Origin of the sequence: Nostoc sp. LEGE 12447, from assembly GCF_015206985.1 — a bacterium.
In the GTDB taxonomy this organism is placed as follows: Bacteria; Cyanobacteriota; Cyanobacteriia; order Cyanobacteriales; family Nostocaceae; genus Nostoc.
Map to the genome: position 1 here is coordinate 57,672 of NZ_JADEXT010000025.1, position 55,594 is coordinate 113,265.

50 protein-coding genes, 30 tRNA genes and 2 pseudogenes (1 of these 82 running past the window's edge) are annotated in these 55,594 nt (G+C 42.4%); 23 read left to right on the plus strand and 59 right to left on the minus strand.

The window, feature by feature from the left end; genetic code table 11:
- A protein-coding gene (locus tag IQ274_RS22785; protein ID WP_194143512.1) for a succinate dehydrogenase/fumarate reductase flavoprotein subunit crosses the window boundary here: on the minus strand, positions 1-1,030 show its 5' portion. The gene continues 698 nt to the left of window position 1, outside the view; 1,030 of the gene's 1,728 nt are visible here — the first part of the coding sequence; the start codon lies at positions 1,028-1,030; its stop codon lies beyond the left edge, outside the window.
- A 176-nt stretch (positions 1,031-1,206) separates the two neighbouring features.
- Complete coding sequence (locus IQ274_RS22790; RefSeq protein WP_114084056.1) at positions 1,207-1,524, minus strand: hypothetical protein; 318 nt, start codon at positions 1,522-1,524, stop codon at positions 1,207-1,209.
- A gap of 436 nt (positions 1,525-1,960) precedes the next feature.
- On the opposite strand from IQ274_RS22790, the gene IQ274_RS22795 reads away from it, so the two are divergent.
- Positions 1,961-2,806 (plus strand): hypothetical protein, encoded by an 846-nt coding sequence (locus IQ274_RS22795; protein WP_163931643.1) that lies wholly within the window; start codon positions 1,961-1,963, stop codon positions 2,804-2,806.
- Between the two features lie 63 nt (positions 2,807-2,869).
- Here the strand turns inward: IQ274_RS22795 and IQ274_RS22800 are convergent, their stop codons facing one another.
- The 5 genes from IQ274_RS22800 to IQ274_RS37460 all read right to left on the minus strand — a co-directional run bounded on the left by IQ274_RS22800 (position 2,870) and on the right by IQ274_RS37460 (position 7,144).
- A complete protein-coding gene (locus IQ274_RS22800) occupies positions 2,870-4,192 on the minus strand; it encodes an ABC transporter substrate-binding protein (RefSeq protein ID WP_163931639.1) in 1,323 nt (440 codons plus the stop codon).
- A gap of 184 nt (positions 4,193-4,376) precedes the next feature.
- Positions 4,377-4,468, minus strand: a tRNA-Ser gene (locus tag IQ274_RS22805).
- Positions 4,469-4,595: 127 nt separating this feature from the next.
- Positions 4,596-5,528: a 15-cis-phytoene synthase CrtB gene (gene crtB, locus IQ274_RS22810; protein ID WP_012409300.1), complete on the minus strand. Its 933-nt coding sequence runs from the start codon at positions 5,526-5,528 to the stop codon at positions 4,596-4,598.
- Entirely contained in the window at positions 5,512-6,951 is a 1,440-nt protein-coding gene (gene pds, locus IQ274_RS22815) for a 15-cis-phytoene desaturase (RefSeq protein WP_194143513.1), read from the minus strand. Before pds ends, crtB begins: the two co-directional genes overlap by 17 nt.
- A gap of 64 nt (positions 6,952-7,015) precedes the next feature.
- On the minus strand, positions 7,016-7,144 hold the full coding sequence (locus IQ274_RS37460; protein WP_265578564.1) for a hypothetical protein: 129 nt from the start codon (positions 7,142-7,144) through the stop codon (positions 7,016-7,018).
- Positions 7,145-7,313: 169 nt separating this feature from the next.
- Here IQ274_RS37460 and IQ274_RS22820 point away from each other — a divergent pair, with 169 nt between their 5' ends.
- The gene (locus IQ274_RS22820; RefSeq protein ID WP_194143514.1) at positions 7,314-8,402 is read left to right on the plus strand and encodes a glycoside hydrolase family 3 N-terminal domain-containing protein; all 1,089 of its coding nucleotides are present in this window, start codon (positions 7,314-7,316) and stop codon (positions 8,400-8,402) included.
- Positions 8,403-8,496: 94 nt separating this feature from the next.
- On the opposite strand, the gene IQ274_RS22825 is transcribed toward IQ274_RS22820, so the two are convergent.
- From IQ274_RS22825 to IQ274_RS22960, 28 genes are all read right to left on the minus strand, one after another.
- A tRNA-Lys gene (locus IQ274_RS22825) sits at positions 8,497-8,567 on the minus strand.
- A 154-nt stretch (positions 8,568-8,721) separates the two neighbouring features.
- A tRNA-Ser gene (locus IQ274_RS22830) sits at positions 8,722-8,804 on the minus strand.
- A 6-nt stretch (positions 8,805-8,810) separates the two neighbouring features.
- Positions 8,811-8,886: transfer RNA gene (locus tag IQ274_RS22835), tRNA-His, on the minus strand.
- 5 nt (positions 8,887-8,891) lie between these two features.
- Positions 8,892-8,965, minus strand: a tRNA-Ala gene (locus tag IQ274_RS22840).
- A 5-nt stretch (positions 8,966-8,970) separates the two neighbouring features.
- Positions 8,971-9,047: transfer RNA gene (locus IQ274_RS22845), tRNA-Ala, on the minus strand.
- 5 nt (positions 9,048-9,052) lie between these two features.
- Positions 9,053-9,126 (minus strand) — tRNA-Arg (locus IQ274_RS22850).
- Positions 9,127-9,132: 6 nt separating this feature from the next.
- Positions 9,133-9,208: transfer RNA gene (locus IQ274_RS22855), tRNA-Val, on the minus strand.
- 103 nt (positions 9,209-9,311) lie between these two features.
- Positions 9,312-9,384: transfer RNA gene (locus IQ274_RS22860), tRNA-Thr, on the minus strand.
- A 7-nt stretch (positions 9,385-9,391) separates the two neighbouring features.
- Positions 9,392-9,468: transfer RNA gene (locus tag IQ274_RS22865), tRNA-Met, on the minus strand.
- Between the two features lie 10 nt (positions 9,469-9,478).
- Positions 9,479-9,551, minus strand: a tRNA-Leu gene (locus tag IQ274_RS22870).
- Between the two features lie 46 nt (positions 9,552-9,597).
- Positions 9,598-9,674, minus strand: a tRNA-Leu gene (locus IQ274_RS22875).
- Positions 9,675-9,678: 4 nt separating this feature from the next.
- Positions 9,679-9,752 (minus strand) — tRNA-Leu (locus tag IQ274_RS22880).
- A 3-nt stretch (positions 9,753-9,755) separates the two neighbouring features.
- Positions 9,756-9,828 (minus strand) — tRNA-Pro (locus IQ274_RS22885).
- Position 9,829: 1 nt separating this feature from the next.
- Positions 9,830-9,907, minus strand: a tRNA-Leu gene (locus tag IQ274_RS22890).
- 6 nt (positions 9,908-9,913) lie between these two features.
- Positions 9,914-10,016, minus strand: a tRNA-Leu gene (locus IQ274_RS22895).
- Between the two features lie 6 nt (positions 10,017-10,022).
- A tRNA-Gln gene (locus IQ274_RS22900) sits at positions 10,023-10,098 on the minus strand.
- 3 nt (positions 10,099-10,101) lie between these two features.
- Positions 10,102-10,174: transfer RNA gene (locus IQ274_RS22905), tRNA-Gln, on the minus strand.
- A 142-nt stretch (positions 10,175-10,316) separates the two neighbouring features.
- Positions 10,317-10,391, minus strand: a tRNA-Asn gene (locus IQ274_RS22910).
- A gap of 6 nt (positions 10,392-10,397) precedes the next feature.
- Positions 10,398-10,495 (minus strand) — tRNA-OTHER (locus tag IQ274_RS22915).
- A gap of 16 nt (positions 10,496-10,511) precedes the next feature.
- Positions 10,512-10,586, minus strand: a tRNA-Arg gene (locus IQ274_RS22920).
- A 4-nt stretch (positions 10,587-10,590) separates the two neighbouring features.
- Positions 10,591-10,680 (minus strand) — tRNA-Ser (locus tag IQ274_RS22925).
- Positions 10,681-10,684: 4 nt separating this feature from the next.
- A tRNA-Tyr gene (locus IQ274_RS22930) sits at positions 10,685-10,786 on the minus strand.
- A gap of 7 nt (positions 10,787-10,793) precedes the next feature.
- Positions 10,794-10,864, minus strand: a tRNA-Glu gene (locus IQ274_RS22935).
- A gap of 56 nt (positions 10,865-10,920) precedes the next feature.
- A tRNA-Trp gene (locus IQ274_RS22940) sits at positions 10,921-10,992 on the minus strand.
- A 3-nt stretch (positions 10,993-10,995) separates the two neighbouring features.
- Positions 10,996-11,071: transfer RNA gene (locus IQ274_RS22945), tRNA-Met, on the minus strand.
- A gap of 10 nt (positions 11,072-11,081) precedes the next feature.
- Positions 11,082-11,154: transfer RNA gene (locus IQ274_RS22950), tRNA-Cys, on the minus strand.
- Positions 11,155-11,157: 3 nt separating this feature from the next.
- A tRNA-Glu gene (locus IQ274_RS22955) sits at positions 11,158-11,234 on the minus strand.
- 4 nt (positions 11,235-11,238) lie between these two features.
- Positions 11,239-11,312, minus strand: a tRNA-Asp gene (locus tag IQ274_RS22960).
- A gap of 508 nt (positions 11,313-11,820) precedes the next feature.
- On the opposite strand from IQ274_RS22960, the gene IQ274_RS22970 reads away from it, so the two are divergent.
- Entirely contained in the window at positions 11,821-12,669 is an 849-nt protein-coding gene (locus IQ274_RS22970) for a polysaccharide deacetylase family protein (protein ID WP_194143516.1), read from the plus strand.
- A 31-nt stretch (positions 12,670-12,700) separates the two neighbouring features.
- Here the strand turns inward: IQ274_RS22970 and IQ274_RS22975 are convergent, their stop codons facing one another.
- The 3 genes from IQ274_RS22975 to IQ274_RS22985 form a co-directional block, all read right to left on the minus strand.
- On the minus strand, positions 12,701-13,090 hold the full coding sequence (locus tag IQ274_RS22975) for an alr0857 family protein (protein ID WP_012409304.1): 390 nt from the start codon (positions 13,088-13,090) through the stop codon (positions 12,701-12,703).
- A 16-nt stretch (positions 13,091-13,106) separates the two neighbouring features.
- Complete coding sequence (locus IQ274_RS22980; RefSeq protein ID WP_163931652.1) at positions 13,107-13,613, minus strand: HNH endonuclease; 507 nt, start codon at positions 13,611-13,613, stop codon at positions 13,107-13,109.
- Positions 13,614-13,747: 134 nt separating this feature from the next.
- Positions 13,748-13,999 (minus strand): hypothetical protein, encoded by a 252-nt coding sequence (locus tag IQ274_RS22985; protein ID WP_012409306.1) that lies wholly within the window; start codon positions 13,997-13,999, stop codon positions 13,748-13,750.
- A gap of 71 nt (positions 14,000-14,070) precedes the next feature.
- Here IQ274_RS22985 and IQ274_RS22990 point away from each other — a divergent pair, with 71 nt between their 5' ends.
- The 3 genes from IQ274_RS22990 to IQ274_RS23000 all read left to right on the plus strand — a co-directional run bounded on the left by IQ274_RS22990 (position 14,071) and on the right by IQ274_RS23000 (position 17,933).
- Positions 14,071-14,406, plus strand: coding sequence for a hypothetical protein (locus IQ274_RS22990; RefSeq protein ID WP_012409307.1), 336 nt, complete (start codon positions 14,071-14,073; stop codon positions 14,404-14,406).
- A gap of 888 nt (positions 14,407-15,294) precedes the next feature.
- Complete coding sequence (locus tag IQ274_RS22995; protein ID WP_194143517.1) at positions 15,295-17,316, plus strand: GAF domain-containing protein; 2,022 nt, start codon at positions 15,295-15,297, stop codon at positions 17,314-17,316.
- Positions 17,317-17,324: 8 nt separating this feature from the next.
- Positions 17,325-17,933 carry an SRPBCC family protein gene (locus tag IQ274_RS23000; RefSeq protein WP_163931624.1) on the plus strand — a complete coding sequence of 203 codons (609 nt, stop codon included), beginning with the start codon at positions 17,325-17,327 and terminating at the stop codon, positions 17,931-17,933.
- Between the two features lie 80 nt (positions 17,934-18,013).
- On the opposite strand, the gene IQ274_RS23005 is transcribed toward IQ274_RS23000, so the two are convergent.
- A tRNA-Glu gene (locus IQ274_RS23005) sits at positions 18,014-18,086 on the minus strand.
- A 312-nt stretch (positions 18,087-18,398) separates the two neighbouring features.
- Between IQ274_RS23005 and IQ274_RS23010 the strand changes: the two genes are divergently transcribed.
- Positions 18,399-20,309, plus strand: coding sequence for a cation:proton antiporter (locus tag IQ274_RS23010; protein WP_194143518.1), 1,911 nt, complete (start codon positions 18,399-18,401; stop codon positions 20,307-20,309).
- A gap of 229 nt (positions 20,310-20,538) precedes the next feature.
- On the opposite strand, the gene IQ274_RS23015 is transcribed toward IQ274_RS23010, so the two are convergent.
- Positions 20,539-21,198 (minus strand): cytochrome b N-terminal domain-containing protein, encoded by a 660-nt coding sequence (locus tag IQ274_RS23015; protein WP_194143519.1) that lies wholly within the window; start codon positions 21,196-21,198, stop codon positions 20,539-20,541.
- 257 nt (positions 21,199-21,455) lie between these two features.
- On the minus strand, positions 21,456-22,154 hold the full coding sequence (locus tag IQ274_RS23020; protein ID WP_194143520.1) for an esterase/lipase family protein: 699 nt from the start codon (positions 22,152-22,154) through the stop codon (positions 21,456-21,458).
- 619 nt (positions 22,155-22,773) lie between these two features.
- On the opposite strand from IQ274_RS23020, the gene IQ274_RS23025 reads away from it, so the two are divergent.
- Positions 22,774-24,285, plus strand: a complete 1,512-nt coding sequence (locus IQ274_RS23025) for a hypothetical protein (protein WP_163931613.1) — start codon at positions 22,774-22,776, stop codon at positions 24,283-24,285.
- 222 nt (positions 24,286-24,507) lie between these two features.
- Here IQ274_RS23025 and petJ read toward each other — a convergent pair whose 3' ends face one another.
- The 6 genes from petJ to IQ274_RS23055 all read right to left on the minus strand — a co-directional run bounded on the left by petJ (position 24,508) and on the right by IQ274_RS23055 (position 28,477).
- On the minus strand, positions 24,508-24,852 hold the full coding sequence (gene petJ / locus IQ274_RS23030; protein WP_194143521.1) for a cytochrome c6 PetJ: 345 nt from the start codon (positions 24,850-24,852) through the stop codon (positions 24,508-24,510).
- 247 nt (positions 24,853-25,099) lie between these two features.
- Positions 25,100-25,519 carry a plastocyanin gene (petE, locus tag IQ274_RS23035; RefSeq protein ID WP_114083742.1) on the minus strand — a complete coding sequence of 140 codons (420 nt, stop codon included), beginning with the start codon at positions 25,517-25,519 and terminating at the stop codon, positions 25,100-25,102.
- Between the two features lie 244 nt (positions 25,520-25,763).
- Positions 25,764-26,255, minus strand: a complete 492-nt coding sequence (gene psbV / locus IQ274_RS23040) for a photosystem II cytochrome c-550 (RefSeq protein WP_114083743.1) — start codon at positions 26,253-26,255, stop codon at positions 25,764-25,766.
- 132 nt (positions 26,256-26,387) lie between these two features.
- On the minus strand, positions 26,388-26,603 hold the full coding sequence (locus tag IQ274_RS23045) for a hypothetical protein (protein ID WP_012409317.1): 216 nt from the start codon (positions 26,601-26,603) through the stop codon (positions 26,388-26,390).
- Positions 26,604-26,744: 141 nt separating this feature from the next.
- The gene (locus IQ274_RS23050) at positions 26,745-27,572 is read right to left on the minus strand and encodes a carbohydrate ABC transporter permease (protein ID WP_163928682.1); all 828 of its coding nucleotides are present in this window, start codon (positions 27,570-27,572) and stop codon (positions 26,745-26,747) included.
- The gene (locus tag IQ274_RS23055; protein WP_163928683.1) at positions 27,569-28,477 is read right to left on the minus strand and encodes an ABC transporter permease subunit; all 909 of its coding nucleotides are present in this window, start codon (positions 28,475-28,477) and stop codon (positions 27,569-27,571) included. Before IQ274_RS23055 ends, IQ274_RS23050 begins: the two co-directional genes overlap by 4 nt.
- A 249-nt stretch (positions 28,478-28,726) precedes the next feature.
- Here IQ274_RS23055 and IQ274_RS23060 point away from each other — a divergent pair, with 249 nt between their 5' ends.
- Together IQ274_RS23060 and IQ274_RS36685 are read left to right on the plus strand one after the other, a co-directional pair.
- Positions 28,727-30,388 carry a hypothetical protein gene (locus IQ274_RS23060; protein ID WP_228058309.1) on the plus strand — a complete coding sequence of 554 codons (1,662 nt, stop codon included), beginning with the start codon at positions 28,727-28,729 and terminating at the stop codon, positions 30,386-30,388.
- Between the two features lie 21 nt (positions 30,389-30,409).
- The gene (locus IQ274_RS36685; RefSeq protein WP_228058310.1) at positions 30,410-31,174 is read left to right on the plus strand and encodes an AAA family ATPase; all 765 of its coding nucleotides are present in this window, start codon (positions 30,410-30,412) and stop codon (positions 31,172-31,174) included.
- A gap of 7 nt (positions 31,175-31,181) precedes the next feature.
- On the opposite strand, the gene IQ274_RS23065 is transcribed toward IQ274_RS36685, so the two are convergent.
- A complete protein-coding gene (locus IQ274_RS23065) occupies positions 31,182-31,367 on the minus strand; it encodes a hypothetical protein (protein ID WP_194143522.1) in 186 nt (61 codons plus the stop codon).
- A 10-nt stretch (positions 31,368-31,377) separates the two neighbouring features.
- A pseudogene (locus IQ274_RS36690) lies at positions 31,378-31,593 on the minus strand (ABC transporter substrate-binding protein); the annotation flags it as partial.
- Between the two features lie 68 nt (positions 31,594-31,661).
- Here IQ274_RS36690 and IQ274_RS23070 point away from each other — a divergent pair.
- Complete coding sequence (locus tag IQ274_RS23070) at positions 31,662-31,907, plus strand: type II toxin-antitoxin system Phd/YefM family antitoxin (RefSeq protein ID WP_228058311.1); 246 nt, start codon at positions 31,662-31,664, stop codon at positions 31,905-31,907.
- A complete protein-coding gene (locus tag IQ274_RS23075) occupies positions 31,904-32,296 on the plus strand; it encodes a PIN domain-containing protein (protein ID WP_163928686.1) in 393 nt (130 codons plus the stop codon). The genes IQ274_RS23070 and IQ274_RS23075 overlap by 4 nt, the downstream gene beginning before the upstream one ends.
- Positions 32,297-32,312: 16 nt before the next feature.
- On the opposite strand, the gene IQ274_RS23080 is transcribed toward IQ274_RS23075, so the two are convergent.
- Positions 32,313-33,533, minus strand: coding sequence for an ABC transporter substrate-binding protein (locus IQ274_RS23080; protein ID WP_194143536.1), 1,221 nt, complete (start codon positions 33,531-33,533; stop codon positions 32,313-32,315).
- Between the two features lie 200 nt (positions 33,534-33,733).
- On the opposite strand from IQ274_RS23080, the gene IQ274_RS23085 reads away from it, so the two are divergent.
- Complete coding sequence (locus IQ274_RS23085; RefSeq protein ID WP_194143523.1) at positions 33,734-35,155, plus strand: MFS transporter; 1,422 nt, start codon at positions 33,734-33,736, stop codon at positions 35,153-35,155.
- 70 nt (positions 35,156-35,225) lie between these two features.
- On the opposite strand, the gene accD is transcribed toward IQ274_RS23085, so the two are convergent.
- From accD to leuB, 4 genes are all read right to left on the minus strand, one after another.
- The gene (accD, locus tag IQ274_RS23090; protein WP_163935465.1) at positions 35,226-36,176 is read right to left on the minus strand and encodes an acetyl-CoA carboxylase, carboxyltransferase subunit beta; all 951 of its coding nucleotides are present in this window, start codon (positions 36,174-36,176) and stop codon (positions 35,226-35,228) included.
- Positions 36,177-36,704: 528 nt separating this feature from the next.
- On the minus strand, positions 36,705-37,595 hold the full coding sequence (locus IQ274_RS23095) for a prepilin peptidase (protein WP_194143524.1): 891 nt from the start codon (positions 37,593-37,595) through the stop codon (positions 36,705-36,707).
- 225 nt (positions 37,596-37,820) lie between these two features.
- The gene (locus IQ274_RS36695; protein WP_012409327.1) at positions 37,821-38,081 is read right to left on the minus strand and encodes a hypothetical protein; all 261 of its coding nucleotides are present in this window, start codon (positions 38,079-38,081) and stop codon (positions 37,821-37,823) included.
- 90 nt (positions 38,082-38,171) lie between these two features.
- On the minus strand, positions 38,172-39,260 hold the full coding sequence (gene leuB, locus IQ274_RS23100; protein ID WP_194143525.1) for a 3-isopropylmalate dehydrogenase: 1,089 nt from the start codon (positions 39,258-39,260) through the stop codon (positions 38,172-38,174).
- 249 nt (positions 39,261-39,509) lie between these two features.
- On the opposite strand from leuB, the gene IQ274_RS23105 reads away from it, so the two are divergent.
- Positions 39,510-40,364 (plus strand): mechanosensitive ion channel family protein, encoded by an 855-nt coding sequence (locus IQ274_RS23105; protein ID WP_194143526.1) that lies wholly within the window; start codon positions 39,510-39,512, stop codon positions 40,362-40,364.
- Between the two features lie 101 nt (positions 40,365-40,465).
- Here the strand turns inward: IQ274_RS23105 and IQ274_RS23110 are convergent, their stop codons facing one another.
- Positions 40,466-41,074: a hypothetical protein gene (locus IQ274_RS23110; RefSeq protein ID WP_194143527.1), complete on the minus strand. Its 609-nt coding sequence runs from the start codon at positions 41,072-41,074 to the stop codon at positions 40,466-40,468.
- A gap of 232 nt (positions 41,075-41,306) precedes the next feature.
- On the opposite strand from IQ274_RS23110, the gene IQ274_RS23115 reads away from it, so the two are divergent.
- From IQ274_RS23115 to IQ274_RS23145, 7 genes are all read left to right on the plus strand, one after another.
- On the plus strand, positions 41,307-42,257 hold the full coding sequence (locus tag IQ274_RS23115; RefSeq protein WP_194143537.1) for an ABC transporter ATP-binding protein: 951 nt from the start codon (positions 41,307-41,309) through the stop codon (positions 42,255-42,257).
- Between the two features lie 44 nt (positions 42,258-42,301).
- Positions 42,302-44,071, plus strand: a complete 1,770-nt coding sequence (locus tag IQ274_RS23120; RefSeq protein WP_194143528.1) for an ABC transporter permease subunit — start codon at positions 42,302-42,304, stop codon at positions 44,069-44,071.
- 103 nt (positions 44,072-44,174) lie between these two features.
- Positions 44,175-44,657: a pentapeptide repeat-containing protein gene (locus IQ274_RS23125; RefSeq protein ID WP_194143529.1), complete on the plus strand. Its 483-nt coding sequence runs from the start codon at positions 44,175-44,177 to the stop codon at positions 44,655-44,657.
- Positions 44,658-44,722: 65 nt separating this feature from the next.
- Positions 44,723-45,886 (plus strand): formate-dependent phosphoribosylglycinamide formyltransferase, encoded by a 1,164-nt coding sequence (gene purT, locus IQ274_RS23130; protein WP_194143530.1) that lies wholly within the window; start codon positions 44,723-44,725, stop codon positions 45,884-45,886.
- A gap of 131 nt (positions 45,887-46,017) precedes the next feature.
- Positions 46,018-46,980, plus strand: a complete 963-nt coding sequence (gene cysK, locus IQ274_RS23135; protein WP_163935480.1) for a cysteine synthase A — start codon at positions 46,018-46,020, stop codon at positions 46,978-46,980.
- A gap of 15 nt (positions 46,981-46,995) precedes the next feature.
- Positions 46,996-47,697, plus strand: coding sequence for a J domain-containing protein (locus tag IQ274_RS23140; RefSeq protein ID WP_114083757.1), 702 nt, complete (start codon positions 46,996-46,998; stop codon positions 47,695-47,697).
- Between the two features lie 125 nt (positions 47,698-47,822).
- A complete protein-coding gene (locus IQ274_RS23145) occupies positions 47,823-48,695 on the plus strand; it encodes a 6-carboxytetrahydropterin synthase (protein WP_163935486.1) in 873 nt (290 codons plus the stop codon).
- Between the two features lie 201 nt (positions 48,696-48,896).
- Here IQ274_RS23145 and IQ274_RS23150 read toward each other — a convergent pair whose 3' ends face one another.
- The 3 genes from IQ274_RS23150 to IQ274_RS23160 are packed head-to-tail and all read right to left on the minus strand — an operon-like array spanning position 48,897 to position 51,369.
- A complete protein-coding gene (locus IQ274_RS23150; RefSeq protein ID WP_194143531.1) occupies positions 48,897-49,454 on the minus strand; it encodes a Uma2 family endonuclease in 558 nt (185 codons plus the stop codon).
- Between the two features lie 33 nt (positions 49,455-49,487).
- Positions 49,488-50,456 (minus strand): PrsW family intramembrane metalloprotease, encoded by a 969-nt coding sequence (locus IQ274_RS23155; RefSeq protein ID WP_194143532.1) that lies wholly within the window; start codon positions 50,454-50,456, stop codon positions 49,488-49,490.
- Positions 50,449-51,369 carry a class I SAM-dependent methyltransferase gene (locus tag IQ274_RS23160; RefSeq protein WP_194143533.1) on the minus strand — a complete coding sequence of 307 codons (921 nt, stop codon included), beginning with the start codon at positions 51,367-51,369 and terminating at the stop codon, positions 50,449-50,451. Before IQ274_RS23160 ends, IQ274_RS23155 begins: the two co-directional genes overlap by 8 nt.
- A gap of 255 nt (positions 51,370-51,624) precedes the next feature.
- Between IQ274_RS23160 and mscL the strand changes: the two genes are divergently transcribed.
- Positions 51,625-52,056: a large conductance mechanosensitive channel protein MscL gene (gene mscL / locus IQ274_RS23165; protein WP_194143534.1), complete on the plus strand. Its 432-nt coding sequence runs from the start codon at positions 51,625-51,627 to the stop codon at positions 52,054-52,056.
- Positions 52,057-52,142: 86 nt separating this feature from the next.
- Here the strand turns inward: mscL and IQ274_RS23170 are convergent, their stop codons facing one another.
- A complete protein-coding gene (locus IQ274_RS23170; RefSeq protein WP_194143535.1) occupies positions 52,143-53,822 on the minus strand; it encodes a DUF3352 domain-containing protein in 1,680 nt (559 codons plus the stop codon).
- 553 nt (positions 53,823-54,375) lie between these two features.
- Here IQ274_RS23170 and IQ274_RS23175 point away from each other — a divergent pair.
- Positions 54,376-55,470, plus strand: a pseudogene (locus tag IQ274_RS23175) (M1 family metallopeptidase); the annotation flags it as partial.
- Positions 55,471-55,594 lie beyond the last annotated feature (124 nt).

Here is a 55,594-nt window from a genome sequence, read left to right on the forward strand (position 1 = left end):
GGACTGGCATTGGTTGAGTTATCGCATCAACACCCACCAAACGATGCGCTTCTTCCCAACAGAAGGGGACGCGACTCATAATTTTTTCTTTCCCCAAATGGCGGAGATCCAAATAGACAAAGGGACCACCAGCACTACCGTCAAGATGAATACCACGACCGGCGCGAATTTCATAAGCGATCGCGCGTGAGGTAATATCACGAGGAGCCAATTCCATACGACTGGGGGCATAATTCGCCATAAAGCGATCGCCTTCACTATTGATTAGATACGCCCCTTCACCCCTTACCGCTTCTGAAATTAGTACCCCTACGGGATATAAACCAGTGGGATGAAATTGGACAAATTCCATGTCTTCGAGGGGCAAACCAGCGATCGCAGTCATTGCTAAACCATCACCCGAAGAAGCGTAATCATTAGAGGTAGTATTATAAACGCGGCCATAGCCTCCAGTGGCAAACATCACCGCCTTAGCTCGCACCACCTCTATATGTCCATCCAAAAGATGGAACATAACCACACCTTTGGCCTCATTTTCTTCCAAAATGAGACGCATCACATACCATTCTTCATAAACTTGCACTCCATAACGCCGCAAATTGTTAACCAATTCGTGCAAAATCGCGTGACCGGTCTTATCGGCAGCATAACAAGTGCGGTTGTGGGAATGCCCGCCAAAAGCTCGTTGGGCAATGCGACCATCGGGTAAGCGAGAGAACAAAACGCCGAGATGTTCCAAATCAATTACCACATCTGGCGCTTCTTGGGTGAGAATTGCCACAGCATCTTGGTCTGCCAAATAATCAGAACCCTTGACAGTATCAAAAGCATGTGCTTCCCAACTATCTTGGGAATCAACATTTTTTAGCGACGCAGCCATACCACCTTGAGCCGCCACCGAATGGGAACGAATTGGGTGTGTTTTCGCAACCACAGCAATATTCAAACTAGGGTCAGTGCGAGCAATTTCCACCGCCGCCCGACATCCCGCCAACCCACCCCCAACAATAATTACATCGTGTTCCAGCATAATTAGTCCCCTGATTGCAAAGCACTGCTGTTCTATTGTAGAGATGTGATTAATCAGGCAGTGCATTGCTGCGATTTCCGTGGCATCTCTACAAAAAAATTCCCTGCCTATAGACAGGGATGTTATTACAAATTTTTAAATTAAAAGTGAAGAGTTAGGAATGAAGACCTAACTCTTTAGCTAGCTGCTTGCACAGGTTGTTGCTGAGACACATTACCTGGTATGGGTTCCATTTTAGTTCCCGGCCCTACAGGAGTGACTTCAATATGATTTAACAAGGTCGTGACAAACGCAAACAACAAGAAAGGTAGCGATAGCAGAACGACCAAACCCGCAGTTGCTAAAGCGTACACAGGACGCTTCGCACCCATCAGCGCCAAGGCAGATGCCAAACTTAGGGTAATTGTAATTAACCAAACAATTATTTGACCGTAGATATCACCAAAAGTCAGTGTACAGACAAACCGATACTTTTGAATATTATTTCCGCTCATCACATTTGCCTCAAGTCTCTCCTATATAGGTTCTACGTTAGAACCATGTTTGCTTTGTAGACAATTTCTAAATATTTTTGCAAAATTCGTAATATTGCTTCACAATTCACTTTTTTTGTTACAAACCGCAATTCATAGTCCTGCATGGCGTAAATAAAACAAGCATACTCGACGGTAAGCCCTTTTCCTATATCTCCATGTTCCCTGTACTACGGTGTACACATAAGTCCTAAAAACCTAGTTGTGTAGGGTGTCTTATCCCGTAGGTTAACGCACTATTCTAGATTTTTGGTGCGTTATGACCATAGATATATCCAGCAAAGTAAGGATGTGAAATCCGATTTTTTGGTGTTAAATTTTGAGTATTGCCGGAATTTGTTGACTTAAATCAACAAAAACCTTTATTTTTCGTGGCAATGTTGTTTTAGGAGTGAACGTGAATACTATTTTTCTTCGTAAAGGTGTTTTTTGGTTGCCAGGTATAGCTGCTCTTGTAGTTCTGAGTAGCGGCTTATCTGCAAGTGCCCAGACAGTAGACAAGGTAAGCAGTCAGGCATTAACTGACTCTCCCGCAACCGTAGCGTCTCCCAATGAGTTTAGTACAGAACTAGACACTGTAAACCAAAATCTTTCTACAGAGACAACTGAAACATTTACAGCCACAAATTTAGCTGAGGTACAGCAGCTCCAAAATCCTGTAATACAGGAAAATGGCAGTGCAACGTCTACACCAGTTCCAGGCACAGTGGCAACCTCGTCTGCGACTCTCACCTCTGAGTTTGTCCAACCGACTTCTCAAACGACTACTCAACCATCTGCTACCAAAGTGGCGCAATCGGATATTGATTTAGGCAGAACAACCCGTGGTGGCAGTAGCTATATTGGCGTTGCTGCTAACATTGGTTTGAGTGGTGATGGTAGCTCGTCTTTGGGCGATGGTAACTTTGCAGTAGTTAGTAAAGTCGGACTGACAAATTCTATATCGGTACGTCCCTCAGCCGTATTTGGCGACAACACTACAATTTTGCTTCCGATCACCTACGATTTTACCTTCAAATCAGCAGATGCTTTTAGCGAACCGTTAGCGATCGCACCTTACGTTGGAGTTGGTGCAGCTTACAAAACTGGTGATGATTCGCAATTTGCCTTTTTGGTATCTGGTGGCATTGATGTGCCTTTAACTCCTCAATTCACAGCAACAGCCTCTGTCAATGCGGGATTTTTCGATCAAACTGATATTGGCTTATTGTTAGGAGTTGGTTATAACTTCACTGGATTATAAGAGTTAGGAGTTATGAGTTAGTAATATTTCATTAATAGCTCTTAACTCCTAATTCCTAACTTTCTACTTGGGGGTAACTTTGTCAATTACCTTGATTTTGCCATCATCTCCTACTGTCCAAACGTCGTATACACCAACGACATCGCCGTTAGCATCAACATCTACGTTGCCGCTAGCTCCTTGATAGTTAATCTTTTTACCTTCTTTGAGTAACTTCAGTCCCTCGCAGACATCGGTAACTTCTGTGCCAGGGCCATCAGCGACTTCACGAATTTTACCGGCTATTCCAACGCCTGTATTTTCTTTAGCAGCTTGTGCGGCCAATGTCAATAAAGCAGCCGCGTCCCAAGCTTGAGGGGCGTATTCCCCTGGTTCATTACCCTTTTTATCCTTCCACAGTTTGTTAAAAGCTTCTAGTGCTTTACCATCGGAACCGGGTACTGTACCGATCGCTCCAGTTAAAATATATTTACCATCACTGCCTTTGCCAACTTGTTCTGGGAAAGTAGGTGATTTCACTCCATCTGTGAGCAGAATCTGCACTCCCTTAGCTACACCTTGCTGATAAGCGGCTTTCAAGAACAGACTGCCAGTTTCGGCGTAAAGTACAGCTAGAACTGCATCTGGCTTACCAGCAAAGGCAGCCGCCGCTTCTGTATCAAATGTCTGCGCTTTCGGGTCGTAGCGCACAGGCTTATCTTTATTAACGATGGTTCCACCTAATTTTTCAAAAGTTTGCACAAATGCTTTTTCAAAGCCAACGCCATAGTCGTTATTAATCACGACTGTAGAAACTCGCTTGAAACCTTTTTTTCTGGCAAGTTGGGCTAAAGCTAGTGCTTGGTAGGTATCAGGGGGAGCGGTACGCGCCCAAAAGCCTTTAAAGTCGCCTTTTTGGGCTTTTTCAGTAAACACGGGACTGGTACTACCAGGGGAAACCAACATAACTTTATTCGGCGTAGCAATGGAGACTGCGGCACTAGAAACGCTACTGGCAAAGGAACCAACTACACCTGCTACTTTATCTAAAGTTGCTAGTTTGGTCATACCGGCAGCACCCGCTTTCGGATCAGTTTGGTCGTCTACTTGCACCAAGTTAACTGGTTCGCCATTCACCCCACCGCAAGCGTTGACTGTATCGACAAGTAAAGGGACAGAACCTAGCATCTGCTGTCCGACAGAAGCCAAGTCGCCTGTCGTCGGTAGTAGGGAACCAATTTTTAGCCCTTTATCACTGCTTGTCGTAGTTGAGTTTGCTGCTGGGGTCGCACTACTTCCGGTGGTAGCTGTACCATTAGGGGTACTACTATCACCACAAGCCCCAACTAGGAATCCTGTTGCTATGGCAGCTAGACTCAAGGTTAAGGCGGCACTAATTTTTCTCATAAATCACTTTCACTCCTCAAATATTTAGGAGCCTAAAATTAAGATTCAAACTAAATTTGTAAGTTAGTTGAATCTTATCAAGACTCCAAAGGATAAATCATATCATCCATCTTTGGGAGTAGAAATGTTTACGTCTATAATTTAGTTTACACAGAATACTTTCTGTGTATTAAAACTTGGAAAACGGAGAGGGAGGGATTCGAACCCTCGGTACGGAGTTGCCTGCCGTACAACAGATTAGCAATCTGCCGCTTTCGACCACTCAGCCACCTCTCCATGACTCACGAATATCAATGTTAGCAGACTTGCTTTTAAGAGTCAATAGTCATTTGTCATTTGTCATTGGTTATTAGTCATTTATAAAAGACTAAGGATTAGGGACTAGGGACAAATGACTAATTTTTTAAAGGACTTGCGATCGCATCCAAGCTAAGGGCAAGGTGCGTAACTTTTTCCACTGGGGAACGAAAGCCCGCCGACTGAACACATCGTAATCGTTGCGTTCAATCACCTCCAAAATCTGGCCGTACAGCATTGATGCTGCCCATACAGGCCAACGGGCATCGGATGCTAGATAAGTTATTCCCTGGTTTGACGTGGTATAGAATTGGCGGGCCCGTTCAATTTGAAAGCGCATCAGCGCCCGCCAGCGATCATCTACCACACCTTTGAAGAAGTCTTGCTCGGTGTAGTTGAATTTTTCCAAGTCCTCAAGGGGAATGTAGATTCGCCCCCGTTTGGCATCTTCTCCCACATCCCGCAGGATGTTAGTGAGTTGATTGGCAATTCCCAGAGCGATCGCTTCTTCTGTGGGAAGATATGGTTGTTTGTTCTGATGCCACGGAGCGGTGTATAGGGTGCTATCTACACCCATCACTTCTGTTGACATTAAGCCAACAGTGCCAGCAACGCGGTAACAGTAGAGGTATAAATCCTCAAAGGTTTCATAACGACTGCGATATAAGTCCATGCGCTGACCGGCAATCATATCCCGAAAGGGCTGAATGTCCATCGGAAAGCGCTGGAGGGTATCAACTAAAGCGACATCGTAATTTTCTAATGGTCGTCCCGCAAAAATCGATTCCAGCTGCTGTTCCCATAGGTCTAGGGTTTCTGGCGTGGTAATAGCAGATGCGGGCCCATCTACCAATTCATCTGTACGGCGACACCAAGCGTAAATTGACCAAATAGATTGACGTTTTACCGGACTCATGAGCAAAGTACCCAGGTAAAAAGTCTTGGCATACTTTGCTGTGAGATGTCGGCAAAGTTTGTATGACTCGTCTACAGAGACCAGCGTTTTCATGCGCGGGGGGGAATCAGGCAGTTGCAGCATTCGTTGCGGGCGGTCGGGTGAGCATTTGCAGGTTTGAGGAATTTGCTACCGGGAGAGCCTCAGAAATGGCCTGCGCTGTCAGCTTACCAGAAAGTACGGCACCTTCCATACTGCCTAAGTAGCGTTGCATGGTATAACTTCCGGCGAGATAGAAGTTGGCAATGGGCGTAACTTGTGCGGGACGGTACTGTTGACGACCAGGGGTCGCTTTGTAAACTGAACGCGGCGTTTTCACCACATGAGATTTCAGCAATGTTGCTGGATTGTCTCCCCCAAAGTGGTCGGGGAAAAGTTTTTCCAATTCAGCAAGCGTTGCAGCCACAATCTCCTCATCGGATTTGGCAATCCAATCTTTTGCCGGAGCTAGAACTAATTCCAGCATTGAGCGATTGGGGTTGGCGTATTCACGGCAGGTATTGCTCATATCAGCATAAACGCTTAGGAGGGGCGATCGCGAAAAAAGTAGGTGATCAATTTCTGTAAGTTTCCGGTCAAACCACAGATGGAGGTTAATCACTGGTACTCCTTCTAAACCTTCTAGCTTTTGAAAAAACTCCATCAGCTTCCAAGGTTTAGGCAACATGACCTTTAAAGGGTCAACCGATATGGCAGATACATACGAATCAGCTGTAATCACTTCATCTTCTGCCCCATTTAACCCTCGAATCAAGTATCCCTTCACCGTGCCATCGGCGTTGAGCAAAATTTCTTTCAAAGGGGCATTTAGCCGCACTTCTCCACCCCGTTCTGTGATGTAATCTACAATCGGGTTGCATAGACGTTCTGTGGGAGAACCATCTAAAAATGCAATCTTGGAGCCATATCGTTCTTGCAAAAAACGATTTAGTGCAGTTAAGAGAATCGTTGCGGAAACTTCATCAGGATTGATAAAGGTGAGTGCTTTACATGCGGCGATAAAAACGTCACTAGTTACCCGCTCGTCAACACCTTGCCTTTTCAACCACTCTAAGAAGCTATATTTGTCCATTTCTTCGACATACTTCTGACCCCTAACCACTGCGGGAAGGAGGCCAACGGCAAATCGAATCTTCTGCTCCCAAGTCAACATGTCTTTGTTGCGAAGAATCGATGCTATGACGTTGAAAGGAGATGGAATATCTGGAACATCAAAACGTGAAAGTGTTCCAGGCTTGTCTGGTTGATTAAAAATCAGTGTATGCTCTTTCCACTGGAGTCTATCTTCAATGCCCAACTCCTTGAGCAATTGGAGCATATTAGGATATGCCCCAAAGAAGGCGTGTAACCCGGTTTCGTACCAGTCGCCGTCAGAGTCTTTCCACGCCGCAACCAGACCACCCAGTACGTCCCGGCTTTCCAAGACAATGGGAGTATGACCTGCGTCCGTGAGATATTTCGCGCAGGAAAGTCCTGCTAGACCAGCACCCGCGATCGCTACTCGCATTTAACCCTAATGCCCTTCAATATTTCTTAACGGTTTTATCGTTCTCATTATACGTTGCAATCTGTTACATTTGACGATTATTGTGCGATCGCTTCCCCAAAAAACTTTGATCAAAGGGAATTTTACCTACGCACAACTGCCCAACAAAATTACTAATACCATTGTTGGCAATAGGTTTTAGCAAGTATTTCATCTAGATTTAGGTGCAGAAAATTTAATGAGACAAAAGTAATTCCTTTGACAGGAAATAGGTAATGTCAAAAGTAGTTGATTTCTTTGGTAATCCGTGCATCTAAATCTGAGAAAATATTTAGGTTACTGATTATAGATTGCTATTAAACACCTCAGTTAGGTAAAAAATTATGAGTGGTTCGCAGGAGCTAAAACACTTTGGAAATCACCTGATTTTAGGTATTTCCGGCCCTACACTAAGCGATGACGATAAACGCGCACTCAGTGAATTAAAGCCGATTGGGGTGATATTTTTTGCTAAAAACTTTTTGGATTGCGTTCCATATCAAGTTTGGCTAGAAAGCTTCAAGGATTTAAACAGCCAGATACGAGAATATGCTGAACGTGATTCAATGTTTATGACTCTGGATCATGAAGGAGGTCGTGTCATTCGCACACCAATGCCAATTACGCGATTTCCTCATGCATTGTTGTTGCGATCGCACGCCCGCGAAGTAGCAAAAGCCACAGCAATAGAACTAAAATCACTGGGAATAAATTTATCCTGGGCTCCTGTAGCAGATGTTTTTTCCCATCCCCACAACCCTGTCATTGGGCCTCGTGCCTTTGGTAACACTCCCGAAATCGCCGCAAAAGATGCCCGTGACTACTACCTTGGACTTCAAGAATCAGGAATTTTGGGATGCGCCAAACACTTCCCCGGACATGGAGACACTAGCAAAGACTCTCACATTGAGCTACCAATACTGGATTTAACTTTAGAAGACCTGCGACTTCGAGAACTCGTACCTTTCAAAGCCCTAATCGAAGTACAGATTCCTTTAATCATGACTGCCCATATTTTATTTCCTAGGATAGATGCAGATTTACCAGCAACGCTATCCCAGCCTATCCTCAAAATCATACTTAGGGAAGAACTTGGCTTTCAGGGAGTGGTTGTATCTGACGACTTGGATATGAAAGCGATCTCAGATATGTTTATGAAAGCTGGTACTGTGGCGCGGTCATTTCATGCAGGCTGTGACCTGTTCATTGTCTCGCGCAATATCAATTCATCATCTATTGAAAGAACTTATCGGATTGCTGAAGATTTTGCTGATTCGCTCAGTAACGGTAGCTTAGATGAAGCAGTCGTAGAAGCAGCTAGAGAAAGAATTGAGAAACTACTGGCAGTAACACCGCAATATCCCATACATGCTTTGGATAAAGATATATTATTGCAACATGCTCAACTAGCGATCGCTAGTTGCTATTCATAACCCAACGCGCATTCAAGTTGCATATTAGCAATTGCCAAAAGGCTAACTAAGATTGCAATTTTTAATTCTTAATTTTAAATTTTTAATTGTTTAGTGGGTGGTATAGGGGTCGAACCTATTTCTGCGAGTTAAAAGCTCGCTGCACAGCCGGTATGCCAACCACCCTAGTTAATTTAAGAAATGAGTCGGTGCGATCATATATTTTTTACATCGCAAGCCCTACACCAACACTAGATATAAATCCACCAGGGAGGTACTGCCCCTCCTATTTCTGTGTTATCAGCACAGCGCCTCGCTTTTCGGCTCCAGGTGGAAAAAGAGGAAGATGGAGGAATCGAACCCCTACAGTTGCCTGTACTCCAAGGTTCAAGCTTGGTTGCCGACCATTCAGCAGCATCTTCCATTCAAGGGTGTCTGACGGGACTTGAACCCGCTATGACTGGTTCCACAAACCAGTGCCTCGACCACTTTGGCTTCAGATACCATTAGTGGAATCAATGGGAATTGAACCCATAACCTCCTGCTTGCAAGGCAGGCGCTCTAGCCATTTGAGCTATGACCCCATATTTGGTGGATACTGGTCGGAATTGAACCGACAACTTTCTAACAGCCAGTTAGACGCTTTACCAATTAAGCTACAGACCCATAGGCGGGAGTGGTAGGACTTGAACCCACAACTTTCGAGGTAGAAGCTCGAAGCTCTATTCCATTGAGCTACACTCCCAAGATTTGGTAGTCCTGGCAGGATTTGAACCTGCAACCTCTTGCTTGTAAGGCACTTGCTCTACCGTTGAAGCTACAGGACTACGCAAGCGAGTGGAGGGACTTGTTCGCGTAGCGTTCTCGAAGAGTACACACGCACTGAGTATGGCGCACTCAGATGCTACCGATTACATCACACCCGCATCAAGCTGGTAACAGGAATTGAACCTGCAACCTACTGATTACAAATCAGTTGCTCTGCCAATTGAGCTACACCAGCACTGTTTTGGTGACGGGGGCAGGAGTTGAACCTGCCGATGTTCAGGTTATGAGCCTGACGAGCCACCGTTGCTCTATCCCCGCACATTCACCAATACCCCTGACTGGATTTGAACCAGCAACCTCTTCGTTCTAAGCGAAGCGCCTCTTCCGTTGGGCTACAAGGGTAAAGTCTGAGTGACAGGGATTTAACCTGCGTCACACCCAGATATTTTGGTACTCCCGACAGGATTTGAACCTGCAAAAAACTAGATCCTCGGTCTAGTGCGTCTTCCGTTTCGCCACGAGAGCTTAGTGCCCCTGACAGGATTCAAACCTGCAAAATCTGGACTCTGATTCCAGCACGTATGCCAGTTCCGTCACAGGGGCATATCGGGATGGCAGGATTTGAACCTGCGACTCCATGCTCCCAAAGCATGGCTTCTGGCCACTGAATTACATCCCGTTGGTACTCCTGGTGGGAGTCGAACCCACAACCAAACAGATTTTAAGTCTGTCACCTCTTCCAATTGGGCTACAGGAGCAAATTTTGGTACTCTTGGTGGGAATCGTAGACGCGGAGCGGCTTCCCGCAGGGTACCCACAACTTACCGTTTTTGAGACGGCAGCCTCTTCCAGTTGGGCTACAAGAGCAGAGTTTGGCAGCCCCGCCAGGACTCGAACCTGGAATCTTCGCCTTCAAAGGGTGCTATGTTGCCAATTACACCACAGGGCTTTATTGCCAGGGCAGGGTTTGAACCTGCAACCTCATCGTTCAGAGCGATGCGACTTACCAATTCGTCCACCCGGCATTAAACAATTCGTAGTTCGTAATTCGTAATTATGTTTTGTGATGAGGATTTAAATCCTGGCTAATATAAAGTCGTTTATAAAAACATGGGTATCAACCCCTATTTAATTACGAATTACGAATTAGTAATTACGAATTATGAATGGCTGCCTCAGTAGGACTCGAACCTACAACCGCGCGGTTAACAGCCGCTTGCTCTACCATTGAGCTATGAGGCAACGAAGCCCCCCAGGTCGGAATTGAACCGACGACCTCCTGTTCTTGTCTTTCAGACACGCTTCGCGAACAGACAGGCGCTAACTACCAACTGAGCTACCGGGAGAGGAGAGATCGTGCAACGAGAGCGGAGGGAATCGAACCCTCAAATCTTCAGTTTCGTAGACTGAGATGTTATCCAGTTACACCACACTCTCAAAACGGAGAGAACAGGATTTGAACCTGCGACGGGTATTAACTACCCGTTTCCTCTTAGCAGGAGGACGCTTTGAGCCACTCAGCCACCTCTCCATAGTGGGTCGAGCAGGATTTGTAGCTTGCTTCCCGCAGGGTACCTGCGTGCAAAAAAGAACAGTTTTACAGACTGTCGCCTTCAACCAGACTCGGCCACCGACCCATAATCATTCCCTCGACGAGAATTGAACTCGCATCTGTGCTTTGAAAGAGCACTGACTTAACCATTCGTCCACGAGGGCATAATTTACCGAATTTTAGATTTTGGATTAAATTTATTAATCTAAAATTGTCTGACACAGGGACTAGGATTTGAACCTAGAACATCGGATTTGGAGTCACGAGGTGTTACCGTTACACCATCCCTGCATTTGGTGGCAGTGGCGGGATTTGCACCCGCATATACCAGGGTATGAACCTGGGGCTTTGCTGATTAAGCTACGCTGCGATCGCACCAGAGGTTGAGGTGAGATTTGAACTCACGATATCGGTTTTGCAGAGCAACGCCTTCGACCACTTGGCTACTCAGCCATTTGGGAGTCCCGACGAGATTCGCACTCGCAATCTTCAGTTTGAGAAACTGACGGCTTAAACTATTTGCCTACAGGACTACAACCAGGGTGACGGGATTTGAACCCGCAACATTTCCGCAGACAACGGAACGCTCTAGCCAATTGAGCTACACCCCGATTTTTTAAATCTGTGCTTAAAATTTGAGTTTTTAGGCACAGATTTTGTTGGTGAACTTGCCCATTTCTTATTTAGTTTTCAAGGTTCAGATAATTGACTTTTTACTGTTAGAAACTGTTAAGAAAACAACCGAAATTCTAGGTAGCAAGCCTGTTTTGTATTACGGATGTATTCAGTGGTTTTAATGAGTGTAAACTTAGAACTTTTTTCGTTTTTTACCTCTACTGCCGATGGTTTGCAAGTAAAAGTAGCTTTGTTGGCTGTGAACTCTGGTTTATTCCAACGCCTGTCCTTTAGTTGTATGTAGAACATAAATTTGACTCTTGAGAAGCTTTGTCTTTCGCTTTACTACAAATATACTACAAAATACTACAAGAGGTGTCAAGGGGTTTTAGAAAGTTTTTTTGAAATTGTCTAGAAAAGCTTCTGCACTTATATTTGAGCTTGCTAAACCCTCTGAAAAGTCAAACTACAGCTTATGATTGGGTGAATCTTTAAAAGCCTGACGTGACAGACAACTACCTCAAGCGACAACAGATAATTAGTATTGTCGCGATCGCCTCTACGATTACAGCTTGTAGTATTGCTCCAGGCACCTCCCCACAATTGGGGTTGAACCAGCCAGTGAGCAAAAGCCATACTGCACAAGTTCAAGATCCAGCAAAGGGCCTAGTTAATGTCCAACTACCGCCATCAGCTAAAGTAGAAAACCCTACATTTACAGTCCCAGCTAAATTTCAAGGAAAAACAGTTTATAAGGTTCAACTCAGCAGCAACGAAAAGGTTATTGCTCTCAGCATTGATGATGGGCCTTGGCCAAAGACAACCCTAGAAATGCTAGATATCCTCAAGCAAAATGATGTTAAAGCAACATTCTTTTGGGTAGGACAAGCCTTACAAGCCAACCCTGACCTAGCAAAACAAGAGGTAGCCGAGGGGCACGCCATTGGCAACCATACTTGGCATCATTGGTATCGGCGAATGGATGAAGCCACAGCCAAGAGTGAAATCGATCGCACATCTGACCTGATATACAAAACTACAGGGGTGAAAACTGCTCTGTTTCGTCCTCCTGGAGGCTTTTTAAACAACGGACTAGCTGCTTATGCGAAAAGCCAGAAAAATGCTGTCATTATGTGGTCGTTAACTTCAGCTGATACCGATCCTCACGCCAAACCGCAAGCATTTGTAAATAATGTCTTGAAAGGCGCGAAACCAGGTTCTATTGTTTTGATGCACGACGGTGGTGGCGATCGCCGAAGAACAGTAGAAGCTTTGCCACAAATCATCAGTGGACTCAAACAACAAGGCTATCGATTTGTGACAATTCCCGAACTGCTACAAATGGCGCAATAAAGGGTGAGAAATTCTCACCCTACTATTTCGTTTATTCACTCATGACAGAAGCACAAGCTTGAGCTTCCTGCCAAAGTTTGTGCAAAAAGAACTCAGCGCGATCGCTCATAGTGGTGAAAAACACACCTACAGCATCCTTAGAACTATCTGATAGCCAAGAACCTTGCAGAGTGACTTCCATATATTGGGTATCAGAGGCACAGAGGGCAATGATTTCTCTGTCATCTCTTTTTACCTCAGCCTTAAGCACTTCTACTCCTGGCAAATCAACAGGCAGCAAAAAGGAAGCAGTACTGGGTTCAATGCACAAACTTTGCCCAACTCGCAGGGCCAAAATCACTCGCTGCGCTACCCATTCTTCTAGCGACAGAGTGAGACATTCCAAATCAAAACTGCTTTCAGTGTAAGTTAATTTCAGCATTCCTTATGCTCTCCTGCTATTCCAGGCTTGCTTGCATATCTATCCAAAACTGTTCGGCAAAAGAAATCGCGGGGTGAATTGGCGCTTTTGGTTTGGTACGTAATTGCATACCAGATTCAAACAGGGTGCGATCGCCTTTACGGGAGTTACATCTCTCACAAGCTGTGACTACGTTATCCCAAGTGTGAGAACCGCCTCTTGAGCGCGGCATCACATGATCTAGTGTTAGATGCTTGCCGCTACCGCAATATTGGCAACTGTGATGATCTCGCCGCAACACTTCCCGCCGATTCACTGGCGGAACTTTCCACATCCGCTCATTAGAAGTGATTGTTAAGCGAATATGTTTTGGCACATCAATTACTAAGTTGGGTGAGTGAACTTGCCATCCGCCTTCTGTGGTAAAACCTAACGGTTGAGCTTTGTTGGTTACTAACAGCACAATCGCCCGCTTGATATTGATCCGACACAGTGGCAAGTAATTTTGAGAAAACACCACCACAGATTGCTCTAACACTTGCATTGCGTTCGCGCCGCGCATTGTTCGCGTAGCTGACGCACCAGAAGATATCGTCACAGCTTCACTCCTTATAAAAAAACCCCCGCTTCCTGTTTGGGTGAAGCGGGGGTTAGAATTGACCGGAAAACTTTCTGGTCTCATATTGGTACAGCATTCCTTTGCCTGTACCCCCCGCTTTCTTCATCTAGTTGTGGTTTCGCAATCAACCCACTTATGCTGAGATGTCTAAAATCATAATTACCCTCTGTGATTTGCCCATAATTTCGGCTACCATCGCCCATAAATAAATACTCCACTTCCATAGCAGCTGATTCCCAACTGGCTCGGCAATTGGTAGCGCACAAAATTGAAGTAGAGATGGGGAAAATGGATTTCACAGAAAATTTCACCTATTGAACATTCCTTTAAACATACTACACTTGTATTACTATCCTGTCTATAGTTTCAAGGAGAAATAGTGATGCATACGATCGCCCGCACCCCAACCACCGATATGGAAGTTACCAGCATCCGCCTAGAGCGAGAACTCAAAGATAAGCTCAAAGAAATAGCTGGAAATCAGGGATATCAAGCTCTGATTCGAGATATTCTTTGGAATTATGTCCAACAAAAATCAGGTGAATGGAAGCCTCGATTTTCCCGAGCGGACATTCGAGCTAGCATAGCAGCCACAGCCCAGCAAGAAGAACGTTGTGTACTAACAGGTCAACTAATTCAACCCCAAGAACCAATGCTGTTAGGACTGACGAGAAATGGCGATATGGTTCCTCTAAGTGTCGAGAGTTTGGCTGGATAGTCTTAATTCAGGCAATGCAGCCTAGTTATTTTATTTAGGGCTGACGTACAAGAGATCCTCCAACCCCCTTAAAAAGGGGGCTATTAAGATACCCCCTGTTTAAGGGAAACCAATTGCTCAACTTGGGTATCCCTAAGTTGAGCAATTGGCGTTTGTTAGAGGGTAGTGGGGCTATGCAAACGAGGTTTCAGCTTTTCAGTACGTAAGTCTTATTACTGAATAATTGGGCTGCATTCAGCATTTAGCTTTATTTTCTCGAATAAGTAAGATTTATTGTTAAGATTTGTAGCTTAATAAAAGTAAATTCTGAGGGGATACGAATTTTATATTTTAGATTTTTTGGTTCATACCCCGCTCTGAGCTAAGAGAGTAGTCTCTTTCAATCCAAAATCCAAAATCCAAAATTGGTTTGACGCTCTGGCTTCGTTATATTTGATTGAAAGCAACACAGAGCAAAGGATAGCTGCTTAAAGGACTAAAATAAAAACAAAATTTTACAAAAATCTTAAAATCAATCCAGTGTTTTTACGGCCATGACTGGGGGATTTTCTTGAGATTCCAGAGAATTTACGGTTTATGTATACTTACAGACAGGATATTCTAAATCAAAGTTAGTTAATTATCTCAATATAAAGAAGATAAAGCAGCCAAAAATAATCAGGCTGGGTCATTTTAGAATATTCTAAGTATCTCACTACCTATGTAGCAATTTGCTTTATATAGCAGCAACTTGGCCATCTGCCATAGAAAAGGGCTATAACAGGTGAGAGAAAGTATTCATATAAGATTTGTCAATTATCAAGGTGTCGCAACACAACTAACGGTGAAGAATATGCCAATGGGTTGGGTGCAAAAACAATGGATTTATTATCCGAGGGCGTGCCAAGAATGAAAAAGCCTTTATGGTCGCCGACAGAGTACGTAGATGACATAGATCGACTACAAACTTACAAAGTCAAGCTGATGCAGCATCAGGAAGAAACTGGCCACCAGCTGGTACAAAAGATTAACCAAATCATTGCCAATACCTCACCTACGGCTGTGATGTTGCAAGATATTGCCCAATTACTAGGAACAGCTTTTGAAGTAGATTGTTGCTGCTTAGTTTCAGTAACGGGTGAAACATCCGACGAAGCAACTACTATGAATTGGTGTGCCGATCAATATCTGGGGTTGCCACATCCAGAAGAGATGTTTTCGATGGAACAATTGCTTATGCACTCCCCAGTGCTGCAATGTGCTGCTGAACCATTGACTATTGAAGATATTTCCATCATTCAGAAAAGTTTGGTAATTGGCTGTCAGTATTTACCCCTACCCATAAAAGCTGTTTTGGCAATTCCCACCAGGTTTGGTGGAAATAATAATGGGGTGATTAGTCTGATTAAATTCCAACCTTATGATTGGAGTGAATCAGAAAAACAGTTGCTCAAAGAAGTAGAGTCTGCTTGTGCGATCGCATTTTCTCAAGTGGCACAAGCTAAACTAATTACTCATCAACAACAATATCTCCAAAAAGGCGATCAGTATCAAAGCTTGATCAAGCAATTAACATTATTGAATCGCAGTAACTTGGAGCTTAATCAAATGCTCCAGTTAGTTATCGCCTCTACTGCCGAATCTCTACAGGCAGACCGAGGTTTACTTATACTACTAAAATATACTGATCCACTATTTAGGACTCAAGCTAAAAAACAAATTCCCAAAGCGAAAGCTAGAGTGGTTGGTGAATGGGCGAAGGCAACACAAATTTCCCGCACTACTAAACCAGAAACTTTAGATCAGCAGTCCTTCTTGGTTTCGGAGTGTGGTTTATGCCAGCGTCCCTTCATAGATTCTGGAAAAGCAGTAATCTTCGATAATTATACAGAGCAAAATGATACCTCGGTAGCTGCTCCATTATTTGCAATAGAGCAATTGCCAGCGGTTTTATTAGTGCCATTAGAAAGTCAAGGTAAAATCTTAGGATTTTTGGTGCTACAGCAAGCGACCACTCGCAGTTGGCAAGCAGCCGAATTAAATCTTGTGGAAATGGTTTGCGCTCAAGTAAGTAACGCCATAATTCAGTCACAGACATTGCGCCAAGTACAAACTTTGGTAGATGAGCGGACAGCGAAACTCCAGAGTAGTTTGGAGCTCCAGGCAAAGTTGCATGAAAGAACCCGGCAATATGTAGAGCAGCTGCGGAAACTCAATGAACTCAAAGATGAATTTTTGAGCAACATGAGCGATCGCTTGCGCTATCCTTTGACAAATATGCTGATGTCCATTCGGAACTTACGTTTGCCAGGAATTGCACCAGAGCGTCAAATTAGATACATGGATATCCTAGAGCAGGAATGCACCAAGGAAATCAACTTGATTAATGACTTGTTGACACTCCAGAAACTAGAGTCGCCTCACGAAGCTCCACAATTAGAATCTATAGATTTAAATACTAGAATTCAGGATATAACAGTAGCTTTTGAGAAGAAACTCGCAGAGAAGGGATTAAAGATTTCTGTAGATTTACCAGAGGAATCCCTAAAACTGCAAACGGAACTGGAGAGTTTTGACCGCATCCTGCAAGAGTTGTTAACTAATGCCTGTAAATACTCGCAGCATGATACCAGCGTCCATTTAGAAGCTGTTCACCGAGTCGATCAACAAATCGATCAAGTTATCATAAAGGTGACGAATACAGGACACGCCATCTCCCAAGAAGAAGCAACCTACATCTTTGACAAATTCCGTCGTGGAAAAGGGCGTTGGACTCCAGGGACTGGCTTGGGACTTGCTCTAGTCAAGTCTTTAGTGCAGCATTTGAATGGAGCGATCACAGTTGAAAGTCTCCCAATCTCGGATTCTGAACAGAGCGAAATTTGCTTCACCCTGACTCTGCCCCAATTTTCTGACGAAAGCAAACCATAATTCTTAATGTGACTAAAGAACAGAACCCAACAGAGAACCTTGATTTCCAGTCTCCTAGTGATGACACCGATCTTGAAGGAGATTTGAGCGCTGATCTAATCGCTTTGGCAGCTAAGGTAGAAGTTCAAATTCAGAAAATAGCAGAGCGACAGCGACAAATCAGCGCCAAAGTCCAAATTCCCCAACCAGTGGAAAAAATTTGGAAGGTTCTCACAGATTATGAAGCCTTACCTGACTTTCTCCCCAACCTCGCTAAGAGTCGTCTAATCGAGCATCCCAATGGTGGAATTAGACTGGAGCAAGTAGGCTCCCAGCGCTTACTAAATTTCAACTTTTCAGCGCGGGTGGTTCTAGATTTGGAAGAATCCTTCCCCAAAGAAATTAATTTTCGGATGGTAGAGGGAGATTTTAAAGGTTTTTCTGGTAGCTGGTGTTTAGAGCCTTATTCCCTTGGTGAGTATATAGGAACAAATCTTTGCTACACAATTCAAGTTTGGCCTAAACTCACCATGCCAGTGGGAATCATTGAAAACCGCCTGAGTAAAGACCTACGGTTGAATCTTGTTGCTATTCACCAACGTGTAGAAGAGTTAGCCAGCAAACAACCGTATATATAACTAAACTAGCGTTCAAAATTATTCTGAACGCTCGTTTTGATTTATTAACTTGTAGAAAGACATGCTTCTACTTTTTTAAGTACCCCCAGGGGAATTCGAATCCCCGTTACCTCCGTGAAAGGGAGGTGTCCTAGGCCTCTAGACGATGGGGGCATCGGACTCAGACCTTTTATAAATTAACTAATTTCCTGGCTATTGTCAACAGTTTTTGCGAAAAAAAGTTTTTGGCAGCTAAACTGGGTGGTGGCTAAAGCTTGAAAAGGATACAAAGAGATGCAGAAGCAAAAAGAATTTCGTAGAAGCTCCTATGGGAAGCCGCAAGATGCTGGGAACTTCGAGAGAAGCTCAGATAGAAAAAACGGTAAATTCTGCCAGGGACAAAAGGGTATGATGTTGTACCCTGTAGAGTTAATATCTACGATTTTTTACCAAAGATTTTGAAATAAATCGCTCAAAATCTACAACATGGAAGCATCTTTTGAAATTACCCTACAGATGGCGATCGCTGTTTTTGCAGGCATTAGCGCTCAAGTGCTGGCTGCATACTTTCGCATACCCAGCATCGTCTTGTTATTGCTGTTAGGCATATTGTTCGGCTCTGATGGCATAGGGCTATTGCATCCCCATTTGCTAGGCACTGGAGTGGAAGTTATTGTCGCTCTAGCAACTGCAATAATTTTGTTTGAAGGCGGACTTAATTTGGATCTGCGAGAGTTAGGCAGGGTTTCAGTCAGCTTACAATTGCTCGTCACTCTCGGAACGCTAATCACACTACTTGGTGGCAGTATGGCTGCTCACTGGCTGGGTGAATTTCCTTGGAATATAGCTTTTCTCTATGCTTCCATCATTGTGGTGACAGGCCCAACCGTCGTTGGCCCTTTGCTTAAACAAATCAATGTAGATCGTCAAGTAGCAACACTTTTGGAAGGTGAAGGGGTTTTAATTGACCCTGTAGGAGCGATTCTCGCCTTCGTTGTCCTCGATACCATTTTGAACGGCGATGCCGATCCAATTAATGCGATCGTTGGTTTATTAATACGCCTGGGTGTTGGTGCAGCAATTGGTGGTGCTGGCGGTTATCTGATGAGCTTGATTTTCAAACGTGCCAGCTTTCTGTCATTCGAGCTAAAAAACTTAGTGGTGTTGGCGATACTTTGGGGTCTGTTTGCCTTATCGCAAATGATCCGCAGTGAATCGGGAGTCATGACAACAGTTGTTGCAGGAGCAGTCTTTGCTAACTCCTCAGTCCCAGAAGAACGACTGTTACGCAGCTTTAAGGGTCAGCTAACAATTCTCAGCGTCTCAGTGCTATTTATCTTATTAGCTGCCGATCTATCTATTGCCAGTGTGTTTGCTTTGGGCTGGGGTAGTTTATTCACTGTTTTGGTATTAATGTTTGTCGTTCGCCCGATTAATATCCTGTTGTGTACCTGGAACAGTGACTTAAATTGGCGACAGAAACTATTTTTAAGCTGGGTTGCTCCTAGAGGAATTGTTGCGGCTTCTGTAGCTTCTTTTTTTGCAATCTCCCTTACCCAGCGTGGCATTAACGGCGGTGATTCCATTAAAGCTTTAGTTTTCCTGACAATTATCATGACTGTTGTCTGCCAAGGGCTAACAGCTGGCTGGGTTGCCAAATGGCTGCAAATTACCTCCAAGGACGTAACCGGGGTAGTGATTGTGGGTTGTAACTCATTGAGTCTTTTGATTGCCCGGTTCTTTCAAGAACGGGGAGAAAATGTGGTCATGATTGATACTGACCCCGAATGTCTTGTTCAAGCTGAGGCACAAAATCTGCGAGTGATTGCCAGCAGTGGACTGGATGCTGCTATTTTAGAAGAGGCAGGACTTGCTTCGATGGGGACTTTTTTGGCGATGACAAGTAATGGCGAGGTGAATTTTGTTTTGGCTCAACGAGCAGCCGAGGAATTTAAGCCCCCGCGTGTCTTAGCTGTTTTTCCCCGCGATCCGCAAGCGAGTATTTCGGTTAGTAATAAAGTTAATCAAGCTTTTATCCCAGACTTAGCGATTAAAACTTGGAATGAATATTTAAATGATGGGCGAGTCAAACTGGGAACAACTACGCTAAATGAGCTAGAATTTTCCACTCAGTGCGATCGCATTCAAGAAAAAATTCGGACTGGGGTGTTGATACCGTTATTGGTAGAACGAGAAGAACGCTTACAGGTAATGCCAGTTAACCAAGATTGGGAAATTGGCGATCGCATTATTTACCTATTACATGACCCCAGACCGAGCCTTTTAAAACGTTTATCTGGTGCTACCCAATCTACTCCCCTCTCTCTAGAAAAGTTAGCGGAGGTTGAAGACCTATCCCTCGTTCAATTGTCCGCTAGTGAGGCTCCTGGGGGATGAGGCAGGAGGCAGGGGGGCAGAGGAGGCAGAGGAGTAGGGGAGAGGATGCTGGAATTTCTCAGCAAGAGAGGGTTTCAAAGGAAATAAATCTATTTATGCTTAATGTTAAATATTTATTTCAAGATGCATGGCACAAGAAATAATGCGTCAAAGATCAAGCCCCTAAATTTATTTATGGGCTTCTGTCCTCTGCTCGCTGCTCCCCTGCCCCCTGCTCCCTGCCTCTTCTTTAACTTTGGGAAGGAATAAATTCGCCTTCTGGTGGTTGTTGCAAATTACCAATTTCTGGTCTTGGCGCTTCTTGATACATTTGCCATTCCTGCCACAGTAAAGCAGATAAATGCACGATGGCAAGAATTAGCGTCGCCACCGCAATTAGATAACTGTGTATTGTGTAAAGGTGTTCGACAGTAACTGTGTTAATCGCTCCACCCCCAGTTAGGATTTCGCGCAGTTGTCCACCAATAAAAGGAATAGCTTCGATGGTTCCCAATTCAATGTTAAAACGCCAGTATCCTTCCTGAGTCCAATCTAGGATCATTGCTGTCCAGTCCAGCCCGATCGCACTTAAGGTCAACAAAATCCCGCTAATCCAAGCAGTTAGCCAACTCTTGCGGAATTGGCGACTTAAAAACATCACCACAATTTGAATCAGAGCGATCGCAATTACCGCGTTACCAGCAATGTTATGCGCTCTCCAAAATAACCATCCGTATGGTACTTGTGTATTAATCATCTTTAAGGAGTTATAAGCACCGCCTGCTGTCGGTTCATAGTAAAAAGAAAGCAAAACTCCCGTAGAAACATAAATTAAGCACAAAGTCAAAATCACGACTGACAATATTGTCGCTATTCGTCGCATAATCCTATCGAACTGGGTGCTTTGCATAGCTCACCCCTCCTGTTCTTAACTAGGTATTTATTCCTTTCTAATTTTAACTAAGAAATATTAATATATGTTTCACTTCTCAAATAAAAATAAATTTTTTTAATATTTCCGATAAGCTAATTAGCCCAATGCCCTTTATCAGTGCTGAGTGCTGTTAGCGGATAGCTAAGGTTTAGCCCGTGCTGAGTAAGGAGTGAGAAGGGATAAACCAATGCTCAATGCCCAATGCCCAATTCCCAATTCCCAATGACTAATGACTAATGACTCAAATATTGCACCCAAGCTTTTAAGGGTTCTGGTGAGCCATACCAAATTCCAGGACTTCTCGGAGAATGTCTTACACCTTCAATTACCAGATTTTCTGCACCTTCCAGGTGAGCAGCTTCAATTGGTGTGATGCCATCTCCCCAAGTGTTGCCCTTACCACAGGTTAATTGGTAACTACTGTAAGCTAACCAGCTACCACGCCGCTTTTGGCCAAAGATAGTTTTACCAGCCACACAAACGTAATGAACGTTTTTATAAAAAGCTCCTGGGTAGTTTTTGGTGACAAAATCTAGATTTGAGCGTGTCCAGCGTTCTTGGCTAATATGGGGTGTACCCAAGGTGATGAGAGTTGCAACCAAAGGATGCGCTTTCCAAAGCGAGGGTTTAGCGTTACTGCCTACCATATAAGGCTTTTCTCCCATGTAGATGCGGGATATCCAACCTCCGGCTGAGTGACCAATTAAGTTAACTTGGGTAGCATTATATTGCTGCAATGTATGCTTGATTGTCAGGTCGAGTTTTTGTAGAATCGGTGTTACAGGTCTTCTGCCAATAGTAGGTAGCCAGTCGCGCCGTCGCAGTGGTACTGTAACCGTGGGAAAATCTAACTGTTGTAAGGATTGTTCTAGTTGGCGGTAAGCAATCGCGCTTTCTAGATATCCCGGTACAATAACTGTCGGTAACGGCATTTTAAATTTTTGAGGCAATGATTGAAGGTTTGAAACTTTTTTACAAAGAAGTAGTCAAAAGTCAAAAGCTATAATTGCGATCGCACAGCTGAACTCCTTTTATAAAAACCCAAATAGCTTTGGTGGGGTTTAGGACTAGAATGTCAATAAAATTGTACAATTTACAACAGTTTTCGGGGCTGCTGATGTGGTAGTATTCTCACATAGGCACTAGTCTCGGACAAGCAAATGTGCCATCTGTTACAGAAGCCTAGTTGACTGGAAAAGCTTAAAAAAACAAGGCGACTTCAGCAGATGTTTTGATTTACTCAGACTTGTATCTTGACTTCAACTTTAATAAATATCCCAGATATTAATTTTAATTGTGTGCGTCATAAAAATAACAAATCAAAAGTAGTAATTTTTCAAATATCTCTTTAGCAAGCTCAAATTTGAAGATATGAACCAGCCTTATTAAACAATTACAAACCTGAATAAATGGCAATTTTGGCGTTTTCGTTGCCATGAGAGGAAATTATTATTTCCTTAGAGAGATGCATATATTGCGATATTTTGCAATATAGTCGGGAAGAGAAAATCGTTAGTCAACTGCAACTGAGCCGAGTGAACGATAACAACTATGTCTTACGTCTCCTTGTTTAAAAATATACCAGAACTCTTAAGCCAGCCAATTGGGATAGCAGCTATAGCTTCTCTTGGTATCCACGGTGCGATCGCTATGATTGTGCCATTGATGCCTATGGATTCTAGCAAACCCAAAGATACAGCAGCATCAAAAAGCGTCGGGCTTTTGGAATTGAGCCAAGCGGATCAAAGTCGTTTACCAGAAAGCACCCCCAAAATTGGTTTACAACAACTTCCTCCAATAGCGCCACTTTCTGCGTCCAACTTTAGCGCCCAAGCTGGATTGCCCCCATTGGCAGCACCGCCATCCGGCAGCCAACTAGTACTGCCTCCGCTACCCCCATCCTCGAATAACTATCGAGTCTCCTCATTGCCTACAAGACAGTCTTTGCGGATGATTCCTAGTGATAATTTGCGATTTGATGCTTCTAAATTTGACAACTCTAAATTCAATAGCAGCCCCAAATTTACTCCATCAGTTCCTCGTGTAAATGTCACTGATACCAAATACGAGGCATCTAAGCCGTTAGATGTAAATAGGTTGCCAGTATTGCAGTCGCAGCAAATACCTAATGATATTCTGCAAAATGCTCAATCTCAGAACCTTTCTAACAGTAACCCTATTACACCAGTACAGGGAAATATCGCTCCACAAATAACGCAGCCGGTTAATAATACGTCTAAGCCTATGGCTCAAAACCAGCTCATAAATTCTTTAAAACAAGCTCCAAGGGCTGGGGATAGCTTAACCCTAATTAGGGGAACCACGTCACAAGCGCCTGATTTATCTCGAAAAGGGACTGAGTTGGCAATTGCACAGCTAGATTCCTACGCAAACCTGAGAAAAGAAGTTCAGCAACAATACCCCAACGCAGAACAAAAACCAGTCATTCGCCAAACATTACCCACAGATAAGCCAAATCTTCAAGGCTCTGTTTTGGGTGTATTAGTGGTAGATCCTGATGGTAAGGTTCTAGATATCAAGTTTCAAGACAAGCTAGTTTCCCCGGAATTGCAATTAAAAGCTAGGGAATACTTCAACAAGCAATCCCCCAAGGGAGATAAACGGATCAGTTCCTATCCATTTAACCTAAATTTTCAAAACAATACTAGCAACAGCACTGGGACTATTCCATTATCTACACCTGGCATCAATAACAATCAGCTTACCCCTTTACCAGCAGCTACTTCTAAACCATTTCCCGATCTGCGAATCAGAAATAACCAGATATCACCTTCATCGACAGTTATTCTTAAGCCATTAGCTGCACCGGGAGTAAATAGCAATCAGCCTGTGTTAACACCGACAGCTACCCCCAAACCATTATCTGAATTGCAAATCAGAAATAATCTTACACCTTCATCGGCAGCTAAGACTTCGGAACCCTTAGTACTACCAAGAGTCAATAAGATCCAGGCTACACCCTCTACTGAATCTGATAAAAAATTAGTAGAACGGTTGCGTGAAGTCAAGGAAAACAGAGACAAGTCTAATCCAGAAAAATAATCACTTGCTGGTGATTTGGGATTAAAAACTAGGTAAAAGGGCGGTTATAAACCGCATCTATACAAATAAAACCCACTTACGTGGGTTTCAAATTTTCTTTAGTCTGCTTTCTGTAGCTAAGTTTGTGTAGCCGTAAGTTTTATTCACTTTGGCTCTAAATTGACACGTATAAGTATTGCTATGCCCGTAAGAGCGATATATTCCATACAATTGAGAGCTAGCTTACCAGCCTTGTTCTGCATTCTGAAAAACGTAAGCAGCTACCTCTACGATCTCTTCAGCACTTAACTTTCCTTTAAAGGCAGGCATGGCATTTTTACCATTTTGGACTTGGTGGATAATCGCCTCGATTGAGTCGCTATTATAATTTTCTAGGTATTTTGACAATGCTTCCTTTTTCAAGGTTTTCTGGCTAATAAGGATATTACCGCCACCTATATGGCAAGAAGCGCAGTTAGCCTCGAAAATTTTAGCACCGTTGGATGTTTCGGCAGCTAGTGCTGGACTAATGAATGTCAATTTGAATAGAGCGATCGCTATCATTAAGATTAATAAAAGTATTCTCAAGAGAATTTCCTCGCAACAAGCCTCCAGCAAGAGTATAAACGTGATTAATCCCTGATTAAGTCAAATTTGATCAAAATTGGCGGTAACGAATTCATCCCTCAATCGCTACAGATTGTTTAGCGTTTTAGGGGACGATAAGACTCGTTACCGCCATTTATCCATTGTGTGCGTCACTCTAGGAGCGTGGCGTGTTGCTATGAGGTAATTTCACAGACAGAGAAATCATCTTGTGGCAATGAGGACGTTTCTAGCCTTGGACAGTAATTTTACCAACCATGCCAGCACCACGGTGAGGTTCGCAATAGAAGGTGTAGTCACCAGCAGGTGCGTCTGCGGGGAAAGTGGTTGTTTCCTTTTTACCAGCACTCATCAGCAAAGTCTTATGAGAAAGAGATTTTGCTAAAGCGGCATCCTTAGCAGGGTTTTTGGCAGGGTCAAACACAACGTTGTGGGGAGGAACTTTATTGTTCACCCATTCAATTGTGTCACCTGGTTTAATTGTCAAGTTTTTCGGTTCAAATGCTAGCAGTCCTTTATCGCTACCCAATTTCACCTGGTAGGTTTCAGCAGAAGCGCTGGGAGTAAAAACTGCAAAACTACTAACAACTAAAATGATTGTCAACACAGCTAAACTAAAGCGTCGCAAGCTTGCCGAAATCAATTTCATGGCTCTCTCCTAACAAACAATTTTTTTTTCCTTTCTCATTTTAAATAAAATCAACACCAAATATGACAATCTGTCATAGATACAATTTTTTTTTAATAAATGGGGAGCAATTTATTGCAAAAAGCGGTGAAATCAGTAGGAAATGGGGAATGGGGAAGGGGGAAGGAGGAAGGGGGAATGGATACTTCCCAATGCCCAATGCCCTATTCCCAATGCCCTATTCCCAATGACTCAGTTCCAGGATTTAGTAATAGATTTTTCCGCCTCCCCACTTAGTACCAACGATTTTGGGTTGTATTAGGATATGACCAGCGATCGCTTCCAAATCCTCATCCGTCAGATTTCGCATTGCTGTGAAAATATCTGCACTCTTGATACTGGGGTGGATTTCGGAAATCTCTTCTTCCCCGTCGTAAGTAGTGGGATTTTTCAGGTAATCCACCAAGCCTTCAATGTTATTACGGTTGGGTGTTGCCAGTGCCAGATCGTCTGGAGTAAGTCCAACGTTCTGATTTGTTTTGGTAACTCCCCCAGCATGACATTGGGCGCAAGCGTAGTTAAATAAGCGTTTGCCTTCTTTTACTTGTTTCAGGCTAAGTACGGTGGTCTCACCCTGAGCATTTAATGGCACTGTTCGGGTAGCTTTGTCTAGTTCCACTGCTGTCGCGCTACCGACAAGCAACTGAAAAGAGAGTAAAACAGTGGCCACAACAACGCCAATTAGTCTTCTAAACATGTTTCCCCTTAAAAATTTTGACGCTCAACACAGCTAAGAAAGCGGTTCTCAATCTCCAAGCTGCTAATTGCTAATGACTCATTGTTTTTTGTCATTAGCTATCAATGATTAGCTAAAGCCCAAGATCACCCGTTAGGTGTCCTCGTCATCACCCACCAAGTCGCTAGTACCTTTTGGGTGTGTTTCAAACGATATTTGGGAAATAATTGCCTTTGCATCTTCTAACGCCAAACGGGTCTTTTGGTGTTTGTAGGCGATTCCCAGTTGGTTGCACAGAGAAAACACTTTTTCTACAGGTATACTGTAGTCGGCTGCTATCTCTGCGATCGATAGGTCTGCAAAACCCATAATGCTTGTTAACTGATAGATAGAGATTGAGTCGCTGTAATACCAATATCACGTTAGGAGTGCAATTTGTTGCCCAAAATACTGTTTGGGGAATGGGGAATTGGGGATTGGGAATTGGGAATGGGGCATTGGGCATGGCTATTAACCTTTTCCTCCGGTGAAGGTGACGCTTTGAATAAAGTAACGATTAAAAAAAGCATAAATACCTAAAGCTGGTAGGGTAAAGACCATAGAAGCCGCCATAATGTAGTTCCAATAGCTGATGTATTGACCTTTGAAGGTATTCAGTCCCAAAGGTAGAGTAAACATTTCTGGGTCAAATAGGATAACTATCGGCAGTAGAAAATTATTCCAACTTCCCATAAATACAAAAACTGCCTGTGCCGCTAATGCTGGTTTTGCTAGAGGTAAGACAATATGTCGGAAAATTCCAAAGGTATTTAAGCCATCGAGTTGAGCCGCTTCTTCTAGTTCTTTAGGAAAATTAACAAAAAACTGCCTCATCATAAAGATAAAAGTGGCATTCACCATGCTAGGCACAATCATGCCTTGATAAGAATTCAACCAGCCGATCGCTTTCAAAATCAAAAATGTCGGAATTAGGGTGATTTGCGCTGGTACTGCCAGCACAGCCAAAATGAGAAAGAACCAAAAGCGCTTACCCACAAAACGCAGTCTTGCCAAGGCATAACCAGCCATTGAATTTAACAACAAGTTTAAAAGCGTAACGCTGACGGCAATTACTACACTGTTGAACAACCAACGCCAAAATAACGGTTCTTGGAGAAAGATTTGCCTGTAGTTGTCAAGAGTAAAATTCTTGGGGAGAAAGTTGGGTTCACCACCCACAATCTCTGTTAACGGCTTAAATGATGCTGAAAGCGCCCAGAGAAAGGGAATTAGGGTAATGATCGCATAGAGTGTCAGCAAGACGTATAGCAAGACTTTTAAGCCAGAGATTTTAGTCAAATCCGTTCGCCTCCAAAAAGTCGCCGTTGAATCAAAGTGATGGCAACGATCGCTGCTGCTAACAAAAATGCGATCGCTGCTGCATATCCCATTTGTAAATTTCGAAACACAGCTTGGTAAATTAGCAGCACCACAGTTAAGGTAGCGTTGTTTGGGCCGCCAGTACCCCCAGAAAAGATGTAAGACTGGTCAAAAAGTTGAAAAGTCCCAATCACCCCCACTGCTACCACAAAGAAGGTTACAGGCTTAAGCAAGGGGAGGGTAACGTGGATAAATTGCTGCCACCCATTTGCGCCATCGAGTTCCGCCGCCTCATAAAGTGTTTGGGGTATATCTTGCAATGCCGCCAGATAAATCACCATGAAAAACGGTGCAGTTGACCAAATGTTCATGATCATAATGCCTTTGAGCGCAACTGCTGGATCGCCCAACCAGTTATAAGTAGGTAGCCCTACAAAAGCAAGAAAATCGTTTAGTAGCCCGTCGGTGTTATAAATCCACATAAAGATCAGCGTCAGCACTGCTGAAGAGGTGACTGTGGGCAAAAAGTAGAGGATACGCCACCAGTTTTTACCGCGAATCCCAGAATTCAGAGTTACTGCCAGAATTAAAGCTAAGACTGTTTGAGTTGGCACAACAATAGCTACGTATTGTGCTGTATTTCTCAAAGCAATCCAAACCCTTTCATCTTCAGTTAATCGCGTGAAGTTCCGAAAACCGATGAACTCGTACTCAATACCGCCGAGAAGTTGGACTTTTTGCAAGGAAAGAAAAACGGCGTAGAGAATGGGTAAGACTACAAAAGTCCCCAAAACTAGAATGGTGGGCATCATGAACATATACCCAGCCAAGTCTTCTGTGATACTCCACCTGGGGTTACTCCGCCGCCTGTTGATTGCAAACACTACAGAACCTCCGTTTAATCTCGCACTAACCCGGCTGTAGCGATGGGTTGTGCATGATTATTGATCCTACTCCTGTAAAAAAATATTTAACCTCATTAAATTAAGTTTCTATTTTTGGAAAGCCTAGACGCAAAACGGCGATTCACGAGATATCGGTTGTATGAGTTAGCTGCTTATGTAATTTAGGGAACTATATATCTAGCTTCCTTGGGGATGCTAATTAACCCGACTCAAGCAAGAGGACACAAAATGTCATATACAGCCTACTTACGTTCGATTAAAAGTGAACTTCAGAGAACTGATAAAACTCAAAAAAGCCTACGGGTAAAAACTATCATAGAACAGTTTGGCTACCAGCGTAGAAGTCAATCATTCATAGATAATTTTAATACTGCTCTTGATGAATTGGGACTTTGTGCAAATCCTTGCTTAGATTTGTATATTCCATTAGATACAAAAATTGCTATTTCTATTAAAGGTGTAGAAGCAATCAATAAAGTAGCTGAATCGGAATCAATTTCAGTCAAACTACAGGAGGCAATTTCAGTCAAACATGATTTTTTTTACTACTTGTTTGATTTTGGCTCTGAACAAGAATATGAACGATTCCAAGCATGTTTAGATTCTCATCAGCCAGTAGGTATTTTTTTGATTCCCCAAGTAGAAGATTTCTTCTCTGATATTGTGGTCAAAATCTTTAATTATGAATTAATTAGAAAATATCAATACGGGGGATATAGTAGTACCCCCAAAGCTGCTACTAGAAAAATTCCTACAAGTCTTGCTTCAGATCAAGATTGTGATGATGAACAAGAAAATTCTATTTCTGATGCTAGCATTTTTCAGTTTTATCGCTCAACTATGACCAGTATTATACTTGGTAATACTGGTTTAGAGTTGCTTGATTCGGAAAAGTTCGATCAGCAGTTTGAACAGATATCTCTATCTGCCAATAAATATAATTCTGAACAGTTTTTTATATTATTTCATTGTCCATCAGTATTAGAAATCCAAGCTCATCAGCAAGAAGATGCTTTAGGATACTTGGTAGATAGAGTTGCGAGTAAAATTCCTTTTACTTTTACTCTCAGATGTAAATACCCAAATGAAGCCTCTCTTGAGCATAAAGAAGAAGTATATGCTCATTTTCGTCTCCTACTGGAACTTCCATATTATCAAATAGAGGAAGATGATGCATCTTTGCGAGATTACTTTGTAGATTTGCAAAAAGCTCAAATACAGGCAGAATCACAGTTATTATTGAAGATAAAACCAGAACATTTTTACAGTCTAAAGTGGCAACAGGAAAGTAAAGAATATATTTATCTCAAGTATTTTGCTATTAAAACCTTAGAAAATCTAGGATATGAATTATCTAATATTGGCTGTGAAGTTGAGTTGACTTCTAGGGATGAAGAAACACCAGATGAAGATACATCAGATGAAGATGGAGAGTATCAAAGCGAAATTATAGAAGTCTATGTAAAAAATCAGGTAGTGGTTGAGATAGAAACTTTCAAATATCAAGAGTTTCAGGATAACAATCTCTTTTTAGATCCCCTTAAAAGAGTTTTGAGTAAATCAAAAGTATGGCCAAATAATTTAGAAAGTCTTTGGTTGGTAATTCCCGGTTTTGAGATTGCCCGCAACTATTACCAATTAAAAAAGGCTAAGGAAATATTAGAATATAAGTTATCTGGATATTATGGCGATCGCTTCCAGGTTGTAATCATGGCTCCTGATTATGAAAAACACCAATTAGTCCCAGTATCATTTGATTCTATTGAATATCCATCTTTTGGGTATGGGGTTAAAAAACCTAGTTTATTACAGACATATCCAGTTACTAATCGCGTTAAAGAATTTAAGCTTGATTTTAACCAAGTAAAAGGTTTAAACGAAGAAAAATAAAAACTAAATAAACTCCTCAAGTTGCAATCTAAGGGACACAAGGGTTCAATTGGTGGAATTCTTTTCTATGGATTACCTGGATGTGGTAAAACTCTACTGGCAAATGCTTTTGCTAATGAGTCTGGCAGATATTTCTTTAAATTCTCTCCTGCTGATATTGTCAGTGTTTGGATAGGTCAAAGTCAAAAAAATATTCGAGATATCTTTGCTCAAGCTAAGAAAAAAGCTCCTTCCGTCTTATTTATTGATGAGTTAGACAGTATTGGGTTTAATCGTAACGAAGACAACGCCCACACAGACCAAAAAGCAACTATTAATCAATTACTCATAGAACTAAATAATCTTCAAAATAGTGACGTAATTGTGATAGCTGCTACTAATTATTTGAGTGGTATAGACAGTGCTTTGAAACGTTCTGGTAGATTGGATTGGAAGATTCCTATCTTTCCACCGTCTCAAATAGAAAGAATAGAGCTATTCATACACTACCTGTCAAAAATTGATATGAATCAGCTAGTTAACTTTGAAATGCTGGCAGAGAAAAGTATAAAGTTTACGTCATCAGATATCGAGTTAGTTTGTCGGGAAGTTAAAAATGCTATTCTTCTAGAAGAAATAAGTTCAGCTTTAACAACTTCAGATGTGATTACTTACATCAATAATCTCCAAGATGGTGGTTTAAGTCTAAATCAAGAACAAGTCAAGGAATTTGTAGAAGAGTGTAAAAGAATGAGTGTGAAGAATCCTAAGCTAGAAACTCTTAAATTAGAATGGGCTTTATATTAGCAATAGCTCAATAAAATGGTGATCGCTCTCGTGCCTGTATTCTGATAGAACTACTAACCGAAGCAAACATAGATATCCGCAAAGGCATTGAACCAAAACTTTTTGCAGAAGAACGCCGTTTGCGATCGCAAATCAATGCTAAGGAAAAATTCTTACTCCAAGATGATGATAAATCTGGGGGCTTGCACTGCATAGATTTTCAGTCAATCCATCGCCTTAATCTGCTGATTAGCTTCATTCTCTGCCTTCATCATCGCCTGCTTTAATGGTTGTTGCCCCAACAAGGTGCTGACAAACTGGTTCTCAAAGTTATTGACGATGCCTACGGCGGGCTACGCCTACGCACTTGGATATTTCCCCACCTGCCACGGTGTAGCATAATCCACTCCCGCCACTAATGGCGATCTCAGTAGGTCTTGTCTTGGTCATAGCCGATAAATATTGAGCAATAGTTCATGCTATGCCCTATTAAAATATGACTATAGTCATGACTATGGTTATTATGAAATCAATTTCCAAAAGTAAACTCAAATCTCAACTTCTTGAGTTCTTACGACTTGTAGAGTCAGAGGGAGAAGAAATTATAGTTACCGATCGCGGTAAGCCAGTCGTGAAAATTTCCAAATACGCGCAAACACCTTCAACAGAGGAGTTATTTGGAGAAATGCGCGGTAAAGTGAAGTACTTTGAGGATTTAACTACACCAACAACTGAGGAATGGCCACAATTGTGAAGATAGTCCTTGACACTTGTGCCTTAATCTGGTGGAGTTTAGATCCAGCCAGACTTTCTGAACAAGCCAAAGAAGCGTGCGACTACATGGAAAGGGATAAAAATGGTCTTGTTCCGTCTATCGCTATATGGGAAATTGCTTTAAAAATCAAAAATAAAAAACTAGATTTAGGAGTCAATCTTAACGAGTATGTAGTAACGCTGAAAAAGTCTAGTACTGTTCAGATTGTACCCATTGATGAAAATATTTGGATGGAAAGTGCCAATTTAGAATGGGGTCATCGAGATCCAGTAGATCGAGTTGTCGTTGCACTAGCCAGAAGTAATCAAGCTGCAATAATTACATCTGATAAAGAGATAGCAAACTTCTACCCAGAAGTGATTTGGTGAAGGTAAGAAAGATTGTTTAATCCATCGCTTTAATTTGCTGATTAGCTTCATTCTCTGCCTTCATCATCGCCTGCTTTAATGGTTGTTGCCCCAACAAGGCGCTGACAAACTGGTTCTCAAAGTTATTCACGATCGCACCTGGATATTTCCCCACCTGCCACGGTGTAGCATAATCCACTCCTGCCACTAATGGCGATCGCAGTGCGTCTTGGTCATAGCCCAAATTCTTGGCCACTGATTTACGTGTTGGCAAAGCAAACCCTGTTCCTGTCCACTTCTGCATTCCTTCTTTACCAGTGAGATAGGAAATCAACTCCCAGGCTTCGGCTTTGTGCTGTGCAAGATTATTCATCACGTAGGCAACTGTAAAGACCATCGTGCCTTTTTTGCCGTTAATCGTAGGCACTGGTGCGGTAGCAAACTCTACTTGGGGAAAGGTTTCAGTTAAATAAGGAATTGCCCAGTTACCCTCAATCACCATTGCCACTTTACTTTGACCAAACATTTCACTACCTGAGTTTGTCCCTACATCAGATTTTTGGGCAGAGGAACGGTCTTTTTGATACTGGTCTACTACTAACTCTAAACCCTTTAAACCTGCCTCACTCGCAAAGGTAGCAGAACCATTTTGATCGATGAGCTGCCCACCAAAGGCTTTAATTTTATAAGCCTGACGTGCTAATTCAGGAATTTCCCCAAATCCGTATTTGTTAAGTTTGCCTGTCAATTGTTTCGAGTAGTTACGTAATTCATCCCAAGTAGTCGGTGGATTACTCAATCCTGCGGCAGCAAATGCTTTTTTGTTATAAAACAGGGCAAGGGTGGAATAGTCTTTGGGAAGACCATAAATATGATTCTGATATTTGAAACTATCGAGTAGGGTATCTTCAAAATCCGTTAGGTCAAATTCGGGGGTAATGTAACTTTCTAACGGTTCTAGGACATTCTGACTCATCAAGAAAGGAGCTTCTAGCGCATCGAGATAAAAGACATCTGGTGCAGCTTCCCCAACTAAACGAGTTTTGATTACATCCATGTATTGGTCGGAAATTACCTCATATTTGACCTTAATAGTTGGATGTTGTACCTCAAATTCTTGCAATACCTGTCTCAAGAGTTTTTGCTCAACAGGAGAACCTCCCCAGCCACTAAGTTTGATACTAACTGCGGTAGATGCTAACGGTTTGCTTGGTAATTGTAGACTTTGACAAGCAATAATAGCGATCGTGATCGCCATTACCAATCCCAAAAAATTAAACAATCTTTGTTTGATCACTTGTACCTTCTGTTACTAAGGAGTGATATTTACTTATCCAAAATTTTTGTTGAAAATTGCAAGCTAGAATAACGAAAACTTATTAAAAATGCTAATAAAAGCATACTGAGTTCTTCGACAACCGGATTTATGTCAGGATGCTTTACTCATAAACATACATTATGGATTCCGTTCAGGTTGAAACAACTACGCCACTGACTCTGGAAATTCCCCAGATTTCCTTACCACCAACAGCACTTTCTCCAACCTCTCGAATTCCCAAGGATGCGATTCGCACAAGTTTAAAAGCCTCCACTGCGGATTCTGTCTTAGCGGCGGTTTACTCTCTTGGAACTGGCGGGATTTTACTCAGCAATTTCTTGGTGGAATTGGGTGCTAGTCCAGTAGTATTTGGGATGCTTTGCTCTATCCCCATGTTGGTCAATCTGATTCAGCCGTTGGGTGCTTACTTATCTGAACGTAGCACCAGCCGCTTTCAATATTCTCTTCGGACACACGGAATTGGTCGGCTGCTATGGCTGGCTCTAGTAATCGGTATTGTAGGCGTAAGTTTGGGAGCAATCAATACTCACCAATTAGTAATATTGACGCTTTTGATTGTCCTATTCAGCAATCTTTTAGGAGGACTAGGAACCGCATCGTGGCTCAGTTGGGTTGCAATGATAGTTCCCCGGCGATTGCGAGGCAGGTATTTTGGGACACGCAATAGTGCCGCTAATCTCACCAATTTAGTTTGCGTACCAATGGCTGGTTTAGCTGTATCACATTGGTATGGTGGAACTCTACAAGGCTATGGGGTGGTTCTGCTAATAAGTATTGTGTTGGGAATTGCGGGATTGGGGTGTCAGTATTTCCAAGTGGATATGGATCCCAGATCGCAAAATACTTATTATGGCAATTCAACTCAAATAAGTGAGATTCAGCCAGAGGTTAGAAAAGATGAATCTTCTGAAGTCGTTCAATCAATTCATCCACCACAAAACCAGTTAACTCACAGTGTTTGGAAAAACTCTAACTTTTTAAGATTTCTGTTGTATTTCAGCTTCTGGAATCTTGCTGTTAACCTCAGCAGTCCTTTTTTCAACCTCTATATGCTGGACACGCTGGATTTAGATGTCAGTTACGTGACTATCTACAACAGCCTTCAGGCGGGGGCAACTTTGCTAATGCTTATTTTGTGGGGAAAATTAGCAGACAAGATAGGCAATCGTCCCATCCTCATCTGTATTGGCATTTTGGTTGCAGCTACACCACTACTATGGCTAGGAATTGGTGCTAATCGCCTTGATATTTGGTTGTGGCTACCTCTGTTACACATCTTGGCTGGAGGTACTTGGGCAGCAATTGATTTGTGTAGTAACAATATACAATTGGCGATCGCACCAATTAAAAATCAGTCTATCTATTTTGCGATCGCAGCTGCCGTCGCTGGAGGGAGTGGTGCTTTAGGCGCAACTATAGGCAGCTTCATCGTCCAATTTGCTCAGTTTGGAGGTTTGCTAGGGTTGTTTGCCCTCTCTAGCCTATTTCGACTAGCAGCACTTGTTCCACTCGTTTTTGTCAAAGAGCCGGAGAGAGGATGAGGGAGCAGGGGAGCAGGGGAGCAGGGGAGAAGAATTAATAACCAATGCCCAATTCCCCATTCCCCATATTCTATTCTGCGGCGGTAGAAGTTAAGGACATTGTTTCCCACAACACCATGTGAGGTGGTGTTAGTACAGGCTGGTGTAGAGCAATCAGCTGGGCTAGGGTGGTCTTTAATTGAGTACGGGGTACGATATCGTCAACAAAACCATGCTGGAGCAAATCTTCAGCAGTCTGAAAATTTTCGGGGAGTTTTTCTCGTAGGGTTTGCTCAATCACTCGCCGACCGGCAAAACCAATGGTTGCTTTGGGTTCTGCCAAAATGATATCGCCCAACATTGCAAAACTTGCGGTAACGCCGCCCGTTGTGGGATTGGTCAAAACGGGAATATATAATAGTCGCGCGTCTTTATGACGTTGTAGGGCTGCGGAAATTTTCGCCATCTGCATCAAGGAGAGCATTCCTTCTTGCATTCTCGCGCCGCCAGAGGTGCAGATAATTACTACAGGATAACGCCGTTGAGTGGCTTGCTCAATCATCCGGGTGAGTTTTTCTCCCACAACCGAACCCATACTACCACCCATGAAGCGGAAATCCATAACCCCAAGGGCAATGGGCAAACCATTGATTTGACCTAAACCAGTGTTAACTGCGTCTATTAAGCCAATTTTATCTTGTGTTTCCCGCAGGCGATCGCTGTAGAGTTTGCGATCGCGAAATTCTAGCGGATCGGTTGGACGTAAATGCTCGTCTAGAGGTTTCCAGGTATTATTATCTATCAATTGGCGAATGCGCTCATCGCTATCTACACGATTATGATGACCACATTCGATACAAACCATTTGATTGGCTTTCAGGTCTTTTGTGTATGCCAATACACCACACTTGGAACATTTGTGCCACAATCCATCAGCAATTTCACGTTCTTGGCGCTCAAGGCTGGTAGATCCTGATTTCCGTCGATTTGCAAACCAATCAAATAGAGACTTTAAACCACGCGATTCTTCGTTGTTAGCCATTTTTTATTTTATTTTAAGTGGGTATGAGGTCGAAAACATGTCAAACCGTATTGGGTTGTCCTTAGTCATGAGTCATTTTTTTTTACTAATGACTAATTACTACATCGTCAAACTACGCTTTTAAGCAATTCAGACCTTAATTTTCATCTTTGGTTGCCAGCTTAACGAAAATACTTATACCAATACAAGTCTCCTGCTCTTTATTTTCAGCAGACTTAATTATATTGACGTACTGACAAAGCCATGAGAATACCAACCTCCAAATAAGATGCTCTCCCTCTCCCACCCAAATCAATGATTCGTATTGCTAGGTTATGAACGATCGGCATCTGCTGCAATAGTTGTGCTTGCTAACGGTTAATCGTCATCAAGAGGGTAATACAAGTCACAAGCAGAATCTTATCAAAACATGAAGGGGCGATGGGGTAATGTTGGTTACAGTCACGAATTATAAATTTTTCTTATGAAAGGGCATTCGATATGGGTTACTCCCCTTATCCCCCTTCTCTCCATACTCGCGACTGCAATTCAAGACGCTGGAAAAAATAACCGCAGATAGGTAGACAAAATTGCTTCGCCGCTAAACAGGGTAATCAGAGATCCTAAAGCGAGAAAAGGGCCAAAAGGCATTTTTTGTCCTAACCTGTGTGTCGATGTCTGTTCATTAGCGGCTTCTCTACCAGACGCTGTGCGTAGCTTGCTTCGACCTAGGAGTATCCGTTTATGCATAATAACACCACTGCCAATTAAGGCTCCCAGCGCACAGGCAATAAAACTAGCTAAAAGCAAATATTTCCAGCCTAACCAGGCTCCCATCATGGCTGCTAACTTGGCATCACCTGCGCCCATTGCAGTTTTCCCAAAGGCAATTGAACCCAATACGGCGATCGCATCAAATAGCCATAAGCCCAAGACTGCACCTACTATGGCCATCATAAGGTGATTTACCAATGCGACAGAACTTCCTTCTGGTAGATAACCAACCACCATTTGGAATAAAATTCCTACCACTAAACCAGACTGAGTAAGTGGATTAGGTAAGGTCATTGTATCCAGGTCAATCAGCGATAGTGCCAATAACCAACTACAAAAAGCCCAATAGCCTATTGTGAAAGTCGAAACTTGAAATACTAAAAAAACCCCTAAAAAAATTATGCCCGTCACCCCTTCTACCACGGGATAACGGACAGAAATTTTGCTTTTGCAATATCGACACCGCCCTCTTAATGAAATCCAGCCAAATACTGGCACATTGTCGTAAGCTTTTAGCTGGTTTAAGCATTTAGGACAACGAGAAGGCGGCCAAAGAATTGACAACCCAGCAGGTAGCCGATAAACAATAACGTTGAGAAAACTGCCAATAGATGCACCCAAAGCAAAGACTATTACACTCGCTGAAATAGCGAACAAAATGTCCATACAGTCATTAGTCCTTTGTCATTAGTTCTGTGTCATTTGTGCTTTGTCATTTGTGCTTTGTCAATAACTAATACTTCTCTGCGAGACGCTACGCGTAGCTTGCTTCCACGAAGTGGTTCGGCTTCGCGGTAGTTGAGCGCAGTCGAAACTCAGTACAAGTGACCAATGACCAATGACCAATGACCAATGACTAATGACTAATGACTAATGACTAATGACTAATGACTAATAGATGTGTGATTCAATTTGACTTAAGGGTACAAAACACTCTTGAGGTAAAAGAACTGGTTGGTTAGTAAAAATAACCTTACCTCGATGATTAACACGATTAATTGCTACACCGGAAGGTTGCCCCGCGATTTCGGGATGAACTTCACAGTGAGTATAGTATATCTGCCCAGCAGCTCTGATTACAGCAGGATCAATCAAAGGGGATTGGTTCTTTGGGGCGGTGAAATTTACTGGATTCTGTCGTAATGCGTACACTATCGACTGTTATTTGATTGCTAGATTTCCCTTTAGTCTACCCGAAACTTATAGCAAAGGTTGCCAAATTGCCCAAGTTGCTCTACAAAATTATTTTTGTTCAAGAGCCTTAATGAGTGAGTCTCCCATAGCACGGCAACCAAGCAGGTTTTTTCCTGGAGAAATTATATCCCCAGTGCGATCGCCTTGTTCTAAAACTTGGAATACAGCTTGTTCGATGTGATCTGCCGCTTTTGGTTGATCTAAGGCGTAGCGTAGCATCATCGCCGCACTCAAAACCTGTGCCAGAGGATTGGCCTTATCCTGTCCAGCAATATCTGGGGCTGAACCATGAACTGGTTCAAACACACCAGGCCCAGAAGCACCCAAACTCGCTGAGGGTAACATCCCAATACTACCGGTAAGCATGGCAGCAGCATCAGAGAGAATATCGCCAAACAAATTGCCTGTAACAATTGTGTCGAACTGCTTAGGAGCGCGTACTAACTGCATAGCAGCATTATCTACATATAAATGAGAGAGTTCGATATCTGGATATTCTGTACTAAGTTGGGTGATGCGATCGCGCCACAGCTGAGATACTTCTAATACGTTCGCCTTATCCACCGAACAAAGTTTTCCGCCGCGTTTTCTAGCTGCATCAAAGGCTACTCGCCCAATGCGCTCAATTTCTGATTCGGTGTAAACCATTGTATTTACACCGCGCTTCTCACCCGTTTCTGTGGCAAAAATCCCTTTAGGTTTACCGAAGTAAATCCCACCAGTGAGTTCGCGCACCACCATAATATCCACGCCTTCCACAACTTCGCGTTTCAAGGTTGAGGCATCGATTAGCTGGGGCAAAATTTTTGCTGGACGTAAATTGGCAAATAAGCCCAAACCTGCGCGTAGCCCTAACAAACCTGCTTCTGGGCGTAAATTGGATGGCAGAGAATCCCACTTATAGCCACCAATTGCTGCAAGTAATACAGCATCACTGTTACGACAAGTTTCTAGAGTGGCAGATGGTAGAGGTTCGCCTGTAGCATCAATTGCTGCACCACCAATAAGTGCTTCTTGGAATTCAAACTTCAGATCAAATTGCTTCCCTACGACTTTCAGCACATCTACCGCCACTGCCATAATTTCAGGGCCAATGCCATCGCCGGGGAGTAGAGTTATGCGGTAGTTCTGGGTCATAGCTAATTATTACTAGGTAAATGCTTACAGATTAAATATCATACATAGCAAGTGTACCAATGGAGTTGTTGATTTATTTCTGAGTCGGAGAAGTAATCTGGCAAATATTTTGATACTCAGCAAGTATGAGAACTTCTCTCAAAAACTCAGCTATAGAATCTAAAAATTAAAAAAAACTATCTATAGGAATTTTTTGTTGAAATTAGTTGTATGTTTTTATGTTAATAAACGCAAAGACAAAAATGGGTTATGAATTTTAATCAAATAGGTCAAGTTGCTCTTCAACTGTTAACTCTGTTTGGACTTAAAGTTTTAGGCGCAATTCTTATATGGCTGATTGCTCAACGCTTGATTGATTTTGCATTGAAGCTAGTACGACGTGCTTTCCGAAGCCAACAAATTGACCCGACACTAATTAACTATATTCTGAATATCATTGGTGTGACGCTGAAAATTGTTCTAATTGTGGCAATTCTCGGCTTCTTTGGGGTTGAAACAACTTCTTTTGCCGCATTGTTAGCAGCAGCTGGCATTGCAATTGGTGCAGCATGGGGGGGACTACTAGCAAACTTTGCAGCAGGCGCATTTTTAATTGTTTTTCGACCCTTCAAAGTTGGTGATTTCATCGCAGCTGGAGGTGTCACAGGAACAGTTACAGAACTTGGGCTGTTCACAACTAGTATTAATACACCTGATAATGTATTGACAATTGTTGCCAATAATAAAATCTTTTCTGACAATATCCAGAATTATTCCGCCAATCCTTACCGTCGGGTTGATCTAGTAGCTCAAATCCATCATGATGTTAAACATAACGAAGCGATCGCACTTTTAAAAGCGAAAATTAGCCAAATTCCTAATGTCCTCGAAAATCCAGCGCCGGATGTAGAAATTCAGGATTTCAACTTTGCAGGGCCTGTATTAGCAGTACGTCCTTATTGCAATAATGATCATTACTGGCAGGTTTATTTCGACACTAACAAAGCTATCCGTGAAACCTTTAACGAAGCTGGGTATCCAGTTCCCGAATACCGTTATACAGTTAACGGTTCATCTCCTCATGCAATTAATAATGTCATCCCCCCACTATCTGAAATAACTTGATAGTAGAGCAAAAAGTCAAGGTTGCATTTGTAAAGATTTCTAAATAGCAGAATAAGAATTAATAAGTAGGTAGGGCGTATGCCTTACCTACTTTTGCTAAATTATGACCTATTCCAAACCCTGATAAAGGCAATCACTGAATGTCCGCAAGCATTCATCATTACCCCGTTTACCGTACCACCGATCGCAGATCCGATAAAAGGCATCATTGTTGCTACGTTGACTAAAGTTTTCTCGCCTGCTTTGGAGATTAACTTAATTCCTAAAGCTTTGTTTATCTCAGCAAAAGTTTTACCAGGAATGGACATCAAAGCTTTTTGAATAGCTTGCGATCCTACTTGAGTTCCTAATTGATTAGCCAGTTCAGATACACTAACTCCAGCCGTAGCAGCTAAAACTAGTAGTCGTGCAGATTCGCTGTAAGTGTCAATTTCATGTATGACGAAAAGAGTAGATGCCAGCTTTACTTGGGCATAAAGTGTACTAACAATTTCAAACGGTATCCCGGCTACCCCAACAACACCACTAGCAATTCCATTGCCCACAGACCAAAGTGTTGACTCATATATAGCATGATTTAACATTTGCTCTCTATCACCGCCCCAGCTTGAATCGTTGAGAAATGTTTGCCCCCACTCTCTACCTTCTTCGATCGCACTAACAATATTTTGCCAGATAAAAGGCATATTCATAATCGATTCAAAATCCATACAATTTTTACCTGATTAACTGAAAAGACCTAGAGATTTCTAGCTTTAGTATTCCCAGTAGCAAAACTTAATAATTAGTATTGTTTAAAACTTTAGTGAAAATAGCGGTAAATAATGTCCATGACTAAAAGCACCTTTATATAAAGTCAGTTTCAATTTCCGAAACAAGGCTGACATAAGTTATAGAAAGAGGTTACGTTAAGTGTTAATCACAAGCCGCACCCCAGCAGCGATGGTAAAAGAATTAGCAATTTGCACCCGTGGACTAACTAAGCAATTTGACAGGCACGTTGCTGTTAATGATGTGGATTTAGAAATCCAGGCGGGGGAAGTATATGGACTGATTGGGCCCAATGGCGCGGGTAAAACAACTCTCATCCGCATGTTGGCAACTGCTGAAGAACCAACTACGGGTGAGATTTATATTAATGGCGATCGCCTACTCCGTGATAAGAGTAATCCCAAACTGAAGCGTCGTCTAGGCTACTTACCCGATGACTACCCACTATATGAAGATTTGACAGTCTGGGATTACCTAGATTATTTTGCGCGTCTCTATCGTTTACGAGAACCACGTCGCACTCAACGTCTACATGAAGTTTTAGAACTTATTCAACTTGGAAATAAACGCCACAGCCAGATTTCTACTCTGTCGCGGGGGATGAAACAGCGCTTAAGTTTAGCGCGAACCATTATCCACGAACCGATTTTACTACTACTAGATGAGCCTGTTTCTGGGCTTGACCCCATCGCCAGGGTGCACTTCCGCGAAATCATCAAGGCTTTGCAAGAAGCTGGGATGACTGTAATCATTTCTTCCCACGTTCTCAGCGATTTAGCTGAACTGTGTACATCTGTGGGAATTATGGAACTTGGCTTCTTGGTAGAAAGTACCTCATTACAACAACTTTACCAACGTCTTTCCCACCAGCAAATTGTGATATCCACTCTGGGGAACCTGGAGACACTTTTAAGGGAATTGAAACATCATCATTTAGTAGAAGAGTGGGAGGTGATATCAGGAAAAAATAGCGTGCGGGTGAATTTTTCGGGTAAAGAAGAAGATAGTGCTGAGTTATTGCGATCGCTGATCAAAGCAGATATTCCTCTGACTGATTTTCACTGCACCCAAGAAGACTTAGAAACTATTTTCTTAAAATTAGGTCACAAACAAGCATCTTAATTTACCAACAAATATAACTTCCCATTTTTGGAGAATTTTTTCTGATGATGCCCAATTTTATAGACAAAATCGGCGATTGGAATCCGCAACTATTGCGGGAACTCAAAGGAAGGCTGAAATTTTTTAATGTGGCGATCGCAGTTGCAACATCGTTACTGCTGCAACTAGTAGTTTTTCTATATCAATTACGCGAATTTCCTGACGATCGATACTCGCTAACAAACACATATTGTCGTTTAAGCCAAATATATCAACGGCAACAAAACCAGACTTACCAGCAATCAGATCGATATCAAATTCCTAACTTAAATGATTTAGTCGCAAAAAATATTTGTCCCCAAAATCAAATTGATTGGCAGTTGTGGTGGCGAGATCATTGGGAATATATATTCCTGACTTTGAGTGTAATTTTTGTATTTACACTATTAGTTGCAGGAACTTATTTATTAATCAACGATTTAGCTAAAGAAGAAAGTCGCGGTACATTGAATTTCATCCGTCTTAGTCCCCAATCAGAAACTAGTATATTAACTGGAAAATTACTAGGAGTTCCGAGTTTAGTTTATCTCGTCATCTTAGTTGCAGTTCCTTTACATCTGTTGGCTGGACGTTCTGCCGAAATTGCCTTTAGTTACATTTTGAGTTACTACGCTATTCTTGCTGCTAGCTGTATTTTCTTCTACAGTGCCGCATTGCTATTTGGTTTAATTAGTCGTTTGTTTAGCGGTTTTCAGCCTTGGTTAGGTAGTGGTGCAATATTGCTTTTCTTGTTCACAGTAATGGGGTTTGCATCATCGTCTTCTAGTAACATTTTAAATAACTCAACTGCTTGGATAAGGCTTTTCGCTCCTTGGGATACAATAAATTATCTGTTTCCTAACTTGTTACGTGTATACAATGGTTCTCAATTGAAAAACCTAGAGTTTTTCTATTTACCATTAGGGACAAATGTTGTTATTATTGTTGGTTTTCATTTATTAAATTTGGGATTGTGCAGTTACGGAATCTTACAAGCTCTGAAACGTTCCTTTCGTAATCCTCAAGCCTCAATTATTAGTAAGGGACAAAGTTATGTATTAGTAGCTTTTTGCCAGATAATGATGTGGGGCTTTACCTTACAATCTTGGAACAATGATTCCAACTTTTATGAACAGGTTGGGTCGAATTTAGTTTTTTTGGCAATATACAACTTGGGGTTACTTTTCAGTTTGATTGCCATTCTTTCTCCTCATCGTCAAGATGTACAAGATTGGGCAAGATATCGACATCAAGAAGTTTCTAGCCGCAAGAGTGTTTGGCGGGATCTAATTTTGGCTGAAAAAAGCCCTGCACTTGTAGCGATCGCTATTAATCTGGCAATTGTTACTATCCCTTTGGTAGTCTGGATTTCAATTACATCTGTTTTTGATACAGACTATAGCCAAAATGGGGCAGGTGACAATTTTAACAGCTTAAAATTACTTTCAGCTGTAGCTTTGTCTATCAGCATAATCATGATTTACGCGACCATTGCCCAATTAATACTTTTGCTGAAAACTCCCAAACGTTCTTTCTGGGCAATAGGTACTATAGGTACGGTAACGTTCTTACCACCGATGATTCTAGAATTTCTTGGTATCTCCGCGTGGAAACATCCTACTGTATGGCTGTTTTCAACCTTTCCTTGGTCAGCGCTCCAATATTCTGGGGTGACAACAATTTTTATGGCATTCCTGGCTCAGTTGAGTGTTTTAGCATTGTTAAATTTCCAGTTGACAAAGCAGGTAAGATTAGCAGGTGAATCTGCTACGAAAGCATTGTTAGCAGGACGCTAGGTAAGGCGTTATCCATTAGAACCCCGATTTCTGTGAGAAGTCGGGGTTCTTGTATTAAGGTTAAACTTTTAATTAGCGCAAGTATAGTAATAACCTGACAATCATGCTAAATCTGCCGACTCAAGACCTACGCCATACAGCCATCCAATTTTTAGAACAAAGTCCCCTACAGCGTCTAAAAATTCTTAAGCAACTGGGAATTGCTCGTTATGAGTTTTTAACTAAAATCCGCCTAAATGAAGCAAATATCATCTGTATGATGCGGTTTTTTAAATATCCAAGTCAGCTAAAATTTCCAAATCTGATAGGAGCAGATTTATCTGGCTTAATTTTAGATGATGTAAACTTCATCCGAGGAAATTTGTCTGGAGCAAATCTGCAAGGTAGTAGTTTAGTCAATGCAGACCTCTTATTTGCAAATTTAATGAAAGCCGATTTGAGAAATGCAGATTTACGAGGTGCAACTTTGGATGAGACTATTTGGTTAGAGACTCTAGTAGATAAGTGTCACCTGGGTCTAGGTACTGGTTTAACTCTGCTACAACGTCAAGATTTACAACTGCGCGGGGCTAGATTTAACTCTTGAAAAGACGTTAATTGAAACACAAAAAATTATAAGATTATTGGATCGAGATTGGTCTGGATAAGTTGATGAATATTAAGTTGCCCCAAAAATTGATGCTGCTAGGTTCAGGAGAACTAGGTAAGGAATTTGCGATCGCGGCTCAACGTCTTGGTAATTATGTGATTGCCGTTGACCGCTATCCCAATGCTCCCGCAATGCAAGTCGCTGATGCATCTGAAGTGATTTCTATGCTCAGTGCTGATGATTTAGAAGCTGTAGTGACAAAGCATCGGCCGAATATTATCATACCAGAAATTGAAGCTATTAGAACAGAAAAACTGATCGAATTTGAGCAGCGAGGGATTACAGTTATACCAACTGCGGCTGCTACTAACTATACAATGAACCGCGATAGAATTAGGGAACTAGCGCATCAACAATTGGGCATCAGAACGGCTAAATATGGTTATGCAACAACCCTAGAAGAATTGATGACAGTTTCTGATGAAATTGGGTTTAGTAATGTTGTTAAACCTGTGATGTCATCCTCTGGGAAAGGTCAGTCTGTAGTGCAGGAGAAGAGTGAAGTTGAGAAAGCATGGAATTATGCGATCGCAAATTCTAGAGGAGACAGTCAAAAGGTCATCATAGAAGAATTTATTAATTTTGAAATCGAGATAACATTACTAACAATTAAACAGTGGAATGCACCGACTATTTTCTGTCCTCCGATTGGTCATCGCCAAGAACGAGGAGATTATCAAGAATCGTGGCAACCTGCACTAATTTCTGAAGATAAGATATTAGAATCTCAAGAAATAGCGAGAAAAGTTACTGATGCTTTAGGAGGAGCCGGAATTTTTGGCGTTGAATTTTTCATTACTAAAGATGAAGTGATTTTTTCCGAACTTTCTCCCAGACCGCACGATACGGGAATGGTGACATTAATCTCACAAAATCTCAATGAATTTGAACTACATCTAAGAGCAATTTTAGGTTTGCCAATTCCTCATATAGAACAGCTAGGAGCCTCAGCTAGTGCGGTAATTTTAGCTTCGGAAAAATCTAATTCTATTGGTTTTACAGGCGTAGCCGATGCTTTGTCAGAAAAAGATGTGGATATTAGATTATTTGGTAAACCTAATGCTCATCCATATCGACGAATGGGAGTATCTTTAGCCAAGGGTCTGAATATCGAAGAGGCTAGGGAAAAAGCTACTAAAGCCGCAAGTAAAATCACAATTATTTAATCATCATCTGATGAGTGCCTAAATCAAAGGTGATGCTCTGCTTCCGAAGCTAGTTCCGACGCAATGACAAATGACCAATGACAAATGACCAATGACAAATGACAAATGACAAATGACAAAGGACTATAATTATGCGAATTGCTCGTAACATTACAGAACTTGTTGGTCGTACTCCCCTAGTGCAGTTGAACCGCATTCCTCAAACAGAAGGATGTGTTGCGGAAATTGTGGTGAAACTAGAAAGTCTCAACCCATCGGCATCAGTCAAAGACCGGATTGGGGTGAGTATGATTAACGCCGCCGAAGAGGAGGGGCTGATTACTCCTGAGAAGACAATATTAGTAGAACCCACTTCTGGAAATACAGGAATTGCCCTAGCAATGACAGCAGCAGCTAAGGGTTATCGATTAATTTTGACAATGCCAGAGACCATGAGTGGTGAGCGTCGGGCAATGTTGCGGGCTTATGGAGCAGAACTGGAACTAACGCCAGGTATGGAAGGCATGAGTGGGGCAATTAGACGAGCGCAGCAAATAGTTAATAGTACGCCAAATACCTATATGTTGCAGCAGTTCCGGAATCCAGCTAATGCTAAAGTGCATCGAGAAACTACAGCTCTTGAAATTTGGGAAGATACTGATGGACAAGTAGATATAGTTGTGGCGGGTGTGGGCACTGGTGGTACGATCACTGGGGTAGCAGAAGTGATTAAAGCACGCAAACCTAGTTCTAAAGCGATCGCAGTTGAACCAGCCAATAGCCCAGTTTTATCTGGGGGACAGCCAGGTCCACACAAAATCCAAGGAATTGGCGCTGGGTTTATTCCTCAAGTTCTCAAGATAAAATTGATAGATGAAGTGATTACCATCACCGATGACGAAGCGATCGCTTATAGTCGGCGTTTAGCAAAAGAAGAAGGGCTATTATCTGGTATTTCCAGTGGAGCCGCTTTATGTGCAGCAATTCGCGTTGCTCAACGTGAAGAAAACAAAGGGCGTTTAATTGTGATGATTCAACCCAGCTTTGGTGAGAGGTATTTGAGTACACCGTTGTTCCAAGACCTGGAGGCAAAGTTGCCCGCTAGCGTTGGTTAACGATACATTGAATTAATGGTCAATTCTAAGCACGTTTCTAACCATTACGAAACTCTCAAAGTTAGTCCAAGTGCAAGCCTTGCGGAGATTAAGCAAGCTTATCGCCGCTTGGTTAAGTTGTTTCATCCTGACAGTAATCAGGACACAGCCGATCGCGATCAGATTATTCTCATCAATGCAGCTTATGAAATCTTAGGTGATAACCATAATCGCCGCAATTATGACCAACAACTACAAAATGATTCTCAAAAATTAAATAGCGATCGCCAACAGCGTACAGCATCGGCGCAAAAGCATTACCAGACAAAACGAAAAACCGGACGGGAAGCTGACGAGCAAGTTGAAGAATGGCTGCGTCGAGTTTATCAACCAGTCAATCATCTACTTGATGGTATTCTCTATTCTCTAGAGGAGCAAATAGAGCAATTAGCCGCCGATCCTTTTGATGATGAGTTGTTAGATGAATTTCAGGAATACTTACAAGCCTGTCGAGATGACCTCAAGCAGGCACAAATTATTTTTCGCTCTCTGCCAAATCCCTCTACTTTAGCAGGAACTGCGGCTAACCTCTATTACAGCCTCAATCAAGTAGCAGATGGGCTTGACGAGTTGGCTTATTTTCCTTTGAACTACGATGAGCGTTATTTACACACAGGCCAAGAACTATTCCGCATAGCGACAAGATTACATTGCGAGGCACAAGCGTCTGTTATATAGTCGTTGGGCATTGGGCATGGTCAAATAACAAATGACTAATGACGAATGACTACTGACAAACAAATTAGTTTATGCTGGAAACAGAAAAAGATTAAGAAATTTTAAATTCTGCTCATAGTGTACTCATGCAATGTATTGTTAATCGCCGCGCCCAGTTTTCGGCAAGTCATCGCTATTGGTTGCCAGAACTGAGTGAAGCCGAGAATATTGAAAAATTTGGTGCTTGCTCTAAATTTCCTGGACACGGACATAACTATGTCTTATTTATCTCCCTTGCCGGGGAATTGGATAAGTATGGTATGGTGCTGAACTTGTCTGATGTCAAACACGTAATCAAACGAGAAGTTACCAGTCAATTGGATTTCTCTTATATCAACGATGCGTGGACAGAATTTCAACAAACTCTGCCCACCACTGAGAATATTGCCCGGATTATCTGGCAGAGGTTAGCACCGCATTTGCCTTTAGTGCGTGTGCAGTTATTTGAACATCCTGAACTTTGGGCAGATTATATAGGAAACGCAATGGAAGCATACCTCACTATCAGTACTCACTTTAGCGCCGCCCATCGGCTAGCTCATCCTCATCTCAGTAACGAAGAAAACACTGAGATTTATGGGAAGTGTGCCCGTCCCCACGGTCATGGACACAACTATCATCTAGAAGTCACCGTCAAAGGGGAAATTGACCCACGCACCGGTATGATTGTCGATTTAGGGGGTTTGAATCAAGTGATAGAAGATTATGTGGTTGAACCATTCGATCACACTTTTTTAAATAAAGATATCCCCTACTTTGCCGAAATTGTGCCCACTGCTGAGAATATAGCACTTTACATTAGTAATTTATTGCGATCGCCCATTCAAGAATTGGGAGCTAAACTTCACAAAGTGAAACTGATTGAAAGTCCTAATAACTCCTGCGAAATCTACTGCACGGAGTCAGAATCAGATTCAGTCACCGCAGATGTGAATCAGCCAATATTAGCACGGGTTTAGCTAATTGAAAATTTAGGCATAGGACATTTTTAATAATTACGAATTACGAATTACGAATTACGAATTATTAAAAATCGCCCTTTCAAAGTGATTCTTAAAATTTATTTTATTCTCTTCGTTCTCTGCGGTTTAAAAGTTATTTATTTAACCGCAGAGGCACAGAGAACACAGAGTAAAGAAGATAATCGAAAGAATCCAAGCCTAAAAAAGTTTATTGACTAAGCAGGTGAAACCAGGTAGCAAAGGACTTGTCAACTCATCTTGACTAAATAGAGTAGCTGCTAACTTTAATGCAGCCTGTTCGCGTCGATAAACCTCAACTTTCTTCTGTATAGAATCGCAAATCCAATACTCCTGAACCCCTTGCACCGAATACAGCTTTAGCTTTGTTTCCCTGTCACGTTTCTCATTTTTTTCACCGGGAGATAAAACTTCTATTACTAACTCTGGTGCGCCGGTGAGGTGTCCAGCTTCATCTAGCAAGTATTTTAAGCGTTCATGACTTGCCCACACCACATCAGGGATCACATTGTCAGAATCTGAGAAAATGATTCCAGGTGCGATCGCAGCTTTACCTAAACCAGTTTCATCTGACCAAATCTTAAGAACGGTAGCAATATTTACGCAGCTTGCCTGATGATCCCAACTAGGTGATTTAGTCACAAATAGTTCTCCATCAATAATCTCATAGCGATTTCTGCGATCGCCAGCGAATAACTCTAGGTCATCTGTCGTCCAACGCACTGGAGTTGTTTGCATAGAAACCCCCTAGCATTTTCTTAAATCATACTTTTAAAAATACCGACGGCGGGCGGAATGTCGCAAATAGCGATAAATGCCCCAAGCTAAAACTCCAAAAAAGAGATTTAGCAAAAAGCGACTAAATATAAACCACAAAATATAACTATCAAAAAGCTTGGACGGATTCAAAGGAATAATTTTATTGGCTAAGAGAAACAGCCCAAAAATAGCATTTCCACCCAGCACGAGGGCAAAAAGCACTAAACCCCTCTGCCAGTAACGTCGCTGGGGTGTACGTTCTGAAATCAGGGTAATTACAGGTTTACCTTGCACTTTTCGCAGTAATTGTTCTAATCGCCAAAACATCCACAAGAGAAACGGAAATAAACCATAATTAAGGAAACATAGCGCTGGTGAGTAACTGCAAGCACTAGATAGAATATTAACTAGGGCATGACAAATCACAGAATTCAGCCAAGCCCGAAAAATGAACTTCCTGTCTTGATGTAACCGATTTTTAGACGAAATATACATTCCCAAGGCATATCCCCAAGGCGCAGAGAACATGGCATGGACTGGCGTGCTAATAGTACGCCCAAGAATTGATCCTGTATTGTGAAAAAGATAAATCCAGTTCTCTTCGGCGGTAAATCCAAGGGCAACGGCTATGGTGAAGAGGAAAACAGTTGAGGGAAGTAATCGATACGTGCGTTGCAAATAATAGGTTGGTACAACAACCCCTGCTAACTTGAAGCCTTCTTCAATTGAACCTACTTCCACAAGCTGCCGCAAGATTGCACCAGGGAGCGATCGCTTGATCCGTTCCCAGTCTATAACCCAATTGGCTACAGTTTCAAAATTCCATTCAAGTCTAAGGGCTAAAAGACCAGATATTGCCCCGATGCCAAAGAACATCAGTAACTTTAACAGAGGTGGGGCAAATGGTACTCGATAGTAGTAGTAGCCTAGCAGCAGCAAGGGTGGTATTGCTGACCACAGCAGTAGAGAAAAATCAACCACTCACCTGAGCAATTACTGTGCGGTGACGATGGGTATTGTTGGTGATAGTGGGAGTTTGGAAACCTGCTTCAACAAAAGCTTGCTCAATGTCCAAAGCAAAATATTCATCTAAATATGGTTCAGTACTTTTGAGCAAAGTCAAAATGTAGGCTGGCATTTTCTGGTAAACTTCAGACTTGGGATTCATATCCATGATTGCCAAGTAGCCACCGGGACGTAGCACGCGCCGTATTTCAGCAAAAATTTGTCGGGTTGCTGACTGCGGTAATTCGTGACACATCAAGAAAATTGAGACTAAATCAAATGAGGCATCTGGTAGCCCAGTAGATTCAGCTTGGGCATGAAGCCAATTAATTTTAGCTTGGCGTTGCCCAGCGCGGTAATTGGCAACGGCTAAGAAATAGGGAGATAAATCCAAGCCTGTGATTTTGGCATGAGGATAAATTTCTTGCATGGTAAATGTACTCAAACCCACACCACAGGCCAAATCTAGGATTTCTTGGGGTTGATTGGGGATTTGCACTTTGAGGATATCGTGGTAACTTTGGCGCAGTCTAGCATCTCCTTCTGCTCCAGCATCCTGCCAAATTCCGGCATGGACAGTACGAGCAGCAACTTCTAGCTCCCAAGCGGCTTTCCAACTGAGGTCTCCGTCTTCGTAGGCATGGAATGGCCGCAAATAGTATTCTGGGTAGGAAAGCTCAGGATTTTGTACTTGAGCTAGATCAGCCTTCCAATCACGCGCTTGTAGTGTTTCGACTTCTTGCGTCCAAGGTACGCCAATTCTCTCCGCACGTTTAATCATCATTTGACGGGCTTGATGTTTCGCTAGGTTGGCTAAAGGCTTGATTGCCAGTACGCCATTTACTAAGCGGGAAGCGAAGCTAGGAGTAGTTTTTGCAGTAGCAGTCATAAATTAATTTGCGTTCACAGCTTTTTTACTTATGACATAATTGCTGGACGGCAGTCTAGAAATGAATTGAATTATATAACGATGTCATGGAATTTTGATATGGAAAATTTTGGTGTGATTTGTTTTTCCAGAGAATCACACTGTTCTCCAATTTATACACTTCATTGAAGATTGACAAAATCTATCTCAACAGAGAGGGAAAAAAGTTGAGCGCCATATAAAAAAAGACTACAGCTAACTTATTGAGTCTCAAGTATGGCAAGAGCAAGAAGAGCAAGTGGCTTTTTAAGGGATTTTCAAGAATTTGCTTTCAAAGGCAATGTAATTGACTTAGCGATCGCAGTCATCATCGGTACTGCCTTCAGCCGGGTTATCACCTCCTTTGTTGAGGCTGTGATTATGCCATTGATTAACCCTTTGATTGGCGTGACTGGCAAAGAATGGAGAACTATCACTATAGGCCCAGGAATTGCGATCGGTCAATTTCTTGGCGCAATCATTGACTTTTTAACCATTGCCTTAATTTTATTTGTAGCAATTCGCGCCTTACAAAAATTGAAGAGGCAAGAGGATGTTCCCGTAGAATCCCCACCATCAGACGCTAATGTTATGGCTCAGGAAAGGCTGACTGCGGCGTTGGATAGACTGAGCCAGACATTGGAATCTCGGAATAATCAAGTTTTGTAAGTGGGAGCAAGGGGAGTAAAAGGGAAAGAGGTTATTTTTAATTCTCCCCCTTGTTCCTCGCCCCTCTGCCCCTTGTGCCCAATCCCCTATTTTGCAGAAGGCTTGAGAGCTAACAACATCTCTAATTCACTGGTGGATTTATCGGGGCTATTAGCAGTAAAGCCAAGACCACGAATGGAATTGAGGATGGTGATGGTATTGGCATCAGATGAAATTAAACTATTGACCAGGGGCACAGTTTTAGTTTTATCCATATCCAGGTAGAAATAGCCGCCGTTGGGCTTTTGCAAAGAACCAGTAACGGCTTTGAAAGCGTCGCTATTATTAAGAGATTGATTCTTACGATCGCTGATTGCGTCAGCAATTGGGCCACCAAGAGCCACAAATACAGTATCTTGATCCAGCCAACCATGCGCCAATAAAGCTCCCTGCTTGGGGATTTGCCATTCAGTTACGTCTTTACCACTGATATTTCTATTGGCGATGTTGATTTGTTGTACTTTGGCCAAATTATCCAATTTTGTCAAGGTGGCTTCGGCTGTTTTGCGATCGCTAGTGTCAAATACTAAAGCACCTCCAAAACCAACACTTGCTAACACTCCTTGATTGGATGGAATAGCACCAAAGGCAAATTCCCCATTCATCCAACCAAAAATATCCTTATCCAGGTCAATATTGGCAATTTTCACTTGTCCTCGTGCTTGTTCCAGGGCCTGCTTCATTTCTGGATAATCTTTTGACTGTTCTACTAAGGTTTGCCAGCCACGGCTGATGCCATTTCCGCTAATCAGAGCAAAGGTATCAGTAGGAAATTGCCCGACTATATTTCCCGGACTTGATTGATACTGAAATTTATTCAGCTGTGGATCTAAATTAGCGATCGCTTTTACCCGCACTCCCGCATCATCAACACCAACACCCGCTACCACAGATTTTATCTGCTTCAGTTGCGCTAAGGCTTGTGGAGGTAACTGTTTTGCTTGCTGACTTCCGGCAGTTAACTGCTGTACCATACCTGCATAGTCTGGTACATAAATTTGGGCGAGGCTATTTTTAACATCCACTCCTTTGCTGAGAATGCTACTTGCACCTTCTTTACTGGCAAAAGAAGACTGTCCCTTAAAGGTGTCAATTGCTTTTTCTACAGCTTGCTTTTCGGGGGCTAATATCAAGTGACTATTATTTAAAACTACGCTATATGTCGGCTTGCCATTTTCTGTAGTTTCAAGAATTTTTTGACCTTGGTAGTCAGATTCCTGGGATTTCACCCCTTTTTGTGACTTCAATTTGTTAGCAAAATTCAAGGCACTGATTTTATCCTTGATTCCCACTACTACCAGGATATTTGATTCCTGCTGTAAATTTGTTGGTACATTAGGTGCCCCGGAGGGCACTTTTAACTGTGCCGGTTTCACAGAATTTGGTGGTAGTACAGCAATCATCACACCACCAACCCAAGGCTTTATGTCTTTTTCATAAGAAACGTTACCGTCACTGAACATTTGCTTATTGAAATCTTCCAGACCTTTTGCCACTAACTTTTGTGCTTCTGGAGTGCCAAATTGCTGTAACTTTGCCCAAGCTTGAGGGTCAGTAGTAATATAAGTTGCCATCAATGCTGTTGAAGGTACTAATTTAGCACTGCCGAGAGCGTCTGAGCTACTTCCTGATGGGCCTTTCAAATACATATAAGCCGCGATACTTCCTGCTACAACGAGAGCAGCACCAACCGCAGGAATGAAAAACTTTGATTTACTTTCGGGCATTTTATTATCCTCTTTTGCTCAGATTGTCACCGAGATTTATACAAGTGTCACTGTAGAGTTTTCGGATTTATTAATAATTTCCGCTCATCGATCGGTATTTACTGATAAAATTAGTAGTCCTATAAGCTAGCAGTCTCAAATAATTACCCTAAAAAAGACTCCCAGGGAATGAGGAGCGAATCCGCAAATGATATGCTGTTCATCTCAAATAAAATAGCCTGCTCAACAGCAGCAAGTTATCCTAAGTTATAAGAACAATTAGGAGTATTTGTACTTAATGAGAATCTATCGAGGTGCAAGAGACACTTGACTCGATGACAAAAAAGTGCAAAACATCAGTAAAAGGAAATGCGGGAGGGATATGGAAAAAAGTCCCAGGATCGACAATCGATCTTCGGAAACTTGGTTGAGATTAATTTCAATCCTCCAATCCCCAATGGGAATCTTAACCCCCATATTGCCCTATTGATTTGGGAAATACAGATACCGCTATTTTGCTTAATTACATCTAGCCAAGCCAGACTTTTCAGGATTACAAGGTCAGTAAGGATCAATGTCGAAGTCTTATTTTGATACAGATAATAACGGACACAAACCTTTTGAGTTACCGGGAGCAAGACCACACTACAATCCCGATCGCCCCGGACAGGTGGAGCATATTTTTCTCGATCTCAGCTTAGATATCCCTAAGCAGAGCTATCAGGGCAGTTGTAGCATTCGCCTCTTGCCAATCCGTAATGGCATTGACCGTTTGACTTTGGATGCTGTCAACCTGAATATCGAGTCTGTGCAGGTGGACGATGTGCCACAAAATTTTGACTACGACGGGGAACAGCTTTCTATCCAACTTTCTGAGACGACTCAGATTGGTAAACGCTTGCTGATTGCGATCGCCTACTCGGTGGAAAAACCGCAACGCGGCATTTATTTTATCCAACCAGATAAGCACTATCCAAACAAGCCTACTCAAGTTTGGACTCAGGGAGAAGACGAAGACTCTCGCTTTTGGTTCCCCTGCTTTGACTATCCAGGACAATTGTCTACTTCAGAAATTCGCGTTCGTGTCCCCAACCCCCTCGTAGCGATTTCCAACGGCGAACTGATTGACACCACAGAAGATGGTGATTATAAAATCTACCATTGGTTACAGCAACAAGTTCATCCTACCTACTTGATGACTTTGGCAGTAGGTGACTTTGCCGAAATTCAGGATGAGTGGAAGGGTAAACCAGTTACCTACTACGTAGAAAAGGGGCGGGAGGAAGATGCTAAACGCAGCATGGGCAAAACTCCCCAGATGATCGAATTTTTGAGCCAAAAGTATGGTTATCCATATCCTTTCCCGAAATATGCCCAGGTTTGTGTAGATGACTTCATCTTTGGCGGGATGGAAAACACCTCCACAACCTTGTTAACAGATAGATGTTTGCTGGATGAACGCGCCGCTTTAGATAACCGCAACACCGAAAGTTTAGTCGTCCACGAACTCGCCCACCAGTGGTTTGGTGATTTGGTGGTGATTAAGCATTGGTCTCATGCTTGGATTAAGGAAGGAATGGCTTCCTATTCTGAGGTGATGTGGACAGAACAGGAATATAGTCTAGAAGAAGCAGCTTACTATCGTTTTTTAGAAGCTCGTCGTTATATCTGACTTTTCCCGTTAAGTCTTGAAAGGCTTACTAATAAAGGATTTAAGAAACAGCACCGCAAATACGGTAAAGTAATTGCAATCGAGTGCTAAAGGTGACAAGCAATGCTGGACTGGTGGGAGA

Excerpts from the sequence above, each read along its gene's own strand:
- IQ274_RS23080 (WP_194143536.1), bottom strand. The coding sequence starts at position 33,533 with ATGGCGATCACGATCGCTATTATTGCTTGTCAAAGTCTACAATTACCA.
- IQ274_RS23125 (WP_194143529.1), top strand. The coding sequence starts at position 44,175 with ATGCTAAATCTGCCGACTCAAGACCTACGCCATACAGCCATCCAATTT.
- psbV (WP_114083743.1), bottom strand. The coding sequence starts at position 26,255 with ATGTTTAGAAGACTAATTGGCGTTGTTGTGGCCACTGTTTTACTCTCT.
- leuB (WP_194143525.1), bottom strand. The coding sequence starts at position 39,260 with ATGACCCAGAACTACCGCATAACTCTACTCCCCGGCGATGGCATTGGC.
- IQ274_RS23010 (WP_194143518.1), top strand. The coding sequence starts at position 18,399 with ATGGAAGCATCTTTTGAAATTACCCTACAGATGGCGATCGCTGTTTTT.
- IQ274_RS22800 (WP_163931639.1), bottom strand. The coding sequence starts at position 4,192 with ATGAGAAAAATTAGTGCCGCCTTAACCTTGAGTCTAGCTGCCATAGCA.
- IQ274_RS23020 (WP_194143520.1), bottom strand. The coding sequence starts at position 22,154 with ATGCCGTTACCGACAGTTATTGTACCGGGATATCTAGAAAGCGCGATT.
- IQ274_RS22990 (WP_012409307.1), top strand. The coding sequence starts at position 14,071 with ATGCATACGATCGCCCGCACCCCAACCACCGATATGGAAGTTACCAGC.
- IQ274_RS23140 (WP_114083757.1), top strand. The coding sequence starts at position 46,996 with ATGGTCAATTCTAAGCACGTTTCTAACCATTACGAAACTCTCAAAGTT.
- pds (WP_194143513.1), bottom strand. The coding sequence starts at position 6,951 with ATGCGAGTAGCGATCGCGGGTGCTGGTCTAGCAGGACTTTCCTGCGCG.
- IQ274_RS23120 (WP_194143528.1), top strand. The coding sequence starts at position 42,302 with ATGATGCCCAATTTTATAGACAAAATCGGCGATTGGAATCCGCAACTA.
- IQ274_RS23105 (WP_194143526.1), top strand. The coding sequence starts at position 39,510 with ATGAATTTTAATCAAATAGGTCAAGTTGCTCTTCAACTGTTAACTCTG.
- petE (WP_114083742.1), bottom strand. The coding sequence starts at position 25,519 with ATGAAATTGATTTCGGCAAGCTTGCGACGCTTTAGTTTAGCTGTGTTG.
- IQ274_RS23115 (WP_194143537.1), top strand. The coding sequence starts at position 41,307 with ATGGTAAAAGAATTAGCAATTTGCACCCGTGGACTAACTAAGCAATTT.
- IQ274_RS23015 (WP_194143519.1), bottom strand. The coding sequence starts at position 21,198 with ATGCAAAGCACCCAGTTCGATAGGATTATGCGACGAATAGCGACAATA.
- IQ274_RS23025 (WP_163931613.1), top strand. The coding sequence starts at position 22,774 with ATGTCTTACGTCTCCTTGTTTAAAAATATACCAGAACTCTTAAGCCAG.
- crtB (WP_012409300.1), bottom strand. The coding sequence starts at position 5,528 with ATGCTGCAACTGCCTGATTCCCCCCCGCGCATGAAAACGCTGGTCTCT.
- accD (WP_163935465.1), bottom strand. The coding sequence starts at position 36,176 with ATGGCTAACAACGAAGAATCGCGTGGTTTAAAGTCTCTATTTGATTGG.
- mscL (WP_194143534.1), top strand. The coding sequence starts at position 51,625 with ATGGCAAGAGCAAGAAGAGCAAGTGGCTTTTTAAGGGATTTTCAAGAA.
- IQ274_RS23170 (WP_194143535.1), bottom strand. The coding sequence starts at position 53,822 with ATGCCCGAAAGTAAATCAAAGTTTTTCATTCCTGCGGTTGGTGCTGCT.
- IQ274_RS23065 (WP_194143522.1), bottom strand. The coding sequence starts at position 31,367 with ATGCAGTGCAAGCCCCCAGATTTATCATCATCTTGGAGTAAGAATTTT.
- IQ274_RS22975 (WP_012409304.1), bottom strand. The coding sequence starts at position 13,090 with ATGCTGAAATTAACTTACACTGAAAGCAGTTTTGATTTGGAATGTCTC.
- IQ274_RS23085 (WP_194143523.1), top strand. The coding sequence starts at position 33,734 with ATGGATTCCGTTCAGGTTGAAACAACTACGCCACTGACTCTGGAAATT.
- IQ274_RS23045 (WP_012409317.1), bottom strand. The coding sequence starts at position 26,603 with ATGGGTTTTGCAGACCTATCGATCGCAGAGATAGCAGCCGACTACAGT.
- IQ274_RS23150 (WP_194143531.1), bottom strand. The coding sequence starts at position 49,454 with ATGCAAACAACTCCAGTGCGTTGGACGACAGATGACCTAGAGTTATTC.
- IQ274_RS37460 (WP_265578564.1), bottom strand. The coding sequence starts at position 7,144 with ATGAAATACTTGCTAAAACCTATTGCCAACAATGGTATTAGTAATTTT.
- cysK (WP_163935480.1), top strand. The coding sequence starts at position 46,018 with ATGCGAATTGCTCGTAACATTACAGAACTTGTTGGTCGTACTCCCCTA.
- IQ274_RS22820 (WP_194143514.1), top strand. The coding sequence starts at position 7,314 with ATGAGTGGTTCGCAGGAGCTAAAACACTTTGGAAATCACCTGATTTTA.
- IQ274_RS23095 (WP_194143524.1), bottom strand. The coding sequence starts at position 37,595 with ATGGACATTTTGTTCGCTATTTCAGCGAGTGTAATAGTCTTTGCTTTG.
- IQ274_RS23070 (WP_228058311.1), top strand. The coding sequence starts at position 31,662 with ATGACTATGGTTATTATGAAATCAATTTCCAAAAGTAAACTCAAATCT.
- IQ274_RS22995 (WP_194143517.1), top strand. The coding sequence starts at position 15,295 with ATGAAAAAGCCTTTATGGTCGCCGACAGAGTACGTAGATGACATAGAT.
- IQ274_RS23145 (WP_163935486.1), top strand. The coding sequence starts at position 47,823 with ATGCAATGTATTGTTAATCGCCGCGCCCAGTTTTCGGCAAGTCATCGC.
- purT (WP_194143530.1), top strand. The coding sequence starts at position 44,723 with ATGAATATTAAGTTGCCCCAAAAATTGATGCTGCTAGGTTCAGGAGAA.
- IQ274_RS22790 (WP_114084056.1), bottom strand. The coding sequence starts at position 1,524 with ATGAGCGGAAATAATATTCAAAAGTATCGGTTTGTCTGTACACTGACT.
- IQ274_RS22980 (WP_163931652.1), bottom strand. The coding sequence starts at position 13,613 with ATGCAAGTGTTAGAGCAATCTGTGGTGGTGTTTTCTCAAAATTACTTG.
- IQ274_RS23110 (WP_194143527.1), bottom strand. The coding sequence starts at position 41,074 with ATGGATTTTGAATCGATTATGAATATGCCTTTTATCTGGCAAAATATT.
- IQ274_RS23060 (WP_228058309.1), top strand. The coding sequence starts at position 28,727 with ATGTCATATACAGCCTACTTACGTTCGATTAAAAGTGAACTTCAGAGA.
- IQ274_RS23160 (WP_194143533.1), bottom strand. The coding sequence starts at position 51,369 with ATGACTGCTACTGCAAAAACTACTCCTAGCTTCGCTTCCCGCTTAGTA.